Raw genomic sequence first — 57,671 nt, 5'->3', positions numbered from 1 at the left:
GCAAAAGCAGCAGGATCACGAGTCATCGTGGTGCTTGGTCACTCTTCATGTGGTGCGATTAAAGGTGCTTGTGATGATGTGAAACTGGGCAGTCTGACGGGTTTAATTGATCAACTAAAACCTGCCGTAGCCGCCGTTAAATCTGAAGGTGATCGCAGTTCAAATAATTATAAATTTGTACAAGAAGTAGCGGATGCAAATGTTGAACTGACCGTGCAAAAAATCCGTGATATGAGCCCTATCCTGAAAGAAATGGAAGAAAAAGGCCAAATCAAAATTGTGGGCGCCATGCTGGATATAGGGACAGGTAAAGTAAGCTGGTAATTCGCTTTACAGCATTTTATTTAAATTAGAAAAAATGTAACGGGGAGGCCATTTTGGTACTTCCCGTTTTATTCAGTATCCCAACACTAAGTCATCTTCGTAAAACACCCCACCGTTCATAGCTTACTTTTACATATCCTTATGAAAAACAAGCAATTTTTTGATTGATGCGGCGTAAATCTGCGACAATGCGCGATTAGTATTGCTCATCAAAGCCATGAATCCCGCTCCTACTGCCATTTCTACCCTGCCTGCAGGTGTCTTCCCCCGTAAACCCGCCCCCTTCCTGCCTATGAGCCGTGCCGAAATGGACCTGCTCGGTTGGGATGAGTGCGACATTATTCTGGTAACGGGTGACGCTTATATCGATCACCCCAGCTTTGGGATGGCCTTGATTGGCCGCCTGCTAGAAGCGCAGGGGCTGCGGATCGGGATTATTTGTCAGCCAGATTGGTTATCCGCTGACGAATTCAAAACACTGGGTAAACCTAGGCTATTTTTTGGTGTAACCGCGGGCAATATGGATTCGATGATTAACCGCTACACCGCCGATAAAAAGCCACGTTCCGACGATGCTTATACCGCGGGCGGCATGGGCGGTAAGCGACCGGATCGAGCCGTTACCGTTTATTCGCAACGCTGCCGTGAGGCTTATCCCGGCGTGCAGATTATGATAGGCGGGATTGAAGCGAGCTTGCGCCGGATTGCTCAGTATGATTACTGGAGCGATAAAGTTCGCCAATCGGCGCTGATTTACTCCAAGGCCGATATTCTCTTATTTGGGAATGCCGAACGCGCCTTGGTCGAAGTCGCCCAGCGCTCAGCTGCAGGCGAAAAGCTCAAAGATATGCGGGATATTCGCGGCACCGCCTTTATGACGCCGCAGGGCTGGTTGCCCGAAGGCTGGGCGGAGCTCGATTCCACCACGGTAGATACCCCGGGGCGCGTCGATAAACATATCGACCCTTATGAAATGCTGCCGGAAAAATCTGAAAAAGATATCACTCCAGCGAGCGACACCAAGGCGATTCGCTTGATTAGCAAGGCCGAGCGCATCGCCGCTAAGCAAGCCGATCGGCAACACACGGTGATCCGCATTCCAGCCTATGAAGCTGTGGCTTTTGATCCCGTGCTGTACGCCCACGCCAGCCGCACCCTGCATCTGGAATCTAACCCCGGCAATGCGCGGGCCATGGTGCAGCAGCATGGCTCACGCGATGTATGGATTAACCCGCCGCCGATCCCGCTGACCACGCCAGAGATGGATTATATCTTTGGCCAGTATTACGCCCGCAACCCGCATCCAAGCTATGGCAAAGCGCATATTCCAGCTTGGGAAATGATCCGCTTTTCGATCAACATCATGCGAGGTTGTTTTGGCGGCTGTACTTTCTGCTCGATTACCGAGCATGAAGGGCGGATTATCCAAAGCCGCTCGGAAGAATCGATCCTGCAAGAAATCGTCGATATCCGCGATAAAACGACGGGATTTAAAGGCCATATTTCTGATCTGGGCGGCCCGACTGCGAATATGTATCGCCTATCGTGCAAAGACCCAAAAATTGAATCGTCCTGTAGACGCTTAAGCTGCGTTTACCCAGGTATTTGCGAAAATCTAAACACCGATCATGCGCCGTTGATTCAGTTGTATAAGAAAGCTCGCAAGATTGATGGCGTAAAGCGCATCACCATTGGCTCGGGCGTTCGTTACGATATTGCGGTTGAATCGCCTGAGTATGTAAAAGAGCTGGCGACACACCATGTATCGGGCTATTTAAAAATCGCCCCAGAGCACACCGAAGAAGGGCCTTTATCTAAGATGATGAAGCCCGGCATCGGCACGTTTGAGCGCTTTCGCGAGATGTTTGATTATTACTCCGAGCAAGCGGGCAAAAAACAGAGCCTGATTCCTTACTTTATTGCGGCCCACCCCGGCACCAGCGATGAAGATATGCTTAACCTTGCGCTGTGGCTAAAGAAAAACGACTTCCAGCCTGATCAAGTGCAAGCCTTTACGCCTACGCCAATGGCCATGGCGACGACTATGTGGCACACCCGGCGCAATCCTTTAAGAAAGCTGGCAAGAAGCTCGGAAAAGGTAGATGTCATCAGAGATGGGCATCGCCGCAAGGTTCACAAAGCCTTCTTGCGCTATCACGATTCAGATAACTGGCCTATCCTGCGCGAAGCACTGATTGCCATGGGGCGCGCGGATCTGATCGGCAATACGCCTAAGCATCTGATCCCTGCACAGCAACCTGGCGAGAAGTTTGTACACGAAAAAACCAACGTTATGGTCCGCCGCACAGATAAGCCAAAAGGCAAAAAAACCTTCGGCAGAAGCCGTGATGCGGCGGCTCAAGGCTCTAAAAAATAAAATGGTCATCAAAAACCTGTAGACACAGAGCACACGAAGCTTAAAAGCAGCACACAGAGAAAACCCAATTGTTCACATCAGAGCGATTGATTTGTTTTCTTTGTGGGCTCTGTGTTCTTCTTGTTCTCTGTGTTTACAGAATTTTTATGCCTGAGAGAAAACAATGAATTTAGAAAACCGTATTACCGAGCTGGAAATCAAGCTGGCGCTGCAAGATGAGCTATTAGAAGAGTTAAACCGCATCGTTGCCACCCAGCAGCGGCAATTAGATCAGGTAGTGAATGAATTACGCTGGTTGCAGCAACAAGAGCCTAGTGGCTCTGCACAGAAATCATTATTTGATGAAGTACCGCCTCATTATTAATTTCTGCCAGTAGCAAATAGAAAAAGGGCATAGGAAGCACTGATCGTGCTCTCTATGCCCTTTTTTCATGATTTAAATTTTCATGATGGCTTTAAGTAATGCACCAGCAGCTCACCAAACAACACACTAAAGCCATCCCAGAAAATCTGAATCCCAATACACATCAAAATAAATGCAGATAGCCGCAAGAAAATAATCGAGCCGGTACTGCCCAATAATTTGAGCAAACGCTCGGCGTGGCGATAGCATAAATAGAGCGAATAAGAGGTAATCGCGATGGCGGTTAAGCTAGCTAAAGGCATAGAAAACTTCTGCAAACCAGGCCCATTAAAGCCAGCCCCCAAGGCAATCGCTACCGTAATCGAGCCTGGCCCTACCGTAATGGGGAAAGTCAGCGGATAAAATGCCCGCTCGCGTAATTCCTCATTACTTGGGCGAGTGGCCCCTACATGCTCCATCCCCGCAGCCTTATGCCCATCATCGCCCGAGCTCATCAACTGCCAACCAGCAGTGGCCACTAGCAAACCGCCACCGACTTGCACTATCGGTAGTGACACGCCAAAAAACTCCAATACATAACTACCAATAAACATACTGACCAGCAGCAAAATAAAACTATAGATACCCACTCGACGCGCCAAAATCACTCGCTCTTGCGAGTTGTAATTGGCGGTCAGTGTCAAAAACATCGGGGCATGGCCAGGTGGATTTAAAATGGGCATTAAAGCGCCAAAAACCAAAAGCATATTGCCGAAAAATACAGTTAAGGTTTGCAGCATATTGTTTACAACCTTACAAAAAGTGGCAATGGGTCGGCATTTTAAACGAAGAAATGCACTGGGCTGCTAAAGCATTGTTATTACTTTACTAATACAAAATGAATCACATAAAAATAATCCTGCTGCGGGTAGATTTCCCGAATTAACTGCTTCAATTCAGGCAGTCCCATATTTTCCTGTGCGGCATGCAATGGTGTTAAATCTTCCAGATTTACTGGCGTAAGTGATAAAACCTGCAAGCGGCAAAACCAGCGCCCTTCTTCCAGTGTGCTTACTTCAAGAATATCACCGGCACTTACATTTGCTTCACTCGCATCGCGAATCGTAATGGTTTTGCGCTCAGCCAAAATATCATCAACAAAACGTTTAAAAAAAGTGATCTTCTGCATTTTGTGTCCCCAATACGTACGCACTACAGGCAGCGTAGGCTGATTGCTGCCTCTATAAAAGCCCGCAGCTTACCGTCTGCAATATAAAAACCATCAAACTATTGATTGATCAATGGCTTATAGCTGGCCGCCACCGTGATGCCATGTAGATAATCACATAAAAATGTAGTTGTACTACTAAATTAACCACTATAAAATTAGTAGTAATACTACATTAAATGGAGAGCATTACAATGATTAGCTTACTAGGCAGCCTTTACCACCTGTTTTTTTCCGCCTCACAAAACATTGCTATTAATACTCGCGTAAACCGCATTGCAACCATAGATGGCTCAGAAAAAATCGACGGTCTTGTGATGAATGTAGAAGGCAACCGCGCCCGTGTTTGCTGGAACAGGGGCGAAAAAACCCAAGAAGACTTAAGAAACTTAGTCACCATTGTCGACTGATAAAAGTAGCAGAACAATGCGCAAATCAAAAAAGGCTGATCAAGATCAGCCTTTTACTTTTTAAGACACGGCTTTTACCCGCTTGGCCATCCAGATCGCCAGCAGGCCAAATATGCAGCTTAAATACCCTACCCAATCAAAATTCAAAATCCGGCCGCTGCTGCTCTGCGTCATAATCAAGCCCGCCAAAAGCGCCGCAATACCCGATGCAAAATTCTGTGTTGCTGAATTAAATGCCATCAGCCGCCCGCGCATTTGCGGTGCAGTAGCGCCAGTCACCATCGCCGTTGCCGGAATAAAGCGCCCGCTAACAAACACAAAAAATAGCGTAGAAAATAATAACTGCCATGCAATCGATAAAGAAAACGTTTGCGTAACTAAAATAAGCGGTACAAAACTCACCACCACTAAATAGCCCAAAATACGGCCAGGGCTGAAACGATCAATTAAACCGCCAATGAATGGTCTTGAAAATAAAGTAGCTACCCCACCCAGCAAATACACATAAACCAAATCATGCGTTGTTAACCCGGAATTGCTTACCATCGTCGAAGCAACATAGGGAATCACGCAAAAGCCGGATAAAGTCAACATGGCTGTTACACCGCAGGCCCACCAGTGATTAGCATCAGCAAATAGCGCCTTGTAACCCGCCAATAAGCCCTGCACAGGCTGATTCTTCATCAAATGGCCTTTTACCGCAGGCAGCAAATACCATACTCCGATCCAGACCAAGGCACACATCAAGGACAACGCCACAAAAGGCATGCGCCAATTGGAGTGCGCAGCAATAAATAAGCCCAAGGGCACACCGGCTACCGCAGATAATGAAAAGCCCAGCATCACCCAGCTCATTGCCCAACCTCGCCGCTCTGGCGGAACTAAATCTCCCACAATGGCAAAAATAATCGAGCCAATTACCCCGCCAAACACACCAGCCAAACCACGAGCAGCCAGCAAGCTATAAAACCCTGTAGCCGCCGAGCAGGCCAATGTGGCCACAACCAGGCCGGCATAACAAAACAACAATGCCTGCCGCCGATCAAAGCGATCAGCCAGCGATGCGGCCAATAAAGAAGCCACGCCTGCAGCCAAAGCATAGGCTGAGACTAAAAAGCCAAACTCAGCGGTATCAATATGCATCTCGTGCATCAAATCCGAAGCCAGCGGCATCAAGATCATAAAATCTGCGATCGAAGTAAACATCACCAGCATCAGGACCAGCAACATGGCCTGAGTGCGGCGTTCGGGCTTAAGCGATTTCAGCATGCAAATTCCTAAAAAACAGAGCATTGCCCTATTAAGATCGGGGCCTTATGAACCGGCCATTTTAGAGTATTTATAGTCAGGCATTCATGGTGAAAGTGCGCTCAAAAATATATATCGCCTAAAGAAATATCAATACGCTGCCGATAAGAAATAAACCTCTTTGAGTTATCGGCTATGAACCCGCTCTCGCTACTTAATCATCGTACAACACCTAGCTTTTATGCGCCCTCTGCAGAAAGCATGGTAGCCAGCGCACGAGCAGACAAAGTAGATAAAGCCTTACCGGAAAGCAGTAATGTTCTGCTAAAGCGTGCTGAAGAGTTAGGCAAAGCCACCACTGATTTAGCACAGAATTTAATGCAAGGATTTGCCCAGCAACTATTCGGCGATGCGGCCAAGGGCATGACATTTAGCTTTGAGCAGGCGGAACTGAGCAGCTCATCAAATTTTGCAGCTGCAGCCCAGCAAAGCGCCAATGGCGCAGCCGCGGGCTTTAGGCTGGAAGACACTAGCCACTTTAATGGCAAGGGTAAACTATTTACTGCCGATGGCCGCCAGTTTGATTTTGAAATTGATGTCCGTTACCAATCTATTATTGAAGGGGCGAGCGCCAGCAGTTTTCAGCCCGCCACTGAATTGCCACCTAGCCTGGCTAGCAATTTAAATACACAATTTGCAGATACGGCAGAAGAGCTGCTGAAACGACTAAGCAGCGAGCCCACCTATCAGCCCTTCCAATTACTTAAGCCAAGTGAAAATGGAAAATCCCTGCTGAAACTACTGGGCGATATGAGCTTGCAGCTGCTTAATTTGCCAGGTGGCCCACGGTATTTAGATTTAGGCCCGGAAGGCAGAAAACAAAGCCATCTTTTGGCACAAGCCTGAGCGCCTTAAAAAGCCCCAACCGCTCAGTGCAAACTCTCTTTCGCACACTCTAAAATCATCCATCGCGACTCTAAACAGCGAATTTATTACGTACTCTATTTCCCCAGTTACAAATTTCTGCAACGTTCCTGCGCATTAAATCAGCTATAAATAGCAAATACATTGCCTTGCCATCGTGATAAGTTGCTTATCATTGATATCTAATGATGTTAGAAATGAATGGCCATGCCAGCAAGTAAAAAGCTAATGTTTATTATAAACAACATAGATCAATCATGATATTACGTGCCTTATTTTTTCTACTTTGCCTATACCCAAATGCTGGCTTGGCCGAAAAAAGTGTGCGTGTATGCGGCGGGCAATCTGAATGGCCGCCCTCATCCTATTATGTAGATGCCCAAAATAAAAAAATTGAAGGCTACTCAGTTGATGTACTGCGCGGCATTTTTAAAAGCGCCGGCTACCAAATAGAAATACAGCTTCTGCCTTGGCCACGCTGTTTAGCCGAAGTGCAAAAAGGTACTGATTTTCAAATTGCCATGGCAACATCACGCACTGCCGAGCGAGAAACAAAATTTTTATTTTCCCAACCTTATCTTTATTTAACACCTGGCTATATTCGGCATACTAAAAACGCCACGGCGCTTGGCAATAATATAAAAAAATGCGGGATTAATGGCTTTAACTATCAGGCCTTTAATTTGGCTTCCGCCACAGAAATCGATAGCACTGCAAACAATTATGAATCTGTTGTTAATAAACTAAAAGTAGGCCGCTGCGATATCTTGCTAGAGTACGTAGAAGTTGCCCAAGCCTTATTAAGAATGGAGCGGCACGGGCTACAGAATAAGTATTTTAAAGTAGAAAAATTAAACGCGGCCCCGCCTATAGCAGCACACTTTATAGTTGGAATAAATTCAAACCAATCAAAAGAAACAATAATACTACTCAACAATGGGTTAGATTTATTGGAGAAAAATAATAAATTAAAAAACATGCTAGTCAAACATACTATCGGCAAGCCTTAAATCATCCTGATGATGCCGCTTGCTCAACAACATTATAAATATCGTAGGGCGGGTGAAGCCCGCGTATTTATTCGGCATCGCTCGCGGGTTTCACCCGCCCTACAAATTCAAAAACTAAATCCCGCACTCAAGAAATTTATCTACGCAGAGTCCATTGAGCAAGAGGCATAATCAGGTAAATTATTTCAATACTTTATCCCAAGATGGTTCACGCCCAAAACGATCGGCTAAAAAATCTAATAAGCTGCGCAGAATAATCGGCATATGACGGCGCGAAGTGTAAAGACCATAAATCCCTAGTTCATCCGATTGATAATCAGATAAAAGCCGGACTAATTGCCCTGACTCTAAATAAGGTGCTGCACTAAATGTGGGCTGATGAGCCACTCCTGCCCCTGCCAGCGCTGCTTGCAAAATCACATTTGCATCATTCGCGCTAATCGCGCCAGCCACATTGGCAACAAAAGGTTGCCCTTCCTTAGTAAACCGCCAGCCATTTTTACCAAAAAAAGCATGTGTTAAGCATTGATGCTGCAGCAAATCCTCAGGATGCAAAGGCGTGCCATGCTGCGCCAGATAAGCCGGTGTGGCGCAAACAACCGAGCGGCAAACGCTTAGTTTTCGGGCAATCAGGCCAGGGTCTACATCATTAGTAATGCGGATCGCCAGATCAATTCGCTCATCCACCAGATTAATACTTCTATCTCCCACAATCAGCTCAACCTGCGTATCTGGGTACTGGGCAACAAAGGCCGCTGCCGCTGCGGCTAAGTGTGATTGGGCGAAGGAATTACTGCTCGCAACGCGGATCAGGCCATGTGGCGCCGCATTCAGATTATGCGTTATTCCCTGCACATCATCAGCCAGCTCCAGCATTTGCCGGCAACGCGGCAAAGCATCCTGCCCTGCGCTACTCAAGCCCAAACTTCGGGTAGAGCGATGCAGCAGCCGCACTCCAAGCCAAGCTTCCAGCTCTGCCAGATAGCGGGAAACCATTGCCCGCGACATATCCAGCTTATCCGCCGCTGCAGTTAAGCTGCCCTGATCAACTACTTCTATAAACACCCGCATCGCGGTCAGCCTATCCATCATCTTTGTAACGGCATTCACCGCTCCTTCTGCAGATCAATCATTCGCTCGAATTATGCAACAAACTAACGCGCGATTTGGGGTTTTTCTGCGCACGGTATACAACTAATCTAGCGTCCATTGCCAGATCACACTCATTCAAGGAAACAAACCATGTTTAAACCTGCTGCTGTTTTATCCACACTTGCTCTATCTATTGGCATCATCGCTGGTGCTCAGGCTGCCGAAGCCCCTTTAAAACTTGAAGTGTATGCAAACCCAGATCCAAGCACATTTGGTGTGGCTTCTACTTTAATTACCGGTAAAACCGAAGCTATCCTAATTGATGCGCAATTTACCCTAGCCGATGCCCACCGTGTAGTTGCCAATGTTTTAGCCAGCGGCAAAAAGCTGACTACGGTTTACATCAGCCATGGCGACCCTGATTACTACTTCGGCCTTGAAGTCATCACCCAAGCTTTTCCGGGTGTAAAAGTAGTAGCAAGCGCACCGACTATTGCTCATATCAAGCAAACACTGCCAAAGAAAATGGCTTACTGGGGCCCGATCTTAGGAACAAACGCACCTAAGAATCCAGTTGTTCCAGCTCAATTATCCGGAAACACACTGATCGTTGATGGTGAGAAACTAGAAATCATCGGCTTGGATGGCGACAATGCAGAGCACAGTTTTGTATGGATTCCATCGATCAGAACCATCGCTGGTGGCGTATCGGTATTTGGTAACTTCCACCTGTGGACAGCAGACGATGCATCCGTAGCTAAACGTGCAAAATGGCTGAAAGTGCTCGATAAGATGGAAGACTTAAAACCTGAAGTCGTGATTCCAGGCCACTTTAAAGCCGGTACCACCTTCACTGTTGAGCATCTGCAATACAACCGTGAATACCTGAAGGCTTATGATCTTGAGCTGGCTAAAGCGAAAGACTCTGCAGCGCTGATCGCCGCGATGAAAAAACGCTACCCAAATGCGGGCCTTGGCATGGCACTCGAAATTGGTGCTAAGGTCAACAAAGGCGAAATGAAGTGGTAAGACGCGGGTTTACAGTAAACCTTGTCTAACACAAAAGGCCCGGAGCAAATTCCGGGCCTTTTGACGTGTAAAACTCAATAAACAATCCCAAGCTAATGATGCACCAGCGGGCTGACCTCTCTCGGGCGCGCCGCTAATACGGCCGAATGCACAGCATCGTCTTGTAATCCATGCCAGAAAACATGAGCACCCACCGCATGGCTATGATCATTAATCTGCTGCCAAGCGCGTACAGCGTCGCTTGCCAACTCAAACATCACAATCGAGTGATGCACTTCCAGCGCCTGCGCTACCGTCATCATTCCCGCATCATTTAAGTAATCAATCAAAGCCCCGCGCGATCTGGTTGTACGCTCATCAGTGGTATCGTAAGTCAGAAACAACACTGCATCACCCAGCTGTGCAGACGCCATACGAATGAAATCAACCCGGGACAGAATATTCACCCGGCCCCGCGGACTCTCAGTCTTCATGATAAAACTCCTCAGCAATAGACACCCTTACTGTGTTCTAGCAGATTTAAATTTGCCTGCTAGCTAGGAAAACGTAGCCATTTCCAGCCATAAAAGACTTCTGGCATTACAATAAGGCAGAGGCCTAGTTAGGTGTAAGTAAACTTTTGAAAGGAGAAAGGTATGGCACGTACAGCTTTAATTATCAGTGGCGGCGCACCCAATGCCACACTGCTTGCAGGCGCTTTAGAAGCCTTTCACGAGCTAGGGGTAAAAGTAGATGTCATCTCCTCTGCCGGAGCGGGAGCCTTGCTTGGATTAATGTATATTGCCCCGAAGAACGGCGATATTGTAAGCACACTGCGTAGCCTTAAAGAAATGGGCGTCGCTGATTTTATCTACCGGGCTTTTCCTGTGAATTTCAAAGTTTTTCATAAGCCCGGCCCCATGGCGGAGGCTTATCGCCAAGCACTCTCGGCCAATCCTTTGTTACAAATGATGCAGCAATGGCCCGCAGATAATGCTTGGGCTAAAACATTAAAAGATGGTGCTGCACTGGCTTTTGCCAGCGCCACCCCAAGCAATTTAAACAGTGATTCGCTCGGCCTTTGTGCCCATGTCCCTTTTGCCGAAGAAATCATCGACTTTAATGCCTTAAAAAACAGCGGGCCGGATTTCTGGCTCAATGCTTATAACCTCAGCCAGCACCAAATGGAAAACTGGTCACGCAGCCAGATTGATTTACAGCACTTACAAGCCGCGCTGTCTTTTCCCTACCTATACCCGCCTACTGAAATTAATGGTGATTTTTATATCGAAGGGGCAGCCATTGATTGTCTTAACTTTAAAGACCTGCGCAAAAACTACCCGGATTTAGAAGAAATCGTCGTTTTTGATTTGCTCGGTGCAGAAAAACTACTCCGAAAACCCAAAGATCTACACGACGCTTGGGTAATGTCTATTATTACCCCCTTAGTTGAAATTGCCCGTGATGATATTAAATTATTTGAAGCTCTGCATAGCGATGGCATTACCTTGCATAAAGTGCCATTAATTGACGCGATTGCTGAAAAAAACCTGCCTGATGTATTTGACTGGTCCAGAAGCAATATGGACAGGCTTTATCAAACCGGCTATCACGCTGCTAAAAAATATGCCCAGGAAAAGCTTAATCATTTAATACAATAAATTATTCTTTAAATGATGAATTCAACTGAATGACCGTTCTTTTATTTAAATTTAATGATTTAACTTTAGGTAAAAGAAGTTGATCAAATAAACGGCGCTGCAAACCACTTGCCAATGCGGCTTGCAGCGCCCGCTCTATCTGATCTCGCAGCTGGGGATAATGAGGTGAAACATAAAAAACGAAATCACGCTCATAGCTTAATAATAAATTCGGCTCAATTTCTAAGCCCGGATACTGGGAAAAATCATCCAGAATCTCAATAGCACCACGTGGCAAATAATCTATACCACGATTTTTTGCGCCTGCAAGCTTAAATAAAACGCGCCAATCACCAATCTGCTCATACACGGGCAATTGATTCGCCTTCCAAACCATCACATCAAACCAGCCCTGAGCCATTCCTGCACGTTTATTACTCGCTTGTAAATCAGCCAAGGTTTTTACTTTAGCATAGGATTCGGCTTGCCCTTTTTTGACTAATAATAAACGTTGGCCAATTAAGCCAAAACTTAATGGCACATTCACTCGTAAGAAGCGCTTATCCCGTTCAGCGGTTTGCAAAAACCAATGTGCGGATAATTCACCGCTATCTAATAATTTATAGATACGCAGCAAAGGCATTTCTGGCGCTAATATAATCTTTACGCTCTTCCCCTCTGCCTGTAATGACTCTTGCAATAAACGATGATAATACAGCGGCGCTTGATCACGTCGCCCCATTAAATGCAAATCAAGTACCTCTGCGTGAGCAAAAGCCGAAAATAATAAAACAATTACTAGTTTATACATCGCCCTTCCCCTCATTTTATCCATGAAAGATAAAGCACAAACAAAACAACCCCTCCATTTAGCCGCTCATAGACAGATTAAATTTAAGATTAAACGAATCCTGCCTAGGATGAAAGTTCAGAATAATATGAGCCTCGATGATGAACTACTTAATTCGTTTTATGCGCTCGCTCAGCTATCCGGCTCGGTTTGCAGTAATGGGTATTGTTATCGCAATTGGAATTTGTTTTCTTGGCTACTCGCTCTACAAGGTTACAGAAACAAATCGCTTGTTTTCTGCCCGGGAACAACAAGGCATGGCCTATATTCAGCCTTGGTTAAGTTTACAAGCAGACTTACAACCTTTACGCGCCGCCAAAGTGGCTGGATTAGCAGCCAATAATAGTGCATGGATTGGTGAGCTTGAAAAAGTATTAGCCAGCCCGGAGCAAACCCAACTCGTTAAAGATTTAGGCTTTGATAGCCAGCGGGATGCCTTGCGCCAATCTTGGGACGAGTTTCGTAAACAAGCCACGGAAGACCCGAAAAATATAGAAGAAAGCTACGCCAAACTTTCCAGCAAAATGACCCAACATATTTCTGATGCTTGTGATCAATCCAACCTTACGCTAGATCCCGATATCGACACCTATTATTTAATGGATACGGTTTGCTTCAGGCTACCTGCTTATCAGGACTTGCTGGGTGAACATATGGCGCGTGGCTCAATTGCCCTAAAAACAGAGCAAGCCGGGCAAGCCACCCGCTTGATTGAGCTACGCCCACTTGCCCAGCAAAACCTTGACCTTAGCATCGGTAATTTAATCCGCGTGGGTAATTACAATGCAGAAATGAGTAAACATTTTGATAGCGCTTTAAATGCAATGAGCAGCCAATATAGCAAGCTGCAAAGCGAGCTAAGCCCAGTATCGCTAGAAAGCAAAACGGCCGAAATGCTGCCCACACTGCTGCAACTGCACCAGCAAGGCAGCAAAGCCCAGGAAGAATTAAACCAAAGCCTGCAAGCCTCTTTAAACAAATTACTACAAGTGAGGGTAGATGGCCTTACAGAGCAGCGTAATCGCTATATGGGCACGTCCATCATCGCGCTTATTTTAATTAGCTTACTGGGCTGGGCTTTTTACCGCGCGCTGAGCATGCAGCTTGGCAGTGACCCTAATACCGTAGTGGCGCTGGTTAAACTGATTGCCGAGGGTAATTTAGCCGTGCCGATCCCGCCTTCTGCCGATGGCAGCCTCTTGCAAGCCATTGATAGCATGCAGAAAGACTTGCGCAGCATGGTGGCAGAAACCCAAATTGCCACCACTTTACTGGGCGATATCGCCATCGAATACGCTAAAACGGTTGCCAGCATTGCCGATATGGCGGTCAGGCAAAGCGAAACAACGCAAATGGTTTCCAGCGCCGTAGAGCAACTTTCTACCAGCATTGCAGAAAGCGCATCTTATGCAAAAAATGCGCTGGAATTAGGCACGCAATCTGAGGTGCAAGCCATCCAAAGCGTGGCTGAAGTCGACTCTGCCTTCGGGCAAATGCAGCAAATTGCTGACAGCATCAATACCGTCTCCACCAGCATTAATCATCTCAGCACCGAATCAACGCGTATCTCATCCTTAGTAGGCGTAATCCGGGAAATTGCCGATCAAACTAATCTGCTGGCGCTTAACGCCGCCATTGAAGCTGCACGTGCCGGAGAGCAAGGTCGTGGCTTTGCGGTAGTTGCAGATGAAGTGCGCAAACTGGCAGAAAGAACATCCAGCTCTTCTGCCGAAATCGTCGGCGTCTTAAGCAAAGTTCAGCATGCCACGCAAGATGCTGTGCACAGCATGAACCGCAGCGTGGCCGAGGTAGAGCGCAATAGTGATATGTCGCAAAAGGTCAGCTCATCGGTCAACACCATGCGTGAACAAATGAGTGGTGTAGTCCTGCAACTACGTGCCATTAGTGACACCTTGGTTGAGCAACGCACCGCCAGCGAACACGTTGCCATGCACGTTGAAGCCATTGCCAGAGAAGCCGACGGCAGCCGCGCCTACACCGAAAAAGGCCTGCATGCTTCTGAAGAGCTGCAGCAAGTTGCATCCCGCTTGCAAGAAAGTGTCAGCAAATTGAAGATTTAAGTACATAAATACAAGGAGCGCTATCGTATTTACGACGAAAGCCGCTCCTGCAAAGCTTGCAACCCAGTCATTCTGACTCATAAAACTTAAGCGCTTTTGCGCTGAAAAACCCATACCCCCGCTTTTAACTCAGGCGGCAGCACCAGCTTGCTGAGTGCTACATCTTCCTGCCAATCAAATGTCGTTTGCGCCTCATAATCGGCCCAGTTGCCGGTAATAAAGCGCGAATGGCTGCCGATGACGATATAAGTTTCCACACTACGGGAGCGAAAAATCTGCTTTTCAAAGCGGTTGCCCGAAGGCGACCAAGAGCAAATCACCACCTGTGGATTAAATCGTGCCATCGCTGCAGCGGCATCTAAGCGCTGCACGGCTTCAGGATATTGCACTACTTTTCCCCAACTAAAATCGTCGCTAGCGGTGATATCCACACCTTCATCACTTAAAAATCGGCTGAGCGTACCATCCCCCGCCGCAATTTCTAAGCAGCTACGCTGGCCAATGATCCGGGCTAAACCTGCAATCAGCTCGCGGCTATAAAAACAATAAATTCCGCGCTTTTCTACCAAGGGCATCAAAAGCCGCTTTTGCCATAACAGCGGCCAGATGCACTTAAATGCCCGCATCGATACGGGTTTTCTCACTAGATCACGCTTAAATAATAGTTTTTGCGCCAAAAAGCCATTAAAGAAATTAAACCTGACCTTGCCCTGATACACGCCTGTGGCCGCAGAAAAAGCATACTGGCGAAGCGCCAGCTCGGTCATTCGCTGGCGAATCTGAACGCGGACAAAATCAGCAAAAGCACGACCATTTCGCTCGCCCGATAAAAAGCGTGCATCGGCCTTGATTCGCTTTGAAGATCGCTCGACCAACTGCTTAAGCTCAGCCGGATCCCGCCGCGCAAACACCGCCGCCAGCTCATCACGCACCATGAGCCAATCATCAGGGCAAGACTCGCTTAAAGCACCTAAACCCGGCCCACTCTGCAACCACTGCCACTGCTGCTCAGGGGTTTTATCATTCAAAGCAATACTCCCGATTACATCACCCTGCCATTTTGAATCAGGAAAGACTGAAACGCACTGATTCTGGGTAAAAAAACCTGTAGACACAGAAATAAACAGAGAACACGGAGCACACAGAGAAAACCGTAAAATCTAGTGATCTTTATGTGCTGATATAAGTAGCTCAGCACAAGTTTTCGAATATTTGAAATACATGAAAAGCATGCAGATTTTGTAGGTTGGGTTACGCGATAAAGCTGCTAACCCAACCTACAATACGCATAAAAAAATGCAAACCAGCGAGCCAGTTTGCATTATGAGAGAGTCTTGCAAGCCAGCCTGCAAGCAGGCTGGAATAATTTTATTTACCGCCTAGTGTTTCCAATACTTCCCACTTACCGCCTTTCACCTTGTACACAGTCAGGCTACCGTCTTGCAAATCGCCTTTGTCGTCAAAGCTGATATTGCTAGAGGTGACGCCGCTATGCTTGATCTTAGCCAGTACGGGCAGATATTTGGCCGGGCTGGCCGAGCCCGCAGCTTGTATCGCAGCCAGCATCAGGCGGGTAGAGTCGTAGCCGTATGGGGTGTAAATTTCCAGCTCGCCGTATTTAGCTTTGTAACGGGCTGCAAAGTCTTTACCACCTGGCATCAGATCCAATGGCTGGCCAGCCAGTGCAGCAATCGTGCCTTCTGCATCTGGGCCGGCTAATTTCAAGAAAGTATCTGAGCGAGTCATTTCGCCAGAAACAATCGGTACATTGATGGCTAAGCGTTTCTTTTGACGCGCCATAGGGCCGGATTGTGCGTCAGTGCCGCCGTAGAAAATCACATCTGGCTTAGCGCCTTTGATGGAGGTCAGAATCGAGGTGAAATCCGTTTCTTTATCGCTGGTGAATTCGCGTTTTACGATTTCAGCACCGGCTGCCTTAGCGGCTTTTTCAAACTCATCAGCCAAGCCTTGGCCGTAAGCTGAGCGATCGTCGATGATGGCGATTTTCTTAGCGCCTAGCTTTTCTACGGTGTACTTACCAATAACCGAGCCAAGCTGTGAATCAGAAGTCAAGGAACGGAAAGTGGTTTTAAACCCTTGGGCGGTATAGGCAGGTGCGGTGGCCATCGCAATTTGTGGCAGGCCCGCATCGGAATAAATCTTGGAAGCCGGAATAGCGCAGCCTGAATTAAAGTGACCAATAACCCCTGCTACTTTGCTATCAACAAATTTCTCGGCAACCTGTGTGGCTGTTTTTGGGTCCGCCATATCGTCTTCGGCCACCAGCTCAAACTTAACGGGCTTGCCATCCAGTGTTGGTTTTGTTTCGTTTACATCGTCAATCGCCAGCTGCACGCCATTTTGATAGCCCTTGCCATAATGCGCTTGCGGCCCGGTAAGCGGTGCTGCAAAACCAATTTTTACGACCGATGAATCACCGGCAGGTGCTGCAGCAGCGGCTGGGGCAGATGCCTCGGTATTGCTTTCTGGCTTTTGGCCACAAGCAGTCAAGGCTAAAGCAAGAGCGGCGGATAGCACGGCTGATTTCTGAACGAATTGCATAAACAAAACTCCCCTCGAATGTGTCCACGCAATGTGAGCGCGTTCATTTTTTACAGCAATCGGGGGTTTCCTGAACAGGGTTTGATTTGAAGCATTCAAACGTCTACAGCAAAAGCGGGCTTAAGCAATAATACCGCTTAAAACACCGCTTATAGCTGCTATTTACGGGGAGTTAGCGCTTTGTACATCAGACACTTTTTAACTTTGTAATTGCTTTAACTGCTCAATGCTTGGCGCAAAAAAAGCAGCGCCTGTCACTGCGCGGGTAAAGTTAAGCAGGTGATCAACTCTGCCGTCTGATGTAGGCGCTACCATTCTGGTAAGCATTTTCTCAAACACTGACGGCGTTTTACAGTAGGAAATAAAGTAGAGACCCTTTTCCCCACCCGGCGCGCCGTAGGGCATGGAATGCCTGAGCATAGCCAGCTCTTCACCGTTTTCTTCAATAATCACTCGGCTGATATGCGCGGTATGTGGCCGATCTTCATCAGGGAGCTCTTCATTTGTTTCCTTGGTACGCCCCATCACCGCTTCTTGCTGACGCACGGGAAGTTTTTTCCATTGCTCCATGCGGTGCACATAGCGCTGCAGGTGGATATAACTGCCACCCGCCCAATCACCGTCAGAGACCAATGCAACTTCGGCCCGCTCATCGCCTTCGGGGTTTTCTGTGCCATCCACAAAGCCCGTTAAATCACGCATATCACGGTAGCGAAAGCCATGTACGGTTTCAATCACATCTAGCCACTCGGCCATTTCAGCACTCAGCTGATCAGCAAATTCATGCAACAAATCATAACGCTCGCCACGTAAATGCAGCAAAACATCCACGTCACTTGCAGGAGCAGGGTGAATTGCCCCTGAAATAGAGGGAAAATCCCGCAGCAGCTCTGGCTTGCTTTGATAAAGCTCCGGCCAAACATGCGGGCCAAAAGCCAACACCACACTGGCCCGGCTGTCTTCTGCCTGTAAAAGCTGAATACGATCAGAAACACTGGCAAGTAAAGCTTTAAGACGTGCATCTGCGCGCCTGCCTAAGCGCCGCCGAAACAGGGTAAATAATGCGTGCCCATTGGCAGGAGGCAGAATTCCACTTTGTGGGGTCATGCTTTAATCCTTAAACAAAAATCTCAGACTGCGGGTAGAAATTGCGGGACTGTCCCGCCATGCAAATATAATATTTAACACTCAGTGCTAACCACAAACAGGCGATCAGCTTTGGGGTTTATTTTCCCTGAGCAAACCCCCATATCTCGGGCAGCCACTGAACAAAATCAACAAAGCCATGATCGCCGCCTTCAATAATAGTCTGACGGCACGCCGAGTAATAGTTCACACCAAGCTGATAATCCAGCACCTCATCGCCCGTTTGTGTAAGCAGCCAGTATCGCTCAGGCTGGCTTGGCAGCCGCTCAAACGCTTTTAGCTGCTCAGAAAAACAAGCGTCAATCATATGAATCTCGCCGGTCTGATAATTACGCTGCGGCCCTAAATACTCATTAATTCTGGTATAGGGCTGCACCGCAGGATTAATCAGTACCGCCCGGCAAGCAAAAGTTTCTGCCGCCCATGTGGCAAAAAACCCGCCTAATGAGCTGCCCACAATGCAAATATCTTCATGCACCAGCTTAAAAAACAAACCTTGCAACAATACACCTGCCGCATCCGGATCCATAGGCAGCTGCGGGCAATGAAAATAATCCTGTAAGCCCTGCTGCTTCATCCAAGCCGCCATTTCCTGCGCTTTTTGCGACAGGGGGCTGGATAAAAAGCCATGCAGATAAATAATATGTGGGCGATCTTTCATCTTATCAGGGCCGTAGTAAAGTGGAGCCTTGCGTCTTACGCAGCGCCAGATCTTGGTGCGCCTGTGCAACATCTGCTAAAGCGTAGCTCTGGCCGATTTCTGGCTTAACAAACCCGCGACGCACGGCGTAAAAATAGTCTGCTGCTGTATTCACCAGCTCGGCTCTCGTTGAGGTGTAATGTCCCAGTGTAGGACGTGTAAAGAAAAGCGAACCTTTTTGCGCCAAAATTGCAGGCTCAAAAGCAGGCACAGGGCCAGATGCATTACCAAAACTTACCAACATGCCCCGCCTTGCCAAACTTTCCAGCGATCCTGCAAAAGTATCGGCCCCCACTCCGTCATACACCACTGACACTCCCTTGCCACCCGTTATTTCGCGCACATGCTCAGAAAAATGCGCGTAGTCGATCACATGGTCGCAATAAGCACGGGCAACTGCCGCTTTTTCTTCCGAACCTACCGTACCAATCACGATGGCACCAAGCTCGCGCGCCCACTGGCAAGCAAGCTGGCCCACACCACCGGCAGCGGCATGAAATAAAATGGTTTGCCCCACATGCACTGGAAAAGTCTGCTTTAGTAGATACTGTGCTGTCATTCCACGCAGCAAGGTGCCCGCGGCAATTTCATCGCTCACGCCCGCAGGAACCAAGACCAGCTTATCCACAGGCATCACGCGATACGATGCATAAGCGCCTACTGCACCGCCCGCATAAGCCACTCGATCTCCCTGCTTAAACTCAATCACACCCGCACCAATGGCCTCGACCACACCGCACGCTTCTACGCCAAGGCCAGAAGGAAGGCTGAGCGGATACAAACCCGATCGATGATAAGTATCAATGAAATTGACACCAATAGCCGTTTGGCGCAGCAACACTTCGCCAGCCTGAGGTGCGGCAAGAGTGTGATTTTCAAGCTGCATCACGCGGCTATCACCATGGGCATGGATACGAATCACCTGAGTTTGCATCATAATTTCCTTTTGAAATAGTAAGTACATCAAGCGAAGCTGACAAAATAATCCAGCTAACAACAAACAAACAAAAGACAAACCATAGCGCGAGTGCAAGCTTGCTGCACCGGAATTAATTGAAGCCATCATGATCAAACACGGCAGAAATAAGTAAACAAGCCCGCACAAGGCCAAAAAGCCGTAAATATTTTCATCATATAAAAGCGAACAGCAGCAAAGCAAAAACCACGGCTTACCATGGTAAAATTGCCAGCTTTGTATTACGCCTAGATTGGACAGCCCATGACCCGCCCCCAGAGTCTTCATGCAGAATTACAAAACCAGCTCAAACAGCGCATTCTGATTTTGGATGGCGGCATGGGAACGATGATTCAGGCTTACGATTTGCAAGAAGCCGATTATCGCGGGGCGCGTTTTGCCGATTGGTCTTGTGATGTGAAGGGCAATAACGATTTGCTGGCGTTGAGCCAGCCGCACATCATCGCCGAAATCCATCAGGGATATTTGGATGCGGGCGCGGATATTATCGAGACCAATACCTTTAACGGCACCTCGATTGCCATGGCCGATTACGAAATGGAAAGCCTCGTTTGGGAGCTGAATTTTGCTGCGGCCAAGTTAGTAAAAGACTTATGCACAGCGCAAACCGCCAAAACACCCAATAAGCCGCGCTACTGTGCCGGTGTTTTAGGGCCAACCAACCGCACCTGCTCGATCAGCCCCGATGTGAACGACCCGGGCTATCGCAATGTCACCTTTGATGCGCTGGTTGAAAGCTATTTAGAAGCCATCGATGGCCTTGTGAAAGGCGGTGCAGATATCCTGCTGGTTGAAACGATTTTCGACACGCTGAATGCCAAAGCCGCGGTGTTCGCGATTAAACAGTATTTCCGCAGAAATAATATTGCCAAAGATGATCAACTGCCGGTGATGGTATCCGGCACGATTACCGACCAATCTGGCCGCACCTTAACCGGCCAAACCACCGAAGCGTTTTACAACAGCCTGCGCCATGCAGATGCCATCAGCTACGGGCTGAACTGTGCGCTGGGGCCAGATTTGCTGCGCCAGTATGTAGAAGAGCTCAGCCGTATTTCCGAAGGCTTTGTTTCAGTCCACGCCAATGCAGGCTTGCCCAATGCCTTTGGCGGCTACGACTTAGACCCGGAAATGATGGCCGAGTCGATCAAAGAATGGGCCGAGTCGGGCCTGATCAATATCGTCGGCGGCTGCTGCGGCACCACGCCAGAACACATTGCCGCCATGTATCAGGCGGTAAAAGATCTGCCACCACGCGCCTTGCCGACCATCGAAGCCAAATGCCGCCTCTCTGGCCTAGAGCCATTTAATATTGGCGATAGCGATTTATTTGTGAACGTCGGGGAACGTACCAACGTTACCGGCTCCAAAGCGTTTGCCCGCCTAATCTTAAACGGTGATTATCCACAGGCCTTGGTGGTGGCGCGGCAGCAGGTAGAAAACGGCGCGCAAGTGATCGACATCAATATGGACGAGGGCATGCTGGACGCCCATAAAGCCATGGTCACCTTCCTGAACCTGATTGCTGCCGAGCCGGATATCTCACGCGTACCGATTATGATCGACTCGTCCAAATGGGATGTGATCGAAGCTGGTTTGAAGTGCGTGCAGGGCAAGTGCATTGTTAATTCGATCTCGATGAAAGAAGGCGTTGAAGCCTTTAAGCACCACGCTCGCCTCGTCAAAGATTATGGTGCAGCGGTGATTGTGATGGCCTTTGATGAGGTTGGTCAGGCCGATACCTATGCGCGCAAAGTAGAAATCTGCGAAAAGAGCTACCGCATTCTGGTCGATGAAGTGGGCATGGATCCGGCTGATATTATTTTCGACCCAAATATTTTTGCAGTAGCCACAGGGATTGAAGAGCACGCCCGCTACGGCCTCGACTTTATCGAAGCCACCGGCTGGATTCACCAAAATCTGCCACACGCCAAGGTCAGCGGCGGCGTATCGAATGTCTCGTTCTCCTTCCGTGGCAATAATAAAGTGCGCGAAGCCATCCACGCCGTCTTCCTCTATCACGCCATTAAAAAAGGCATGACGATGGGGATTGTCAACGCGGGGGCGCTAGAAGTTTACGAAGAAGTGCCACGTGAGTTGCGCGATATTATTGAAGACGTGGTGCGAATGTTACCCGCCGGAACCAGCGCCGGTGCGCCACTCACTGAGGGCAATCTGGATGTCACCGAGCGCCTCATCGAAATTGCCGAGCGTTTTAAAGGCGACGCAAATCAGGCCAAGGGTGAGGATTTAAGCTGGCGCAATGGCACGCTGCAAGAGCGCATTACCCACGCGCTAGTTCGCGGCAATACCACTTTTATTCTGGAAGACGCCGAAGAAGCAAGGCTGGCCGTGGCTCGCCCGATCCATGTGATTGAGGGCGTACTCATGAACGGCATGAATCATGTAGGCGATCTGTTTGGATCGGGCCAGATGTTTCTGCCGCAAGTTGTGAAATCCGCCCGCGTGATGAAGGCCGCCGTCGCCCATCTTGAGCCCTTTATTGAAGCAGAAAAAATCGCCATGGGCCTGCAAGACGCGCCCGCCAAAGGCAATATCGTGATGGCAACGGTGAAAGGCGATGTACACGATATCGGCAAAAATATTGTAGGCGTAGTTTTACGCTGCAATAACTATAAGGTGACTGACCTTGGCGTGATGGTGCCTGCACAAAAAATCCTCGATACCGCAAGGGAAATCGGCGCAGATATGATCGGCCTATCCGGCCTGATTACCCCAAGCCTAGAAGAAATGAGCCATGTGGCCAAAGAAATGCAGCGCCAGGGCTTTGATATTCCGCTGCTAATTGGCGGAGCCACCACATCCAAAGTGCACACCGCCGTTAAAATCGAGCCGGGCTACGCCAATGGCCCCGTGGTTTACGTGCCCGATGCCAGCCGCGCGGTAGGCGTATGCTCCAATTTATTAAGCGACGAGCTAAAGCCTGCCTTTATGGAAAAGCTACGCGCCGAATACCAGAATATCCGCACCATTCATGAGAACAAAGGCAAGAGCAAGCTACTGCCGATTGCCACGGCCCGCGCCAATAAATTTGAAATTGATTGGGATCACTACACACCGCCCAAACCAAAGCAGTTGGGCGTGATGCGCTTTGAAAAAGTACCACTACGCGATATCGCCCCCTATATCGACTGGAGCCCCTTCTTTAATGCCTGGGAGCTGGCCGGTAAATATCCGCGCATCCTGACCGACGAAGTGGTTGGCGAGGCCGCAACCGCCCTATTTGCCGACGCCCAAGTGCTGCTGGCGCAAATGATAGAAGGCGAGTGGGTGCAAGCCAATGGCGTAATCGGCCTCTTCCCAGCGAACAGCGTGGAGGACGATATTGAAATCTACCATCCAGAGAATGGCGAGACGCTGATGACTTGGCACAATCTTCGCCAGCAAAATGCCAAGGCTGCGGGTAAGCCTAACTGGTGCTTAGCTGACTTTATCGCCCCCAAAGACAGCGGCGTAACTGACTATATTGGTGCATTTGCCGTAACAGGCGGGCTGAATATTGACCAGCATGTAGAGCGCTTTGAACTCGCGAGCGATGATTACAACGCCATTATGGTGAAGGCCCTTGCCGATCGTTTTGCCGAAGGCTTCGCCGAATATATGCACGAGAAAATTCGCAAAGAACTATGGGGCTATGTGCCGGATGAAAACCTGCATGTGGATGATTTAACCGACGAAAAATACCAAGGCATCCGCCCTGCCCCCGGCTACCCCGCCTGCCCGGATCACACGCCCAAAACCGGCTTATTTAATTTGATCGACCCAGCCAGCATAGGCATGAGCCTCACCGAGGGCTACGCCATGCTGCCTACCGCAGCCGTCAGCGGCTTCTACTTCAGCCACCCCCAAGCCCAATACTTTGCTGTGGGTAAAATAGAGAAAGACCAAGTAGAAAGCTATGCGACGCGCCGAGGGGTAACGATTGAGCAAGCCGAGCGAGATTTAGCGCCTAATTTGGGATACAACGCCTGATTGTGTAGTTGGATATGGTTTGCACAAACCCAAATCTTGAACCACGGAGGTACAGAGAACACGGAGTTTCACGGAGAGAAACCATGTTTGAGTTATGTTGTTCGCGCAATAACAAGCATTGAATCACCGTAGGGCGGGTGCAACCCGCCGTTTTTCGTGTTTCAGCAAAGCTCGGCGGGTTGCACTCCATATGCGCTAACCAAAGTCAAAAAGACCTTTTTAGTGCCTGCGGCACATTTATTTTGGAGCGGTTAGCCACCGCGGGGCCTTCCTTTCTTGCTTCGCCAAGAAACGAAGCCAAAGAAGGCGACCCCACGAAACACGAAAGCCCCTGCGCTGCGGACAATCGAGTCGGCGGCGGGCGGGATTCGCTCGTTCCTCGCTCCCTTGCCGAAACCCCGCCCCGCTTGTTCCTCGCTCCGGCGTGTTTCAAGGGGAGATTTAAGCCCTGTGCGGAGAGCGTGGTTCTTATACTTTTTCGCTGTTTGCTAATGAAAAAACAATTTGGTTAGCGCCTATGGGGTTGCACCCGCCCTACGAAAAACATTTCGCTTAAGTTGATAGGATTAGAGTTCATTCCCTTTACAAAGCTCAGCATTTATTCACAAAGAGCAAACAAATATCTACAGCAATGCCTCATCGATTCATAATGAACAATCAAATTAAGTGGAGCAGGCGATGTCTCTTCTTTCAATGAAACAAGCCTATATCGCAAGCACTCGGCTCAGCAATTACAACGCCAGCCTTAAACTGGAAGGCTATGCTCCTGTGCAAGCTTCCCTGAGTACCAACGACTTGCATGCACAGAAAGCAGCCCTCATCGCAAAATACAAAGTAAAAAAACTTGCTAAAACTGACTAAAGCTTTACTGATTTCCCACACCATCACATCCCTTGCCCCGGACTCCCCATGCCCATATCACACCGTTTTTTAGATAGCGAAATCGAAAGCCTGACCCGGCTGATGAGCCAGCGGCGGGATATTCGTCAGTTTAAAACCGGGCCTCTGCCAGAAGGGCTGATGCCACGCTTAATTGAAGCGGCGCAAATGGCTCCTTCGGTAGGCTTTATGCAGCCGTGGCGCTTTCTGCATATTACCGATGCGGCATTGCGTGGACAGGTGCATGCCTTGGTGGATGCCGAGCGAGAGCGCACCTCAGCGGCGCTGCCTAGCCGCCAGCAAGAATTTATGAAGCTCAAAGTAGATGGCTTGGCAGAATGCGCCGAAGTATTGGTGGTGGCTTTAATGGATGGGCGTGAGAAGCATATTTTTGGCCGCCGCACCCTGCCCGAAATGGATTTAGCTTCCGCCTCCTGCGCCATCCAGAATATGTGGCTCTTGGCGCGTGCCGAAGGAATTGGTATGGGTTGGGTGTCGATCTTTGAGCCTAGCGATCTTGCGAAGCTATTAAAGATGCCAGAAGGCGCAAAGCCGATTGCCATTCTTTGCCTGGGGCAAGTCGAAACATTCCCTGAAAAGCCTACGCTGGAGCGCTTGGGCTGGGGCTGCCGCCTGGAACAAGAGCAAATCTTTTTTGAAAATAGCTGGCCGGAAGGCGATCACAGCACGCCGATTAGCTATTAGATAAGATTCAGACGTAAAAAAAGCCGCTTTACGCGGCTTATCTTGCTCTTGGCAGGGGAAGAAGGATTCGAACCTTCGCATGTCGGAATCAAAATCCGATGCCTTAACCAACTTGGCGACTCCCCTGAAGAGAGCGGCATAGTACATGAAGAATTTTGTTTTGGGAAGCCTTAAACAAATATTTGTAAGCAGGGCTGTAAAAAGCAAGCCTTCAGCCACTCTAGCTCTGCAAATATGGGCAATAAACGCCCATAAAGCACGCCGGATTATCTATTAAACCACAATAGATCTTTCTACTTACTTTCTTCTATCCATTGCATTTCTTTCCATATACCATAGCAATAGTCAATAATTACAATACTACTTCTTGGTGCCGCATGGATGAAACAGAAGATCTGGAAGCATTCCTTGAGGATTTCTCCAAGGTCTACGCACGGTTGGATGTGGATGGTGTAACAGAGATGTTCTGCCTGCCGTTTTTTTCACTAATTAACGGTGAAAAAACCGACTGGCCCAAGCTGGAAGAGCTTTACCATACCACCTGTATTTTATTTGACTGGTATCAGCAGCAGGGCTTTCACGACGCGCATTACGCTATTTTAAGCATGCTCAAAATCACCCCCAAGCTAGCCACCGCTAGGCTGCGTTGGCGCGTGCTGCTCACGGATGGCAGCCCTTGGGAATATTGCACCAGCTATCAGCTCAAACATATTGATGGCGAATGGAAAATAGCAGGCGTAATTCAGTTTGAAGATACAAGCCCAAATTCGCTACCTCATCCCTTTATTGCCGCAGAAAACGCGCTGCATCATTTAGCTGAGCTTGCTGAAGCAGAACCTGCCCTGCTTAAAAATATCTATTTTGAAGCGCAATAATTAATCACGAAATACCGCGATCTATCTGGAAACAGGCTGGTAAAATTGCGTTTTGCCTGCCTGATTTTTATGAACGATACGCAAGCCATACCATCGCCCTGCATCAATCAATGCAAGCTGGATGACGCACAAACCTGTACCGGCTGCCGCCGCACGATTGAAGAGATCCGCCTCTGGTCTAAAGCCACCGAGGCAGAAAAAACCATCATCTGGCAACGCTTGCTTGCGCTGCCCTTAGCGGTAAAAAGTAAAACCTGCCAGCGCTGCAATAGCGTATTTAGCTGTGGCAATGGGGGCACGCAAGGGAGCTGCTGGTGCATGGATTTCCCGCCGCTGCTATCGGTCGCTAGCGCAACGGGTGATTGCTTTTGCCCCACTTGCCTTGCTGCCGTGATTGCTGAGCGCAATCCTAATCAGCCCCTTGGTGACCAATCCACCAGCCGTAATTCATCTGCAGAATAAAGCTGGCGGCTTGCCAAAGCCGCCAAAGCGCCCGCGCCTGCATCCAGATCATAAAGATGCCAGAGTGTATTTTGCCCCTCACAATGGCTCATTGCCCGCAAACGCTGGCTTTCGCCCAGTGGCAGCACCACTTGTGACATCGGTAAATGTAAACCCCGCCCCACAGCTTTTAGCACTGCCTCTTTGCGCACCCACAGCCTTAAAGCTTGCGCCGCATTTAAAGGCTGGTGCATTCGCCGCAGCTCTGCGGGGCTCCAGCAATCTGTAAACCAATCCGGGCTGGTTTCTTTGCTATGCAGCTCGATATCAATCCCCAAGGGCAAATCGGCTTGTAAAGCAATCAAGGCCAGCGGGCCGCTATGGCTAAGCGAAAAAGCAGGGCCACACTCTAGAAACGGCTTACCCCAGTCATTATTCGAATATTGAATATCACTTGGTGAGCAAGCCAGCTCGCTCGCCAGAATAGAGCGCAAAGCGGTATGCGCAGCGGCATATCGACGGGCATCTAGCGCCTTGCGCAAACTCTGCCAGCGCAGATGCTCCTGCTGATCCAAAGCCGCCAACCTTGGCGGATCAAGATGCGCCGGATCATCGAGTGTTACCCGCCAGATTTTTAGCACGCCTTCATCCGATTAAATCCCCAGCGTCGCCCCGCCATCCACACACAGATTATGCATGGTGATATGGCGAGCGCCGGGCGAGAGTAAAAAGAGCACCGATGCAGCAATATCATCAGCATCCGCAATCCGCCCCAGCGGAATACCTGTGCGATAGCCCGGCAAGGAGCCTGCAATCACTTTTTTCACATCGCTTTCATCCTGCCAAAGCTGGCGCTGCATGGCCGTATCGGTAGAGCCAGGGGAGACAATATTGCAGCGTATGCCGTATTCAGCCAGCTCCAGACCTAGGCACTTGGTAAAGTGCCCCACCGCTGCCTTAGACGCGGCATAGGCCGCCATTTGCAGCCGGGGTACTTCGGCAGCATTGGAGCCCACCGTTACAATCGTGCCGCTGCGGCGTGGAATCATGCGCCGTGCCACGGCTCTGGATAAATAAAAGGGGCCATGGGTATTCACGGCAAAAGTGTTTTCCCAATCTTCATCGCTCATCTCGCAGATGGTTGTCATGCGTAAAATACCTGCGGCATTTACCAAAATAGCAATGGGGCCAAGCTCGGCTTCAATCCGTTCAACCACCTCGTTAATCTGGCTACTGCTGCGCATATCCACTGGATAAGCATGCACCGCCAAGCCTTCTGCCTGATATTGCAAAGCCACAGATTGCAAACGCTCAGCCTGAATATCCAGCGCCGCAACAATCGCACCTTGGCGGCTTAAAGCCTGCACAACCGCTGCGGCAATGCCCTGAGCGGCTCCGGTCACAATGGCTACTTTTCCACGATAGGGCTGATCTTGCATAAGCGCTTTTCCTTGTTTTTTGATGGGGCGAGCAGCCTGTCCGGCAGGCTGACTGAGCTTTTTTTAAGCTGCGTTACATAATATTTTAATACGAATAGTTATTGTTCGTATTAAAATATTAATAAGGCTGTAAGTGTTACCGATGGGCTGCATAACCATACATCCATAGCGCCAGCACACCTCACCCCCAAACCCACATAAGCGAGTCTTCCTTGAATACTAAACATGGCCTTCTGGCCTTTATTCTGATGAGTGCCGCCCTGCTTTCCGGCTGCGATTCCAGCCAGCAAACAAGCAAGACCGAAACACAAGCAAGTGGCTGGCCACGTACTTTCGACACGCCCCAAGGCAAACTCACGATCAAGGCCCCTCCGCAGCGGATTGTATCGACCAGCGTAACGCTCACCGGCACGCTGCTCACCATTAATGCGCCTGTAATTGGTAGCGGTACGGGTGCGGTAAATACGGTAACTTCGGATGAGCAGGGGTTTTTTCGGCAATGGGCGCATATTGCTAAAGAGCGCAAAGTAGAGCCGCTCTATCATGGCGAACCCAATGCCGAAACAATTGCAGCCGCCAATCCTGATCTGATTATTGTGTCGGCCACTGGCGGCGATTCCGCCCGTAAAATTTATGATCAGCTCAGCCAGATTGCCCCGACCGTGGTCATTAATTATGACGATAAAGATTGGCAAGCCATCGCAACCCAACTTGGTGCCATCACCGGGCATGAGCAAGATGCTACGGCAGCAATCAAAGACTTTGATAACAAGCTCAAAGCCACCAAGCAAAAAATAAACCTGCCTCCCCAGCCCACTACTGCCATGGTTTATTACGAAGATAACTCTGGTGCAAATGTCTGGACGGCAAATTCTGCCCAAGGGCGGCTATTGCTGGATCTTGGCTTTACGCTAGCCACCATCCCAGATGCCGCCAAAGGGGATATCAGCATGGGAATACGCAAAGACATTACCCAGCTCACAGGCGAGAAATTCTCTGCAGGGCTACAAGGCAAAACCATGCTGCTCTTTACTGCCGATGATGCAACCGTAACAAAAGTCAAAAACAATAAGTTTCTGCAACAAAACCCGGCCATATCCAGCAATCGCGTTTACGCCGTAGGCTTTGATACTTTCCGTATCGACTACTACAGCGCCAGCAATATGCTGAAACGAATTGAGCAGCACTTCCATTAAAAGCCAGCCTGGCTGTGCGGTAGCGCCAGCCAGGCTAAAAGCTTTAATGAGCCGCCTCAGATACCGCACTTTGCAACGCTGGCTCAGCGCTTGGCGGGGCATTCTGCAAGCGCCGCAAGCCGCTAAACCCCATGCCCAGCAAAGCCCCGAGTAGTGCAATACCGCCTGCAAAAGAGCACACCGCCAGCAGTGGCGCAAATGCGCGGGCTAAAGCCCCTAGCCCCAAAGCCCCCACAGAATCCCCTACTACATCTTGTGCGCTCCATAAGCTATTAACCCGCCCCAACAAGCGATCCGGCGTGTGCTGCTGTACTAAGGTGAACTGCAATAAAGAACTAATCGAGCCCAGATAGCCAAAAATAACGAGCGCCACCAAGCCCGATGGCAAATGAGAAATCAGGCCAAACACAACAATCGCCAGCGCCGCAGAAATCACCGCAGCAATCAGTAGCAAGCCCGGCCGCTGCACCCGCGCCACCCAGCCACTGGTAAACGCCCCCGTCATCGCCCCTAGCGGCACTGCCGAATACATCAGCCCTACCTCAAATGCGCCTCCGCCATACACACTCACCGCCAGCACCGGAAACATCACTCGAATAGCGCTCAACATTGTTTGCAAAGTGCCCATCACCACCACGGCCCCAACCACGGGGCTTTGCATCAGGAACTGCACACCATCAGCCAAGGCCCGTAGCGGATGCTCTGGCTTCCCCACGGCAGGCTGCATTGAAGGCAAGCGCAGCAAGGGGATCAGTGTGCACAAAGTGCCAAGACCTGCCAGCAGATAATTCCAGCTCACCCCTGCCGAAGCAATCACCACACCGGCAATAGCCGGAGACAAAATAGCGCCTAAACGAACGGTCAGCATGCTTAATGCCCCGGCCGCCGATAAGTTTTCACGCCCAACCAAAGCCGGAATACTCGCCATCAGGGCGGTAATCCCCAGCGCGCCAAAAAAACCATCCCAAACCGCCACCAAATACAGGGCAAGCAAGGAGGGCGCAGCAATAAAGCTGTTCAACGCCAGCACTAAAAAGCCGATACCACACAGGCAACGGGCCATCAAAATCAGCTTGCGTCTGTCGTAGCGATCAGCCAGTACACCGCCGCACATCAGGCCCACAAACATCCCCACGCCATCCAGCGCCACTGCCAGCCCAACATGCAAGGTCGAGCCAGTGAGCGCATGAATCTGCACAGGAACCGCAACGGTGAGCATCCCCAGTGAGAGCACCGAAATCAAACGCGCTATAAAAACAGACCGAAAGTTTGAATTATTTTTAAGCAGACTAAAATCAACAAAAATAGACGATCTGGGTTTACTCATTAGAAATCCAAAAAAAAGTTAGTAAGTACTGAGGCGCACACAAACACCCAAATCTTGAGCGGCAAAGCGAGCCTTTAGTCTCTTCGCGGGCCAAAGCCGGGCCTTGAATGCTTGAGCTATTACAGAAAATAAAATGAATAGAGCCGCCACCCGCAGCTTGAGCTGTATCTGTCACCAGATTGACGACTATGGTATCATTAAGCATTGAAATGAATATGATTTACATTCTCATTTAATGATTAAATCTGGCACGCCTACCACCATTTCCTGGCAGCAAACCCGCTCCCGATATGCCTTAGTGTTTATCCTGCTCTGCCTTATTGCGGCTCTTAGCCTGACGATGGGTGCCAAGCCTATTCCGCTGGCCGTAGTTTATGACAGCTTCTTTGGCACGGCCCTTCACCCAGACAGCATTATTGTGCTGGAGAGCAGACTGCCCAGAACGCTGCTCGGCCTATTTGCCGGGGCAGCACTGGGCCTCGCTGGCGCGCTGATTCAAGCCCTCACGCGTAATCCTCTGGCCGATCCGGGCTTGCTTGGGGTGAATGCTGGGGCAAGCTTTGCCGTAGTGCTTGCCGTGGCGCTGTTTAATATTCAGCAACCCGCCGCCTTTATTGGCTTTGCCTGTACAGGCGCCCTGCTCACTACCCTGCTGGTTTATTTTGTCGGTGTTTGGGGAGCGGGCAGGCTAGACCCTAGCCGATTTATTCTGGCCGGAGTGGCAATTGGCGCGGTAATGCACGGTATTTCTTCGGGGCTGGTGCTATTTAACCCCATGGCATTTGATCGTATCCGCTACTGGAATGCAGGCACGCTAGATGTACGCAATCTGGATCTGGTGCTGATGGTGTTGCCCGCTATTATCACCGGCAGCGCATTGGCGCTGCTTCTGGCAAGGCCGCTGAATGCGCTTAGCATGGGTGCAGAATTATCCGTAACGCTAGGCACGCGGCCATGGATCACACAGGCATTCAGCATTTTGGCCATTACCCTGCTCACGGGTGCCACCACGGCCATTGCCGGGCCAATTGGGTTTGTTGGTTTGATGATTCCGCAAGTGGCCCGCTGGCTGGTTGGCCCGGATCAGCGACGAATTTTGCCACTGACTATTTTGCTGGCCCCCATTTTATTACTCGGTGCCGATATTATTGGCCGCCTACTGGTCGCTAGCGAGCTACGCGTATCGATTGTCACCGCCTTTGTGGGCGCTCCGATGCTCATTTGGCTCGCCCGCAAACAGGTGCGCACATGAACACCGTTATTTCTAAGCATGACCAGAGTCTTAAACCAGCAATCGCCACAGAATCAATATGGGCGCGTCGCTCTATGCTCATTGGCAAACCGAATGGAGCGATCAACTTCCGGCTCAATCTGGCTGGGCTACGGCTCGCTTTTATCCTTGCGCTGGCTTGCCTGCTGCTGGGAATGATGGCCTTAAAGCTGGGTGCATTATCGTTTTCAAACGCCGAAGTATTTGCCGCACTAAAAGGTGAAGGCAGCAGCCGCGCCATGATCGTCATCAACCAATGGCGGCTGCCACGCGTATTTATGGCGATTGTGATTGGCGCGGCATTGGGCATGAGCGGGGCTATTTTTCAATCACTGGTGCGAAACCCGCTAGGCAGCCCCGATGTAATTGGCTTTGGCACCGGCGCGCATACCGGCGCACTGATTACCATCATCCTTTTAAACGGCGGCTATTTGGAGATTGCCACCGGTGCCATTATTGGCGGCCTGCTGACGGCACTCTTGGTTTATTTACTAGCATGGCGGCAAGGTATACACGGCTTCAGGCTAATTATTGTAGGGATTGCAGTAAGCGCCATGCTGGCTGCATTTAATACTTGGCTCAGCATTACCGGCAGCCTAGAAGCCGCCATGAGTGTGGCGCTGTGGGCGGCCGGATCGCTCAATGGCATGTCATGGGCCAAAGGCCTGCCTGCTGCGGCGTTTTGCCTTAGCTGCATGCTGCTGGCGCTGCTACTTGGCCGCCGGATGCAGCTCTTAGAAATGGGTGACGATAGTGCCAGCGCGCTGGGAGTTCCAGCCGAGCGCACTCGCCTGCAACTGATGGCGCTTGGCGTGGCCCTCATTGCCGCAGCCACGGCAGCCACCGGGCCAATTGCCTTTATTGCCCTTGTTGCACCGCAAATCGTTAAGCGCATAGGCAGCAATAATGCGGCGTCCCTCTATCTTTCAGCCTTAATGGGCGCGCTATTGCTACTGCTGGCCGACGTAGCCGCACAACATTTATTCTTCCCCCAACAATTTCCGGTCGGCATCATTACGGTGAGTATTGGCGGGGTTTACCTGATCTGGCTCTTACTCTGTGAAGCAAAACGCATATGACCGCAAGGCTTAACCCCTCCCCTCCCGTCACCAGCCGCTTACAAGGTAAAAACCTGCAGCTGGGCTACGGGCAGCGCGTGATTTGCGAGCAGCTTAATCTGCAAATTAGCGATGGCGCTTTTACCGTGATTATCGGCCCCAATGGCTGTGGCAAATCAACGCTGCTGCGCAGTCTGGCGAGGCTAATCAAACCATCCACAGGGCAAATCAGCCTTGATGGCAAAGATATCCACCGCTACCCCGCTAAATTTGTCGCCACACAGCTTGGCCTGCTCCCACAATCTTCCACCGCACCCGAAGGCATTTGCGTGGCCGATCTCGTTGCCCGTGGCCGCTACCCGCATCAAAGCCTGCTGAAACAATGGAGCCAAAAAGACGAAGACGCCGTTGCCAGCGCCATGCATGCCACAGGCATAACCGAGCTTGCCGAGCAAAATGTTGACGCGCTATCCGGCGGGCAAAGGCAACGCGTTTGGGTGGCGATGGCACTGGCCCAGCAAACATCCATTTTGCTGCTTGATGAGCCAACCACCTATCTGGATATTGCCCATCAGATCGAGCTGCTTGAGCTGTTTCGCACCCTGAATGAGCAGGGCCGCACCCTGGTAGCCGTATTGCACGATCTAAACCATGCGTGCCGCTACGCCAGCCATCTAATCGTGATGAAAGAAGGGCAAATTGTAGCCACAGGCACGCCCCGCCAAATCATGACGCCCGAGCTGGTAGAAAACGTCTTTGGCCTGCCCTGCCTGATTATCGACGACCCGATCAGCCACACCCCAATGATTATCCCGCGGGGCAAGCCGCATTTGCGCTGATTGGATAGATGCAAAAAAATACCCCGCCCTCACATGATCAGCGATCAGCGATCAGCGGGGTATTTTTTATCAGCTCAGCGTTTTAGTCAGGATCTGATCGAGCAAAGGCCCGAGCACCGTTAAGGATTCGGGCGAGACGATATCCTCGTGGGCGCAATCCAGATAGTGGACTTCCAGCTCTGCCACATAGGCAGCCCAGCTGGCCTGAATATCCCAATCTGCTGGCAAGGTGCGGCTGGCTACAAACAGCTGTGCTTTACCCTCGTAACGGGGGGAGCGTGCCTTGGATAACAGGCGCACGGCATCAGCGTAGTTGGCCACAATCTGCTCAAACATTTCGGTTTTTTCACGCAGCATAAATTCATCTGCGCCCTCTTCTGCCGCCAGCATAAATTGCTCGCGCTCCCTGTCCAGCTCGGTATTGGCAACCTCTTCTGAAGGCGCGGTCCAATCCTGCTCTTCAGGAGGATACATATCGAATAGCCCTAGGAAAGCAACTTGTTCGCCCATCGCCTGCAACCTTGCAGCCAGCCCATGCGCCACCGCGCCGCCAAAAGAGTAGCCCAGTAAGTGATACGGGCCTTGCGGCTGAATACGCAGTAAATTAGCCAGATGCCGCTCGCACACCTCATCCATATCGGCGCATGTGGCAATCACGCCGTCCGGCCTTGGCGACTGCAAGCCAATTAAAGGCCATTGGCTGGATAGCTGGCTGGCAAAGCCGCTGTATTGCCATGCAAAGCCAGAAGCAGGGTGGATAAAAAAAAGAGGCTTGCCAAGGCCTGCCCGCAAATAAAGCACTTCGCCAAAGCCTGCGTTATTTGGGTCATTCGCCTGCTGCTCATCGCTCAGCAGCGCTGCCAGCTTTTGCACGCTGGATGCCACCATAATTTGCCCAACCGACACTGGCCGCTTCAATTCACTTCGCAAAGCGGCCGCTAAACGCATCGCCATCAAGGAATGCCCGCCCAGCATAAAGAAATCATCGTCGGCAGAAATGGCAGATTGCCCGAGTATTTGTGCAAAGACATTCGCAATCTGGCTTTCCAGACCGGCACGGGGCGCGCGGCGGGCAGAATTCGCCAGTAAAGCAGGCTCGGGCAAGGCTTTGCGATCCAGCTTGCCATTAGCGCTTAAAGGAAACTCGCTCAGATAAATCAGCGCCACCGGCACCATATAGGCGGGAAGCACTTGTGCCAGCGCCGCAAGCACGGCCAGAGAATCAGGCGGTGACTGGCTATCTTCGGCAATCGCATAGGCCAGCAACTGGCGTGCATCCGCGCCTGTTGCTGCCGTCTGCACGCCTAGTAAACGAGCATGTACCACGGCACGGGCAATGCCCGGCTGCTGCAAGAGTGCCGCCTCGATTTCGCCCAGCTCGATACGCTGGCCACGAATCTTTAGCTGATCATCGCTGCGGCCAAGGTATTCAACATCGCCCGTTGGCAAGTATCTCACCACATCACCCGTGCGATACATCCGTTCCCCAACCGCAAAAGGATCTGCCACAAAGCGCCCTGCCGTGAGGCTTGGCCGCCCAAGATAGCCATCTGCCAGCTGCACACCTGTCAGATATAAATCGCCTGCTACACCCAGCGGCACCTCGCGCAAATAGGCATCCAGCACGCGCAACTGGGTATTCCACACGGGGCGGCCAATGGGCACGCTGCTTGCGCGCTCTGTGCCCGCGTCTTTATCCTGCGCAGGCTTGTATGTCACATCCACTGCTGCCTCGGTCGGCCCGTAAAGATTATGCAAGGGCGCGGCAATCAGCGCGGCGTAGCGATCAGCCAGCTCGCGGGGCAGCGCTTCACCACTGCAAAATACGCGTCTCAGGCTGGCACAATCTGGCGATAAGGCATTGGGCTGAGCAATAAAAGCAGCCAGCATCGACGGCACAAAATGCAGTGTTGTAATCTGCTGCTCAGCAATCAGCAGCAGTAATTCTTCCGGGTCTTTATGTGCTTCAGACGGCGCCATAAAGAGTTTGGCACCGTACATTAAGGGCCAGAAGAATTCCCACACTGAAACATCAAAGCTGCAAGGGGTTTTTTGCAGCACCACATCGTCGGCCTGCAAAGCGTATTCATGCTGCATCCATACCAGCCGATTCACAATGGCACGGTGCGAAACCAGCACACCTTTGGGGCGACCAGTCGATCCCGATGTATATAAAAGATAGGCAGCATGGTCTGGCGTCAGTGCTACCGCATCATGCTGCGGCGCTTGCTCAGGCAGACGATCTGCCAGCAGCAAAGGCCCCATTGCAGCAAAGCGGGCTGCCAGTGTGCTATCGCTGATGATTAAACGCGGCTTGGCGTCTGCCACCATATAGCTCAGGCGCTCATCAGGGTAGCCCACATCAAGGGGCAGATAGGCGGCTCCCACTTGCAGTGCTGCCATTAAAGCAAGGCTAAGATGGGCAGAGCGAGGCAGGGCCACCGCCACAATATCGCCCGCCCGCACGCCTGCGGCTTGCAAGTGCCCGGCAAGCTGCGCCACCTCCAGCCGCATTTGCCGATAGCTGAGCGATCTTTCCACATCCTGTAAAGCCACGGCATCCGGCGTTCGCTCTGCCTGCGCCTGTAGTAAATCGCACAGGGTATTCGCGGGCAGCGGGGTATCCGTTGCATTCAGGGATTGAATCAATGCCTGCTCGGCCTGAATCTGCGGTTTAAAAGCAGACCATGGCAGATCAGCCTCATCCGCCAGATGGTTCAGCAGCATTAAAATTCGCTCCGGCAACTGAGCCGCGTCCTGCACCACATCCCGATATTCAATCACTAGGCGTAATTGCTGGCCCGGCAGCACCAGAACGGTTAAAGGATAATGGGTATAGCCTCGGTTACGCAGCGCCCCCACCCGCAGCCCGCGGTAATCCCGTGCAAGCAATTCATCTTGCTCGGGGTAGTTTTCAACCACCAGCAGGGTATCAAATAAGGTGGGCGCTCCTGCCAGCCGCTGAATTTCACCCAAGCCCAAACCATCATGCTCCAGCAACTGAATCTGCTGAGCCTGCACGGCGGCTAATTGGGCGAGCAAAGGCTGATGCGGATTAAGCCGGACGCGCACGGGCAGCGTATTACTAAATAAGCCAATATGCTCATCAATGCCTTTTACCGGGCTAAAGCGCCCCGATACGGGCGAGCCAAAAACCACATCATTACGCCCGCTCATGATTGAGAGCAGCGCGGCCCACATTCCTTGCATCATGGTATTGAGCGTTAAACCCTGCTGACGCGCCTGCGCAGTTAAGGCCTGCTCCAGCGCCTTTGGCACCACCAGCTCCAGGGTATTCACCTTGCTAGGCTCAGGGTTGTTGCCAAATAAAAGCGTCGGTTTTACCCCGGCCAGCACATCTGACCAGATCTCCCTTGTTGCCGCCAGCGGACGAGCTGCCAGCTGCTTAACCACCGTCGGGTAATCGACGCGGGTGGCAGCTAAAGTGCCTTCGCCGTAAGCGCGGAGCAGATCACCCAGCATAATCGGCGTAGACCAGCCGTCTACAACCAGATGATGTGCCGTTAAGCAAAGCGTGTGCTGATGATGGCCTTGCCGAACCAGCAAGGCATTGAGCAGAAGATCTGCCTCGCCAATCACAAAATCACGATTAATTTCCTGATGCTCTAGTCGTGCCAGCTCAGCCTGCTGCTCTGCCGCGTTTAGATGGCTAAGATCTTGCTGCGCCCAAGGCCAGCGGCGCTTGCTGCCGCTAACTAGAGGCAAGAGCTGCATGGCTTGATTGCCCGATTCATTATCAAACATCGCCGCCAGCTGCGGATGGCGAACAAGCACCGCTTCCAGTGCATCACGCAATCTTTCAATATCCAGCGCGCCTAGCAGCTCAATGCGGGTAATCGAGTTGTATTTGCTGCTTGCATCGCCCAGCTGGGCATGAAACAGCAGGCCTTCTTGCAAAGGCAGAGCGGGTAAAACAGCGGCTAGGGGCCCGTAGCGCTGGCTTAAAACACGCAACGCCGAATCGCTCACCGGCGTTTCCACACCCACCAGCGTATCAACCGCCAGTAAAGGCTGGGCCAGAGCAAAGTGCTTCAAGCCTGCCACATAGGCGGTAAATCGCTGGTGCAGGGCCGCTATTTCAGCCTCGCTAAACAACGCCGTAGCCCATGTCCAGTTCAGGGCCAGTTGCGGGCCGCTGCTGCTTTCTTCTACAAATAAATTAACTTCTAAGCCATATAGCAAAGGCATGGTTGGATCGGTATTCACCGCAAAAGCATCGGCAAAATACCCTGCGGTGCTTTGCGGAGCCCAAAACTCTGCCCCACCCGTAAAGCGCCCCAGATAATTAAATAAGAACTGTGGCCGATGCGCCGCTTCCAGCTTTGCCAAGGCAGGGCCGTTTTCATCATCCAGATAACGCAAAATACCGTAGCCCAAGCCTTTATCAGCAATAGCACGGGTGCTGCGCTTAATGGCCTTCACCGCTTCCACAGCGGCGTGGGTTCCGGCGCACACACCCGCCAGATCCAAGCCTTTTAGCTCGATTGCCAGCGGATATTCGCTCGTTAGCCAGCCTATGGTGCGGCTTAAATCTGCATGCTCGTCATCAAGCTGGCGGCCATGAGATTCAAGCGAAACGCTGACGCGCGGGCTGGCAAATACCTCGCTATACGCTAACGACACCCCAAGCAGCATCACCTCTTCAATCTGCGCCTGATAAGCAGCGGGCAAATCAAATAAGAGCGCTACGCTTAAACCGGCATCCAGCAAAGTACGGCACTGGCTTGCCGAGCCATAGGTATCCCGCACAGGCTCTAATACCCGGCCAGGCTCGGCCAGCGCCGCTTGCCACAGTGCAAGCTCGGAGCGGCGGGCAGGAATTTGCCCGGCCAGCCGCTGTGCCCAATCCTGCACCGTGCACGATTCACGCAGCAGCAGAGCCGCCGTATTATTCAGCGCGGCCTCACTGGCCTCTTGCAAATCGGCCAGCAGAATTCGCCACGACACGCCATCAATCAGCAAATGATGCAGTACCAACATCAGGTAACTATCGTCTTCCCCAACAAAATGCACTGCCTGCATCATCTTTCCGGCTGAGGGCTTTAAGCGGGTGCAGGCCGCTTCAAACCGGGCATCCATCACGGCAGAGAAATCATCTTGCGGCAGTAATTGCTGCTGCTCTGGCTGCGTTGTATCCAAAGTGGCCGCAAGGGCCGTGAGCAGCAAGCCTTGCTCATCCGTTTTGGCGCGTAAAACGGGGTGGCTGCGTTGTACGGCGTGCAATGCAGTCTGCAAATGGGCAAGCTGAATCTCCTTAGGAATACGCAAGAGCACGCCCTGTGCAAAGCGGCGCTCTAAGCCGTAATGCTCGGCAAACCAGCTGACGATAGGCAAGCGCCCCAAGCGCCCTGTTGCCTCACTGCCTGCTGTGGGCGCGTTATCCAGCCTCTCTAATATGGTGGCCATTCTGGCGGGAGTGCGTTGAGAAAACACATCTCGCGGCCTAAGTAAAAAGCCTGCGCGTCTTAGCTCTGAGCCCAGCACCATCGCCGAAATACTATCCCCACCCAAATGAAAGAAATCATCATCCGGGCCAAGGATCTCCAGCCCCAGTACCTTGGCTACCCCATTGCAGAGCAAGCGCTCGGCCTCGTTCGCAGCCGGGCGGCTCTGGCTTTCCTGAGCGGGCTTAGGCAGCGCCTGCTTGTCGATCTTGCCGTTCACATTCAGCGGCCAGTCTGGCAGGATCATCAACGCTGCCGGGATCATATAATCAGGCAGCTGCTCGGCCAGTCTGGCGAGTAAATCAAGACTTAAGCCCGGCGCATCGTGCTCTACCGTGCAATAGGCAATCAGGCGGTGGCTAGTGGCCAGCGGCTCTGCAATCACTACAGCGCCCTTCACACCTGCCAGCTTAAGCAGGGCGTGTTCTACTTCGCCCAGCTCAATCCGAAAGCCCCGCACCTTGATCTGAAAATCGGCACGCCCGATAAACTCCAGCAGCCCATCGGTGCGCCAGCGGACTAAATCGCCCGTTCGGTACATCACTCCTTCTGCAAAAGGATTCGCCACAAAACGGCTGGCCGTTTGGCCGGGGCGGCGCAAATAGCCAAGCGCCATTCCTTCACCGGCCAGATATAAATCACCCACCACGCCTTGTGCCACTTTTTGCAAGGCATGGTTCAGCACATAAGCCTGAGTATTGGCCACAGGCAGGCCGATGACCGGCTGCTCTGCCTGCGACACGCAAGCGCCTAAGGCGTCGATGGTATATTCAGTGGGGCCATAAAAATTATAAACATGCAGGTGGGGATGCTGGCGCAGCTCATTCCACAGCGCCGGAGACACGGCCTCGCCACCAATCAGAATCAGATCAGGCACATGGTTGGCCGCGGCCAGACCGCAAGCGAGTAGCTGTTGTAATACCGGTGGCGGCACATCCAGCATATCGATTTGCTGCGCTTGAATAAGCTCGAGCAAAGCCTGAGCATCACGCCGCAATTCTTCATCGCAAAGATGTAGCTCATGACCCAAAAGTAAAAAGAACAGCGGCTCCCAAGAAGCATCAAAAGAGAACGAGGTGCTATGCGCCGCACGCACTCTGCGCCCACCAAGGCGCTGCATCATGTCCGCAATAAAGCCATGCTGATGGGAGATCAGTAAATTAACCAAACTGCCGTGGCTAACCATCACCCCCTTAGGCTTACCAGTCGATCCGGAGGTATAAATAATGTAGGCAAGATCCCTTTTATTTAAAGGAGCAGCCCTTTCGCTATCACTAACCGGCAGTGCGGATAAAGCAGACAATTGCGCCATGCAATCCGGCGAATCAAGATATAAAGCCTGTGCCTGAAAAGGCAGATCGCAATCGCTTAAAGCCAGCAGTAGGGCGGGCTGTGCATCGTCGCACAGCATGGCCAAACGGTCTTTCGGGTAATCCAGATCCAGCGGCAAATAAGCCGCACCTGCCGACAATACCGCCAGCACAGACACCACCGAATCCACACTGCGGGGCAAGGCAATGGCGACAATATCGCCCCGGCCTATCCCTTGCTGCATCAGCAGGCGGGCAAGGCGGGCTACTCTTGCGCTTAGCGCGCTAAAATCCAGCGTTTCCGCCCCAAAAACCAGCGCCTTATACTCGGCAGAGCGCACTGCCTGCTGCTGAAACAAATCAACAACGGTGTTTATTTCAGGCAGCGCAATCACAGGCCCGGCTGACCAGTTATCCAGCCTTGCTATTTCAGCAGGGGCCATTAAGGCCAGCGTATGAATGGGTGCGTGTGGGCTAGCCATCAGGGCATTTAAAAAAGCGCTTAAACGCTCAATATGCAAAGCAAGCTCTGCAGGCTGATAGCGATCCGGATTAGCCGTCAGGCTCAGCACCAGCCGGTGTTCTTCCAGCGCAATACCAAACTCCAGATCATCAATCGGACCTGCGGCCAAGATATGTGTAGTGGCTTGCACGCCGCCTAATTGCAGGCTTTGCTCGTAAATCTTCAAATTAATACTTGGCCCGTACAAGGGGCGGCGGCCGGTTCCCATATCCCGCTGCACCTGCTCAGCGTCATAACGCTGGTGCCTGCGTACCCGCTGCAGCTCTAAAGCCAAGCGTTTGGCTAGCTCACACAGGCTTAGCTGAGTATCCACTCTAAGCTGCAAGGGCAATACATTCACCACAGGGCCAATGGCATTTAGCGCGGCGGAACCCATGCGGCGCATAAAGGGCATCCCTAAAACCGGCCTTGCTGAGCCGGTCATTCGGGATAAATAAGCAAAAATACCCGCCATCAGTAATTCTGGCTCGCTCACATCGCCCGGCAAGCCCGCCCTTCTTTGCAGCTGAAAGCTTTGCTTTAAGGCATTCACATTGGCAAAAGACTGGCCAGCATGATGGGCAGTCAAAGAAACCGGCAGCGCTAAATCGGCGCTATATTCCTGCCAAAACTGGCGATCACGCTGGTAAAGCGCGGACTGCTGATAGGCCTGATATTCATCCACCACACGGACAAAAGATACAAAGGGCGTTGCACTAAGGGCGTGGCCTTGTTGCAGATCGGTATAAAGCGCAGCAATCCGCCGTGTTAGCGCACTAAAGCTATAGCCATCAACGCACACATGGTGATAGCGCTGATACCAGAACCAGCGCTCATTGCCCGCAGCCCCTAATTTAAAAATAATATGCCGGTAAAGCGCCTGCCCCGAATCAGCAGGCTGGGCCTGATCAAGATCGGCACGCATCAGCGCCAGCGCAGCAGCAGGCGCATCGTTTTGATCACTTAAATCTAAGTATTCGGCATCAGGCAAGCAATCTGCATCTACAACCAGCGGCAAATATTGCACAGGGCCGGAATCACCGTCCTGAAAACGCGCATGCAGCGTATCTGCTTCGCTCAGGCCAAGCCGGATAGCACGTTGCAGGCAAGCCACGTCTAGCCGGCCTTGCAGCTCTGAATAATGCGCAACGGTATAGCCATTTTTTAGCGGAGATATCTGATCAGCCAGCCAAATGCCCAATTGTGATCCAACGATGGGCAATTCCAGCTCGCTCTCTGCCGAGGAGTTCTGCGTAACAGTACTAAACAAGATGCCTATTCCCTTTAAAAGTAGATCCGCTGCTTGCAGACTAAAAATCAATACGCTTACTGGGTAACGCGAATATCAAGCCAATTCAATTCAATATATTCAAGGCAACCGGCATGGCTCTCTGGCCCCAATACCGTATTCCAGCCTGCTGGCACCGCAGCAAAATCAGGCCACAGGCTGTATTGCCCCAAGGCGTTTTTCAATACCAGAAAATCCTGGCTTTCATCATCAAAAGGATTGACTTGCTCATTGCTCATGCTTTGAATCTCCGCTTAAAACCGGTTTAAAAATGGGCTGACTTCAGTACGGTATTTAATTGCACGGTGCCAATAGCTCGCTCAGCCCGTCGAGCAAGCCGCCCCGCCAGCACAGCCAATCGTGCCCGCCTTCAAACAGGCGGTAATTCACCTGATGGCCTGCCTGCAATAAGGCATCGCGCATGGTTTCATTGACATCAATCATCACGTCTTCACGGCTGCCTACTTCCTGAAAAACCTTTAATGCACGCGCAGCCGGTGCCAAGCCCGGCAACTGCTCGGCAAGCTGGCCTGTGCTCCCAGGCTTGCGGCTAGCTGGCTGATTAGGCGGCATTTTTAGAATATCGTTGTAAGGCCACCAGAAAGAGCCTGACTGGCTTAGCACGCATCCAAAGCGCTCAGGCCAGTACAAGGCCGCATACATGGCCGACAGCCCGCCATAGCTTTGCCCGGCAAGCACCGTGCGCTCTGGGTCATTGCTACACGGCGCAATATCCTGAATCAGGGGTAAGAGCTCGCTCTGCACCGCCAGCCAAAACGAGGCATTGCAGGGCAGCTCGCGGCCGCGTTGCTCGCCATCAATGACATCAATCAGCACATACACGGCAGCGGGCAGCTGCCCCTGCTCGGTGGCCCGATCAATCGCAGCATAAACAGGCATACGCTTAGCCCAGTGCTGACCATCGAGCAGCAGCACCAAAGCGCGCTCGCTCTGTGCCTCGCCTGTCTGGTAAACCCAAACCTTGCGCCGATTGGCCAAGATGGCGCTATGCCAATCCAGCTCGCAAAGCCCTGCCTTATCGTCCTCGCCACGCTGGTCAGCATGCCGCCAAGCCGCCTGTGGCGGTGCTTCGGGTAAATGCAGCGCCGACATTGCAGAGCGCCATGCGCCAGCACGGGGAGATTGCAAATTCAAAGGATCTGCCTGCGCGGCTTCAGCCATTGAGCGCCACCAGCTGCGCTGGCGGCTGGCTTGCTCGGCGGGGGCCAGCTCTGAAAACACAGGTAGCTGAGATGCCGCCACGGGCATCAGGCTATAGCTGCCCCGCCAGTCTGCGGGCAGCTGCACCTGCCAACACCAAATATCGCTGCCTGCCATTCTGACTAGTGATTGCGGATCTGCACGGTGGTGATCGGTGACCGAATTAACGTCGATATAAACTCTGGCCAGCGTTGAGCTCGATTCATCGCCTGCCGGATCACGCCATAAAAAGGTAATCCACACCTGATGATTAAGGCATTCCTCAATAAGTGGCGTGCCCTGCTCTGCAATCTGCTGCCACCAGCTTTCGCTGCCCGCATTACTTGCTTTCAGCAGATTCATGGCCTGGCTTGCTTCTGAATTTAAGTTGCACAACATCACCCTTTTCATCCTTTTTGCGGCCTTTTTCATAAGGGCATTATTGCACATTGTAATGAGAAGTATTATCATTTCATCGCTGCAATTTATTACATATCATCAAAAAATTACAATTTTCTAGAAAAGAATCGCCAAATGATCTAAGGGGCGCTTGTAAGGAAGAGAAATAATTAAGTCAGATTGCTTCATCTTGGTGTGCAATAAAATGCCTCGCCCGCAAGCCATACCCAGCCCACGGCTATGAATGATTACGCCTGTAAGCGCTCACATCACCTCTAACGGAAACACAAATGAAATACCCAACCCGGCATTACTCATTACTGTTAGCAACTAGGCTGGCACTTGCGTGCTTAGGCGGAGCCACGCTGAGCAGCATGGCCTATGCGGCACCCTCGGCAGAGCAGGCTTATCAGCTGCCTGCGGGCTCTTTATCTGCTCAGCTTAAGCAGTTTTCGCAGCAATCGGGTATCAAGCTCAATATCGATGAAAGCTTAGTCAAGGGCTGGACAAGGCCTGCGCTGAATGGCCGCTATTCTGGGCAGCAGGGGCTAAATGCCATTCTGGCCGATACCGGCTTGCAAGCCGTAGCCAACGGTGAGGGCTATCAGCTCATTGCCAACACCGCCTACTTAGCGCCTGTCACTGTGACAGGTGAGAAAATCAACCGCTCCATGCAAGAAACCACCACCGCCATCACCGTATTAAATGGCGCTGATCTGGATAAGGGCCATGTCACTTCGATTTATGAAGTAGGCAATCGCGCGCCCAACGTCAATATCAATGGCGCAGGCGGTATTAATATCCGTGGTGTTGAAGGCACAGGCCCGGCAACAGGCATATTCAGCTTTATCTCTGGCGCACGCCCGCGTGTCAGCACCAGTGTGGATGGCGCTCCTGAAACGTGGTCCGGCCAGCAATATGTAGACTTCGGCATGTGGGATGTAGAGCAGGTAGAGATTTTGCGCGGGCCCCAATCAACCACCCAAGGCCGCAACACCATTGGCGGTGCCGTGGTGGTGAATACTAAAAATCCTACCTCAAGCTGGGAAGGCGCAGTGCGCGCTGGCTATGAGAACGAAGCAGGCAGAACGCTAGGTGCAGCCATGATTTCCGGCCCTATCGTGCAAGATGAATTGGCATTCCGCCTTGCTGCCGAAGGCATTAAAGGTAAAGGTTTTGTAGAATACCCTGGTGATTGGCCTTGGGACCCATCAGATTTCAAACGCCAGAATATCCGCGCCAAATTGCTTTGGACACCAAGCAATATGCCTGATTTCTCGGCCAAGCTCACCGTTTCCCAACGGGATCAGGAAGGCGAATTCTTAAACCGGATTAATAGCGCCAACCATTCAGACCGCACTTATTCCAAGCTGAATTCCAGAGTAAACACCCGCACGCAAGATTCATCCAAAACCACGGCCAATATAGACCTTGAGTACAAAATTTCTGAGGCATTAAACAGCCATCTGCTCTATAGCCGTGGTAAATACCGCGCCTCATTTAAAGAAACCGGCGCTGATCGCTTCCAGCTGCAAATGGATGAAAACAGCAATACGCTGGAATCTCGCCTAGTTTACGACCCACAAGGCGGCAGCGTAACGGCACTGGCAGGGCTGTACTACTACGACCGCCATCAGGATTTGAGCGCCAGCCCTTATAGCGCCGGCTTTTTTGGCACCGATAAAGTCGATACCCTCGCTTTTTTTGGTGAATCCACCATCGCTCTGAACAGCAGTTTTGATCTAAACATAGGCGGGCGTATCGAGCGTGAAAGCCAGAAACGTAATGTTTTAGGATGGCCTAGCACCCCCAATGAAGCACTGATCAAAACCGACATCACCGAAACCATGTTTCTGCCTAAAATCGGTGTGATTTACAAAGCCACCCCCGAAACATCATTCGGCCTAACTTACCGTGAAGGCTATACACCGGGCGCGGGCAGCATTAACTATGATGACAACAAGTTTTATGAATACGGCAAAGAAGAAGTCAGCACAATCGAGCTGAGCAGCCGTTCCAGCTTCCTTGATAAACGCTTGGCCTTAAACGCCAATCTGTTTTACAACCGCTATAAAGACTACCAAGCTTTACTCAATAACTACTTTACCAATATCCCTAAGGCAGAAAGCTATGGTGTAGAAGTCAGCGCTGACGCCAGCGTTAATTCCTCGCTCAAGCTCTTTGCATCTTTAGGCTTATTGAGCACCAAAATCACCGAAAGCAATACCCGCAGCACTTCGGTTGAAGGAAACCGCTTTGGCTACGCAGCCCCTGTGTCTGCCAGCTTCGGCTTTAAGCAACAATTTGACGCAGGCTTCTTCGTCAATGGCGATATCAGCCATACAGGTGAATATTATTCTGACCTAAACAACTCAGAAACCCTGAAAGCAGGCGATTACACGCTAGCTAATTTGCAGGTTGGCTACGACAAAGGCAATTACGCAGTACGCGCCTATATTAAAAACCTCTTCAATAGCGATGTTATCTATCGCAAAGGAAGCCGCAATAACGAAGCAGACGCCGGTGCACCACGCACGGTAGGCGTCACGGTTGATTACCGCTTCTGATAAAAAAAACGTCCACCTGCAAACAGGTGGACGTTTTTTTATAAGGCAATACATAAACACTATCTGGAAGCAACACCCGATAGGTATCAAGTTAAGTATTTGTCATCGGATGAATCGGTTTTTATAGGGTGTACAACGACGCAGTCGTTGCGCACCAAGGGGCGGTGCGCAAGAAAAACGACTTGCACACCCTATGAAAATCAGCTTTTTTGCTAGGTTTTTGTCTTAACTTGATGCGTATAAGGCAAGCTCAACAATGCCCACCATGCTGCCAGCGCAAATAACCGGGGTCAGAGCAAAGTTAAATCCATTTGCTTCGTCTCAATAAAAATGGGTCAGTGAAATCTTCAATTATTACTCTAGCAAAAAACGGGGGCAGCTCTCACATACTTTTTAAGTTTGCTCTGACCCCAGTTATTTACACTCAATCCCATTTTGTCTCCATTGTAGAAAATAATAGATTAACTGCTGTTATAAAAGCAAGATCTGTATTGTTTTTTGGATTGTAATCTACAGAGTAACGAATATAAGGTGGATTTCCTGACGAAGAATAAAATGAAAATTCTTTATTATTTACAGAATCAGAGATTTTCTTGTCAACTGTATAAAAAATTCCTTTCTCGTTTTTTTTGAACTCGACATTAAGACCTTCGGCGGGTACTACATCATCAACCAGGTCTGATGGTGTTAGGCTATTGTCATTTATTTTCTTTAAAATCAATTCAGGAATAGAGCTTTTAAGGTCAACAAATGCTTCAGATTTTTTCCTGTTATCAGTCCTATTTATTGGAATAACCCTATCGCATGCAGTAAGTTTTGTTTTTAGTTTGGCGGGGCTTAGATCTGCTTCCCTACCCCATGCGGGCATATTAACTCTTTGAAGGTTGCTTGAATTTCTTCTTATTGTATTTGAATCAATAGGACTAACAACTGACAACCAAACAATGTCGCAATAATTTATTTTTATTATTTCACTAGAAAATGCCTCTTTTGCACTAAAAGCAAACAGAAATAAAAAAATATAATAAAAATTTTTCATAATTTTACATCTAACATAAGATAGACATTTTTGGGATGGATTATACTAACTATTCAACATTTTTAAGTCGTTTTTTTAGTAAAATAAAGTTTTTTGATTTTTTACTGTATCCATACTCAAACTCTTGCCATTTAACACTTGATTCGATTTCAACTGTTCTTATTAAACGGACATCATTGTAAGATCTTTTTAGGATTGAAATTCCGCTCAAAGTGACATCTGGATAAAAAACCAGACGATATGTGCACTTATCTTTAAAATAGACGGCTGAGAAGTATTGTTTATATTTATTGATTGGCTCCACAAGTAAGGCTTCAATACTACCTTTAGATGAGTTATTGAAATTTTCTTGTGAAACCTGCAATTTGCTTTTGAACTCTTCTAAATCACAGTTTTTATTTTCAACACACACATAATATACAACATCATTATCTAAAAAAAGTTCAGCAAAAATTGACTGCCGCATTTGATCTTCTGATGGGCAAGCATTAGCAAAAAGTGGGAAAAAAATTAAAAACATCGATATTCTTATCATAATGGCCTACGAGCTAATATGTTCATGTTAATAGAATGAGTTCCAGTTTCAAAAATACGTTTGACTTGCCCACGAACAATTCGTTGGCCTGTCTTTATACTGCTTTTTCGCCATGTAAACGTCATCACTTCAAAGTCCTGTAAAGGTATATCCTCCAATAAAATGTATTTAAGGTAATAGGCAGCTTGCAGCCTTCCATCCAACCCATTTAGATTCTCAATTGAAACATTACCATTCGTTCCGCGAGCAGTTTGCAATGCTACATCTATTGAAAATCCTTTATCCTGCTTGCCTCGGAGTAGGGATAGGCTTTGTATTGTATGCAAAATACAAGACCTAACTCACCTCTTTTCTCCACATCGTTCTTCTTGCTAGGCCATGCGTTATTCATGCACTTATTTCCCACCATAAAGACGGTATGCGACGAATAAATTGAAATTCAAATTATTGAATTTAGGGTTATCTTTAAGAACTTCCACTTCTGCACGAAAAAAGCCAGGGGTTTTGCGATCAATTGATGCTAGATAATAATCATTATAAGCAAAGAAATTACCATAGGCCGTCACTTCACTAGAGCCATTTGCTAGTTTAATTTTATCTAATGAAGGAGCATTAGGGTCCATGCTAAAGTATTTAAAATGCACACCTTCGTCAACTGAGGCACCATCCAATCGTTTTACTTTGATTTTTAAGATGGGGGCGGTTTCCCTAAGAATATCAGGATCAAAATTTGTATCTTTCTCAACAAACTCGACTCCAAGCATTAGTATATTTTTTTCGTGGCTATCATCTGGGGTTGACCAGAAATCAATAACGACTTTTTGACCTGATTTATCAAGTTTAATAGGCTTGGTTAATGGTGGATTTGGCTTGGGGTTAGGTGCTTTACAAGCGCTAAGAACACAGAGAAAGGCACTAAAAATTAAATAATAAATTGAAAATAAAACTTTACGATTCCAATCATTAACTCCGATCATTGGGGCTCACTTTATTTATGAAATGCTCAATCTTAACAAAAATTTATTTCCCACCATAAAGACGATAATCTACAAACAACTCGAAGCTCAAATTATTTAATGCTGAGTTGCCTTGAAGAACTTCTACTTCTGCACGAAATAAACCAGAATCGTTACGACCAATAGATGCCAAGAAGAATGTATGGCTAGAAAAATACTCACCATAAACTGCAACACCATTAGTGTTTGTTTTAGTTTTCATCTCATCAAAATTAAAAGAATCAAAATACTTTACATCAACGACATTCGGCCCCGCTTTATTTAGCTGCTTTACATTTATTTTAAAAATAAAATTTGCATTTTTTAATTGCCTCATATCAATTTTTTTTTCATCTCCTTTAACGGCCAGCCCAACCATTAGTGTATTTTTTTCATAACTATCATCTGGATTAACCCAAAAATCAAAAACTATTTTCTGTCCTGCTTTATCAACTTTAATAGGAAAAGATAGCGGAGGCTTTGGCTCAGGGCTAGATGCTTTACAGCCCGACAATACACAGAATAAAATACTAACAATAAAAAAATATGCTATTTTTACAGTTATCACGAAGTCCTTTTCCTAACAGTTTATTTGTTTATCATTTTCACTAAATAATTTCTGCAACGGATCCCTATCTTTAGGTATCGGGTTTGATTTTTCCTTATTAAGATTGCTTTTTTCAAATGGTGGTTTTATTGATTTTATAGAATCTACATTATCAATTGGCTTCAAATCTCCCTCATGATCTAAGCCTACAAAAGTAACTGGGGTCAGAGCAAACTTAAATCCTGCTATGTTTTATCTACTCAGAACCGAAGGAAGCTGGTTTAACTTTACTCTGACCCCAGTTATTTATTAAATTTAGTAGTAACAAGAGGAGTGTCATTTTTTTTATTTACAACTACAAAGACATTCTTCATTGGGCTAAAGCTATTCATAAGCTCATTAGAAAAAGCTAAAAGCGAAGCCGTCAACAATGAAAAACAAACTAAAAATTTATTCATTTTCTTTGTCATATTAAAAAATACACACACTAAAATTTAGTACAAATAAACAATTGCTATGAATTAATGATTTGTGCGTGAGTTTATTAATTCAAATCTTTGTAAATAGGTTCCATATTTTTTTAACGTCACTCGCAGAAAAAACATTCTTTTTACTAATATCTTGTTTCATCACCAAAAAACCATATAAGAAATTGCCATTATCTAGCTTTGATAGTCCCACATGACATGTTGAAGTCCCTCTGTAAATCAAACCATTATCTAAATCGCAATCAATTTTGGCGGCATAAGCCCCTTGAAAGTTAATATCAAATTGTTCCATTGGGTAATATGAAGCCCCTGTAGTGACAACTAAACCTGAAGCAGGGTTCTCACCTCTGCTTGCAATATCAGGAATGCTCCCATATGGCACAATGCCCACCGAAGATAAGTCATTGTTTCTAGAAAAAAAACAGAATTCGCCTATGAATTTCTTACCAACTTTAGATTTAACATCAAAACAACTACCTTTATCTTCATCTAGTTTTCTCACGTGGCCAATTATAAATTTAACATTCGTTGGGATATTAAGCTGCACCCCCTCACTAGCAAACTCAATTTTTGAGTTTGAAAAAGAGAATGCGCTTGGAACCAAAAAAATGGCCAATCTTAATAAATTATTATACGAGTATTTTTTCATTTATGCTTCATGTCAAATGTAAGACCTGATCCTGTTTTTTATCTTTTTTTTCTTTAATTATCTAAAATTCATTTTGCATGTTTTTGGTTCAAAATTAGAATAGTAAGTACTCCATAATTGTTTCTTTTTCAAGATTATTTTCAAATTAATAAATTCATCACCGCACTTAGGAGTTAACTGTTCAAATTTTTTATTTTTATAATCAAAAATATACACGTTATATATTTTGTAGGTTCCCATACCTAAGTCAGTGTAAGAAATAGAAAAATCTTTATATCCATCAAAATTATAATCCTTTACTTGTAAATCAAGTGCTGCTTCATTTTCAATAGGAAAGCTTTGCAGTACCTCTGTATCATTAAAGGTAGTAGTAACAAGAAGAGTGTCATTTTTTTTATTTACAACCACAAAGGCATTCTTCGAAGGACTAAAGCTAATGGGGTTCGTAAGTTCAGCAGAAAAAACTAAAGACGAGATCAATAAAAACAAACAAGTAATTAAATATTTATTCATTTATTCAACCTTCGAAAAATTAACTTTTATTTTGGCTTTTGGAGATGGAGGGGCAATCTCTTCAATACCATTACCAAATAGATCAGAAGTATCTGTAAGATATCTAATCAAATAAGCAGTATATGCTTGCCTTTCATAGTAACCATTGCCGCCACCATTCACTAATTTATTTATAAATCCAACATTAGCGCAGCTATATGCTCTATCTGCAACTCTATTTATGTTTATCCCCTCAGAGAAACCTTTCGATATCCAATAAAAACCACCAGAATCACAAGAAAGAAACATGTTTTCACCGATGATGTCTGGATCATACTTTGGGTGCCAAAGTTCCAACACGCCTCCATCGGATGGATTAAATGAATAATGACGAGATGCTGCTGAAATACGAGGAGCTGTTGGTGTTAGCCTTTCTATATATGCCCTTGTGTTATGTGGGATCATCCTGTACGCCCCATATTGCTTATAGTTACCTGCCCACGTTAATTGCATAATACCTCTGCCATAAAAAGCTGTGTAATACTGTGTAGCAGGATTGGCTGAGTTATATTGACCGAATCCCCATTCATGCATTAGTCGACGTGACCCTCCTAGATCTCGCCATTGTGCTGTTTCCAAAATAACCTGTGCTAAAAAGATTGAAATACGCTGCTTATTTCCTCCAAGGTACTTCCTTATGCATTGATTTAAATATAATCGGTGCCTTGAAATTCGTGTAACTGCAGTTGATTTAGATAAAGAAAATACACTGTTTGGAGAGGTAATTGCTGTTCTTGTTTGTCCTTGTTCTGTATAAAATAAATACTTAGGCAAGGTATAAACCATTTCATTCTCACTTAACCACCCGCACTTTCTAAAGTGCTCGATAAACTTCTTGGGATGAAAGTGCCAATGATCAGCTGTAATTCCTAAATCCGCCTCTGCCCAAAAGCATAAAGCAGTTGTTAGCTTTATAAAATTTTCATACTGGGCTGGATCTAAAGGGGTTTCCAATAAATCACTTTCTGTTTTAATCCATTCATATCTTGTATTTAGTGTTGCAACTTCCCATTCTGTAGGGAATTTGCAGATTGAGCTTGAAAGTCTCTCTGTTATTTTATCCTGCCCCAAAACTTGCACTAACTCTCTGCTGGTATATTTCTTATCACCATCACTATCTAGCCATGCTAATAGAGTTGGCGAATTGCATTGGCTATCTGGTGTTGCATCATCAGCAATTAAATTCCACCCCATCCAGTGAGGAAAATCTGCGTCACTATATTTTTTAATTAACGCAGCATTTAAATTCACCCAGCCTTGCCCGTCTGGATAATTAACTCTTCTCCAATGCGGAGCTGCTCCAGCAGGAATCGCTATTTCATTATCAATATTAATGACTCGACCAAAACGAAGTAATTCATACATAGCACTCGGCGCAATTTCATTACGATTGGCTAGTGTTGTCGCAGCTTTATATAAATTGTATTCGTAATCGGTCTCAATTATTTCATTGCCAATGCAGATATATTCACCCAAAATTTCTGTATTTTCTTGCCGCGTTGACATTTTACAATTGCCTTTTTCAAAGCGCATTGAGATAAATAGTGGTGTCGTGGAGGTATGGGCCGGAGTGCCAGTACCTGTTTGTGAATTTGCACTAGGTTGTGCCGCGTAAAATACAGCTCCCGCAGGAATATAAAAATGCATATCCCCATAAACAACATCCATACGGCCATCTTTACTTAAATCTAGGTCTTCTTCTTCACGACCAACTAATTTTTTTAAATTAGCATCGTCACAAATAATTTCCATATGCATGGCATTTTCGCCATTACACTGGCCGACTGAGCCTAATTCAGTTTTACGATATACGGGTTGATTCTTTTGAACAAATACTTGTTTCAGATGCATATAGATGGAGTAATACTCCACTTGCCCATCAGGGCCTTCTCCAATTTCAGTGCTGTGTTTAATAATCACGCAACCATCATCACTACCCTCATTTATCGCAAGATCAGGCTTTGCATTTTCTCCCGTTAAAGGCGAAGGCTTGCGGGCAAACATCACTTTACCATCTGCAATTGCACGTACAGGTTCACCTCTTGACCCCGCATCGTTGTGTTTAATATGTTGGCCACCATGCCAAGCCAGCAAGCTGCTTATTGGATAATTACCTATAGCTTCAAAGGGCATCAGATCTTTCAACCAATCCTCGTCGGATTGATTGCCCTGAGCTGTTTTAAGTAAAGGAGGACTAATGATCATAGATGTTTGCCAGTATTATTATTCAGAAAATGGGAATGAATTAGGTGGAGTGAATTTGCTTTTAGGCATATTTGGCAGCGCTAGTTTTAAGCTCGCAGGCCCGCTCAATTCATGACTGGCCCCTTTAATGCTCACTTCCCCTGGGCAATGAATCTCGATATTGCCGCCTTTTAAGCGGATATAGCCGCCGCCAGAGGCAAACAGCAGCTCATCCCCTGCGGCGATTGCTACTTTTTCTTTGCAGGCGGTGATTTTTACGTTTTTGTCGGCGGTGATTTCTACGTCGTCGCTTTGCGCTTGTAGCTGGATTTTGCCTTTGGCTGCGATTAGTTTTAACGCGACTTTATCTTTTACCCCTGCCACAAATAGGCTGATATGTTGGCCTACGTTATGTATCCAGCGGCGGCCAGAGGTTTGGTTTGTGTCTCTTTGCGCGACTAAATCTAGGTTGGTGCCTGCGGCGATCGTTTGGCTTTGCGGGCTGGTGATCGCTACGCCATCTTCCCCATGCAGCAGGATGATTTTTTGCTGACCTGCTTGGTCTTTGGATTTTGTTTTGCCGTCTTTGTCGGCGTTGCTGCCTGCTGCAAAGCTTTTGCTGGCGTGCACATGGTGGTGTAGATGGCCGATGCTGGCTTTGCTGCCTGCGCTGTTGTCGGGCTTGACGGTTTTATCGCCTTCGCCGGTTTCGATGGTGTCGGCGAGTTGATTGGTAGCCGTTTCGCCTAGGCTTTGGGCGAGCACAAAGGCCGATTCAAGCTGGCTTTGGGCGGGGCTGTGATCGAGTTGCTTGCCGGATGCGCCGCTTTTGGCTTCGGTGCTGATGAGTAGGCCATTGGCGCGAATCGCGCCTTGTTTATCGCTGCGCAGCTCAAAGCCTTCGCCGCGTGGCTCACCTTTTCCGTCTGTTCTTGGGTGGATTAAATAGCCAAGGTTGAGCTGGGTTTTGCCGTGCTCGCTGGATAATTTGGTGCGAACTTCGCCCTTGCTGTCGTCAAACAATAGCTCGCCGTATTGGCCGCCTTCATGCTCTTTGGTTTTGATGCCGGATAGCGTTTTATTGGCGGGCAATGCGCCTGTGCCGCTGAATGCAGGTGTTTGATGGCTGCCGTTGAAAACCACGCCAGTGATGATGGGGCGGTCGATATCGCCTTCAATAAAGTCGACCAGCACTTCCTGGCCGATGCGCGGGATGAACTGATGCCCAAAGCCTGCGCCCGCAGATGGATAGGCGACGCGTATCCAGCAGGAGGATTTGTCATCAAGATCTGCGCCAAATTCTGGGTGCTCGGCGGCACGCTGCCAGTGGTACTGCACCTTAATGCGGCCTAACTCATCCGTATGGACTTCAGCACCGGCAGGGCCAACCACGGTGGCGGTTTGCATGCCTCGGCTTTTGGGCTTGCTATGCTCTGAATGAGCAAAGTTAGGCGTAATCGGCTGGCCGCGTCTTTGGGCGGTGAAGTTGACTTGATAAGGTTTGGCGGCATCAGCTGCTAACAGGCTAGGCGCGATCAAGCCCAGTTGCTGGGTTAAATCCACGGGTAAATTATTATTGGCAGTGAATTTTAGCTCGGTGACGGCGAATTCTCGTTGTTCGGCGGCATCGTATTCGTGGGCGGGGTGGTCTTCTAGGCGAAACCATTGCCCGGCTTGCAAGCTGCGCAAGGTGCCAGAGCCGCTGAATGATTTCTTTTTTGCATCTGATGCTTGCTGACGTAATTGTGCGTAATGGCTGAGGCCTTCCACATCGCTGGCGTAATACAGCGATTGCGGGTCGTAATCTTCAAAGCTGGCTTGCAGCTGTTGCCCGCCATCGCCTTGATCGATCCGGCTCTCATCAAAGCTTTGTTGAGTGCTGGTGGCTTTGTAATCAAAGCTGGCCAAAGAAACCGAGCTGCTGCCCACTTGCCGCTGACTCTGCCACTGGGTGAGTGCATCACTCTCTTCCGTCGCATCAGCGCGGTGGAATCGCACCTGCATTTCCTGCGCTTCAGGAATAGCAAAGGCGTCGTCAAAGATCAGCAATTGGACCTGTGGATTATCTCCTGCCAGATGAATCCAAGTCCACCCAAGCCCTTCTTCCGCCAATAGTCTTATGATGAAGTCATAATCCGACTCCCTATACTGAGTACAGTAGGAACGTGGCGCGTGCGTGCCGGATAGCTTGAAATCCAGCGTTTGCACGGCGGCAAAGACGGGATTTTTAGCCTGATGCTCGGCCAAGATTTGCTTGACGATATCTGGCACAGATAAATTTTGAAATACGCGTGAAGTGCGGCGGTATCTGAGTAAGGCAAACGGCGGTTCTACCGTCAGCGCGTATTTAGCAAAGCCACCGTCTGAGCCAAGCAATTTCACTTGGGAAATGACACCACAGCGCTCAATTTCGCCACCGTTCGCATCAGCCACCGATAAAACCACCGGCAAACCAAGTAAGGATTTAAGTTCAAGCGCACCGTCGGGGGACAAGCAATCGACTTGATAGCGGTAAGCTTGGTTAAGCCCCTCATTGCCTTCCACTCGCTGCGGCAACAACTGCTCACCCCATGCTGCGCCATCGCCTAACTGTAAAGAGATCAAGCGTTTATCTTGATTAAATGCCGCGGCGAAAGAGGCAAACAGCTGGTTGGGGTGCATGGTTTATTCCACAAAGGGTGAATATGCAGCCTACCTGACACTTGTAATTATTGTCAAAATAATTACCATTACATTCTTTTTTTGTAATTTTTTACGCTTAAATAGTAAGTAAATAACCTTATCTAAGCGCTTACTATATCCAGATCTGCTTTTAAGTAAGGCTTTGAGCGATGCAGGCTGCTGAAATAGTATTTGTCATGGAATGAATCGATTTTTATAGGGTGTACAACGACGCAGTCGTTGCGCACCAAGTGGCGGTGCGCAAGAAAAACGACTTGCACACCCTATGAAAATCAGCTTTTTTGCTAGGTTTTTGTCTTAACTTGATGCGGATAAGGCAAGCTCAGCAATGCCCACCATGCTGCCAGCGTGGCTTGCTCGGCAAGCTGGGTGAAGCTTAGCTCTATACCCGCCCTTCTCCAGCTCTCTTGTAAGCTCATTACCCGAATCGAATCCAGGCCCCAGTCGATCAGATTGTCATCATCGTGTAAATCAGATGCAGGCATTTGCAAGCTGCTGGCGATGATTTTGCGCAGCTCGTCAATCGAGGCAGGCAGACTGCCGCCTTGTAATTGCTGGATTAAAGCCGCGGTGGAGGTGGTGTAGCCGCAGCGCTGCGCCACGTAATCCAGCGCCATTTGGTGCTCTTTGGCAGAGAAATCAGCCAGCGCATCGCCCACAAAGAAGGCTTGGATATCGTTCATAAAGGCATCGCAAGCGGTCATCATGCAGCCGATATGCGCGTAAACGCCGCAAATAATCAGCTGATCACGCCCTTGGCTGCGCATGGTTTCCAGCAGATTGGAGCGCTGAAACGCGCTATAGCGCCATTTAGGCAGCACGGTATCCTGAGGCTGTGGGGCAAGCTCAGCCAGAATACCTTTACGTGCTGGCTGAGCCACGAGGCCCGCTCCCCACATATCTTGCAATAGCCCACGCTCTTCTAAGGTCTGATCCGGCGTTTGCGCGGTATACACCACGGGAATACCTAGCTTGGCCGCCAGATCCAGAATGCGCCTTGTATTGCCAATTAATTCAGGAATAGGCGCGGCAGATTTATCGTAAAAATCAACAAAGTAATCCTGCATATCGTGGATCAACAGCACAGTGCGTTTTGCATCTGGCTGCCAGCTCACACGGTTAGCAGGAAACTCGGTGGGCATTGGGTAAGTACTAATTTTTGGGATAGCCATGTAGATTCTTTTCAGTGTTTAAAGGTCAGTAATGATGCGTAGGGCGGGTGAAACCCGCCTTTGTAGTATGAAATACGACTAAATCGGGGACTTTTACTTCATATACACCAACCAAAATCTAAAAGACCTTTTTAGTGCCTTCGGCACATCGATTTT

Annotated in this window: 46 protein-coding genes and 1 tRNA gene (1 of these 47 cut by a window edge); 19 read left to right on the top strand and 28 right to left on the bottom strand. The window is 49.1% G+C overall.

Going from position 1 to position 57,671, the window contains the following annotated elements:
* From ACFQNF_RS04085 to ACFQNF_RS04075, 3 genes are all read left to right on the top strand, one after another.
* A protein-coding gene (locus ACFQNF_RS04085) for a carbonic anhydrase family protein (protein ID WP_380186291.1) crosses the window boundary here: on the top strand, positions 1–324 show its 3' portion. Its footprint begins 402 nt before the window's first position; the window shows 324 of its 726 coding nt (coding positions 403–726); its start codon lies beyond the left edge, outside the window; it ends in the stop codon at positions 322–324.
* Positions 325–541: 217 nt separating this feature from the next.
* Complete coding sequence (locus ACFQNF_RS04080; protein WP_380186290.1) at positions 542–2,701, top strand: YgiQ family radical SAM protein; 2,160 nt, start codon at positions 542–544, stop codon at positions 2,699–2,701.
* A 163-nt stretch (positions 2,702–2,864) separates the two neighbouring features.
* A complete protein-coding gene (locus tag ACFQNF_RS04075; protein ID WP_380186289.1) occupies positions 2,865–3,065 on the top strand; it encodes a SlyX family protein in 201 nt (66 codons plus the stop codon).
* Between the two features lie 80 nt (positions 3,066–3,145).
* Here ACFQNF_RS04075 and ACFQNF_RS04070 read toward each other — a convergent pair whose 3' ends face one another.
* Positions 3,146–3,811: a MarC family protein gene (locus tag ACFQNF_RS04070; RefSeq protein WP_380186459.1), complete on the bottom strand. Its 666-nt coding sequence runs from the start codon at positions 3,809–3,811 to the stop codon at positions 3,146–3,148.
* Positions 3,812–3,924: 113 nt separating this feature from the next.
* On the bottom strand, positions 3,925–4,233 hold the full coding sequence (gene yqfB / locus ACFQNF_RS04065) for a N(4)-acetylcytidine aminohydrolase (protein WP_380186288.1): 309 nt from the start codon (positions 4,231–4,233) through the stop codon (positions 3,925–3,927).
* 233 nt (positions 4,234–4,466) lie between these two features.
* On the opposite strand from yqfB, the gene ACFQNF_RS04060 reads away from it, so the two are divergent.
* Entirely contained in the window at positions 4,467–4,682 is a 216-nt protein-coding gene (locus ACFQNF_RS04060; protein WP_380186287.1) for a hypothetical protein, read from the top strand.
* Between the two features lie 60 nt (positions 4,683–4,742).
* Here ACFQNF_RS04060 and ACFQNF_RS04055 read toward each other — a convergent pair whose 3' ends face one another.
* Positions 4,743–5,951 carry an MFS transporter gene (locus tag ACFQNF_RS04055; protein WP_380186285.1) on the bottom strand — a complete coding sequence of 403 codons (1,209 nt, stop codon included), beginning with the start codon at positions 5,949–5,951 and terminating at the stop codon, positions 4,743–4,745.
* A 174-nt stretch (positions 5,952–6,125) separates the two neighbouring features.
* On the opposite strand from ACFQNF_RS04055, the gene ACFQNF_RS04050 reads away from it, so the two are divergent.
* Positions 6,126–6,836 carry a hypothetical protein gene (locus ACFQNF_RS04050; protein WP_380186284.1) on the top strand — a complete coding sequence of 237 codons (711 nt, stop codon included), beginning with the start codon at positions 6,126–6,128 and terminating at the stop codon, positions 6,834–6,836.
* A 326-nt stretch (positions 6,837–7,162) separates the two neighbouring features.
* Positions 7,163–7,864 carry a substrate-binding periplasmic protein gene (locus ACFQNF_RS04045; protein WP_380186282.1) on the top strand — a complete coding sequence of 234 codons (702 nt, stop codon included), beginning with the start codon at positions 7,163–7,165 and terminating at the stop codon, positions 7,862–7,864.
* Positions 7,865–8,044: 180 nt separating this feature from the next.
* Here ACFQNF_RS04045 and ACFQNF_RS04040 read toward each other — a convergent pair whose 3' ends face one another.
* The gene (locus ACFQNF_RS04040) at positions 8,045–8,974 is read right to left on the bottom strand and encodes a LysR family transcriptional regulator (RefSeq protein ID WP_380186281.1); all 930 of its coding nucleotides are present in this window, start codon (positions 8,972–8,974) and stop codon (positions 8,045–8,047) included.
* A 132-nt stretch (positions 8,975–9,106) separates the two neighbouring features.
* Between ACFQNF_RS04040 and ACFQNF_RS04035 the strand changes: the two genes are divergently transcribed.
* Positions 9,107–9,985 (top strand): MBL fold metallo-hydrolase, encoded by an 879-nt coding sequence (locus ACFQNF_RS04035; protein ID WP_380186279.1) that lies wholly within the window; start codon positions 9,107–9,109, stop codon positions 9,983–9,985.
* A gap of 92 nt (positions 9,986–10,077) precedes the next feature.
* Here the strand turns inward: ACFQNF_RS04035 and ACFQNF_RS04030 are convergent, their stop codons facing one another.
* Positions 10,078–10,458, bottom strand: a complete 381-nt coding sequence (locus ACFQNF_RS04030) for a hypothetical protein (RefSeq protein ID WP_380186277.1) — start codon at positions 10,456–10,458, stop codon at positions 10,078–10,080.
* Between the two features lie 162 nt (positions 10,459–10,620).
* On the opposite strand from ACFQNF_RS04030, the gene ACFQNF_RS04025 reads away from it, so the two are divergent.
* Positions 10,621–11,625, top strand: a complete 1,005-nt coding sequence (locus ACFQNF_RS04025; protein WP_380186275.1) for a patatin-like phospholipase family protein — start codon at positions 10,621–10,623, stop codon at positions 11,623–11,625.
* Between the two features lies 1 nt (position 11,626).
* Here ACFQNF_RS04025 and ACFQNF_RS04020 read toward each other — a convergent pair whose 3' ends face one another.
* Positions 11,627–12,415 (bottom strand): hypothetical protein, encoded by a 789-nt coding sequence (locus tag ACFQNF_RS04020; RefSeq protein ID WP_380186273.1) that lies wholly within the window; start codon positions 12,413–12,415, stop codon positions 11,627–11,629.
* Positions 12,416–12,552: 137 nt separating this feature from the next.
* Between ACFQNF_RS04020 and ACFQNF_RS04015 the strand changes: the two genes are divergently transcribed.
* On the top strand, positions 12,553–14,535 hold the full coding sequence (locus ACFQNF_RS04015) for a methyl-accepting chemotaxis protein (protein ID WP_380186271.1): 1,983 nt from the start codon (positions 12,553–12,555) through the stop codon (positions 14,533–14,535).
* An 86-nt stretch (positions 14,536–14,621) separates the two neighbouring features.
* Here ACFQNF_RS04015 and ACFQNF_RS04010 read toward each other — a convergent pair whose 3' ends face one another.
* The 5 genes from ACFQNF_RS04010 to ACFQNF_RS03990 form a co-directional block, all read right to left on the bottom strand.
* A complete protein-coding gene (locus tag ACFQNF_RS04010) occupies positions 14,622–15,563 on the bottom strand; it encodes a methyltransferase domain-containing protein (RefSeq protein WP_380186270.1) in 942 nt (313 codons plus the stop codon).
* Between the two features lie 340 nt (positions 15,564–15,903).
* Positions 15,904–17,097 (bottom strand): branched-chain amino acid ABC transporter substrate-binding protein, encoded by a 1,194-nt coding sequence (locus ACFQNF_RS04005; RefSeq protein WP_380186268.1) that lies wholly within the window; start codon positions 17,095–17,097, stop codon positions 15,904–15,906.
* Positions 17,098–17,295: 198 nt separating this feature from the next.
* Entirely contained in the window at positions 17,296–18,204 is a 909-nt protein-coding gene (locus ACFQNF_RS04000; RefSeq protein ID WP_380186266.1) for a Dyp-type peroxidase, read from the bottom strand.
* 118 nt (positions 18,205–18,322) lie between these two features.
* Complete coding sequence (locus ACFQNF_RS03995) at positions 18,323–18,904, bottom strand: YqiA/YcfP family alpha/beta fold hydrolase (RefSeq protein ID WP_380186264.1); 582 nt, start codon at positions 18,902–18,904, stop codon at positions 18,323–18,325.
* A 4-nt stretch (positions 18,905–18,908) separates the two neighbouring features.
* Positions 18,909–19,880, bottom strand: a complete 972-nt coding sequence (locus tag ACFQNF_RS03990; RefSeq protein ID WP_380186262.1) for a quinone oxidoreductase family protein — start codon at positions 19,878–19,880, stop codon at positions 18,909–18,911.
* Between the two features lie 282 nt (positions 19,881–20,162).
* Here ACFQNF_RS03990 and metH point away from each other — a divergent pair, with 282 nt between their 5' ends.
* The 3 genes from metH (at position 20,163) to bluB (ending at position 25,496) form a co-directional block, all read left to right on the top strand.
* Positions 20,163–23,912: a methionine synthase gene (gene metH, locus ACFQNF_RS03985; RefSeq protein WP_380186260.1), complete on the top strand. Its 3,750-nt coding sequence runs from the start codon at positions 20,163–20,165 to the stop codon at positions 23,910–23,912.
* A 678-nt stretch (positions 23,913–24,590) separates the two neighbouring features.
* A complete protein-coding gene (locus ACFQNF_RS03980) occupies positions 24,591–24,773 on the top strand; it encodes a YhfG family protein (RefSeq protein ID WP_380186258.1) in 183 nt (60 codons plus the stop codon).
* 48 nt (positions 24,774–24,821) lie between these two features.
* Positions 24,822–25,496: a 5,6-dimethylbenzimidazole synthase gene (bluB, locus tag ACFQNF_RS03975; protein ID WP_380186256.1), complete on the top strand. Its 675-nt coding sequence runs from the start codon at positions 24,822–24,824 to the stop codon at positions 25,494–25,496.
* 49 nt (positions 25,497–25,545) lie between these two features.
* Here bluB and ACFQNF_RS03970 read toward each other — a convergent pair.
* A tRNA-Gln gene (locus tag ACFQNF_RS03970) sits at positions 25,546–25,622 on the bottom strand.
* A 251-nt stretch (positions 25,623–25,873) separates the two neighbouring features.
* Between ACFQNF_RS03970 and ACFQNF_RS03965 the strand changes: the two genes are divergently transcribed.
* Positions 25,874–26,371: a hypothetical protein gene (locus ACFQNF_RS03965; protein ID WP_380186255.1), complete on the top strand. Its 498-nt coding sequence runs from the start codon at positions 25,874–25,876 to the stop codon at positions 26,369–26,371.
* 69 nt (positions 26,372–26,440) lie between these two features.
* Positions 26,441–26,833 carry a DUF1289 domain-containing protein gene (locus ACFQNF_RS03960; protein ID WP_380186253.1) on the top strand — a complete coding sequence of 131 codons (393 nt, stop codon included), beginning with the start codon at positions 26,441–26,443 and terminating at the stop codon, positions 26,831–26,833.
* Here the strand turns inward: ACFQNF_RS03960 and ACFQNF_RS03955 are convergent.
* Both ACFQNF_RS03955 and ACFQNF_RS03950 read right to left on the bottom strand, forming a co-directional pair.
* Positions 26,785–27,453, bottom strand: a complete 669-nt coding sequence (locus ACFQNF_RS03955) for a 4'-phosphopantetheinyl transferase family protein (protein WP_380186252.1) — start codon at positions 27,451–27,453, stop codon at positions 26,785–26,787. The two genes, ACFQNF_RS03960 and ACFQNF_RS03955, sit on opposite strands and share 49 nt — an antisense overlap.
* 12 nt (positions 27,454–27,465) lie before the next feature.
* Positions 27,466–28,251, bottom strand: coding sequence for a 2,3-dihydro-2,3-dihydroxybenzoate dehydrogenase (locus ACFQNF_RS03950; protein WP_380186250.1), 786 nt, complete (start codon positions 28,249–28,251; stop codon positions 27,466–27,468).
* 212 nt (positions 28,252–28,463) lie between these two features.
* Between ACFQNF_RS03950 and fepB the strand changes: the two genes are divergently transcribed.
* Positions 28,464–29,447, top strand: a complete 984-nt coding sequence (fepB, locus tag ACFQNF_RS03945; protein WP_380186248.1) for a Fe2+-enterobactin ABC transporter substrate-binding protein — start codon at positions 28,464–28,466, stop codon at positions 29,445–29,447.
* Between the two features lie 43 nt (positions 29,448–29,490).
* Here fepB and entS read toward each other — a convergent pair whose 3' ends face one another.
* Positions 29,491–30,774, bottom strand: a complete 1,284-nt coding sequence (gene entS / locus ACFQNF_RS03940) for an enterobactin transporter EntS (protein ID WP_380186247.1) — start codon at positions 30,772–30,774, stop codon at positions 29,491–29,493.
* Between the two features lie 235 nt (positions 30,775–31,009).
* Between entS and fepD the strand changes: the two genes are divergently transcribed.
* The 3 genes from fepD to ACFQNF_RS03925 are packed head-to-tail and all read left to right on the top strand — an operon-like array spanning position 31,010 to position 33,941.
* Positions 31,010–32,026, top strand: a complete 1,017-nt coding sequence (fepD, locus tag ACFQNF_RS03935; RefSeq protein ID WP_380186246.1) for a Fe(3+)-siderophore ABC transporter permease — start codon at positions 31,010–31,012, stop codon at positions 32,024–32,026.
* On the top strand, positions 32,023–33,123 hold the full coding sequence (gene fepG, locus ACFQNF_RS03930; RefSeq protein ID WP_380186245.1) for an iron-enterobactin ABC transporter permease: 1,101 nt from the start codon (positions 32,023–32,025) through the stop codon (positions 33,121–33,123). Before fepD ends, fepG begins: the two co-directional genes overlap by 4 nt.
* On the top strand, positions 33,120–33,941 hold the full coding sequence (locus tag ACFQNF_RS03925; RefSeq protein ID WP_380186243.1) for an ABC transporter ATP-binding protein: 822 nt from the start codon (positions 33,120–33,122) through the stop codon (positions 33,939–33,941). Before fepG ends, ACFQNF_RS03925 begins: the two co-directional genes overlap by 4 nt.
* Before the next feature lie 69 nt (positions 33,942–34,010).
* Here the strand turns inward: ACFQNF_RS03925 and ACFQNF_RS03920 are convergent, their stop codons facing one another.
* From ACFQNF_RS03920 to fes, 3 genes are read right to left on the bottom strand one after another with little or no spacing between them, the layout of a single operon-like run.
* On the bottom strand, positions 34,011–42,488 hold the full coding sequence (locus tag ACFQNF_RS03920) for an amino acid adenylation domain-containing protein (protein WP_380186242.1): 8,478 nt from the start codon (positions 42,486–42,488) through the stop codon (positions 34,011–34,013).
* Positions 42,489–42,544: 56 nt separating this feature from the next.
* Complete coding sequence (locus ACFQNF_RS03915; RefSeq protein ID WP_380186241.1) at positions 42,545–42,745, bottom strand: MbtH family protein; 201 nt, start codon at positions 42,743–42,745, stop codon at positions 42,545–42,547.
* Between the two features lie 55 nt (positions 42,746–42,800).
* Positions 42,801–44,105, bottom strand: coding sequence for an enterochelin esterase (fes, locus tag ACFQNF_RS03910; RefSeq protein ID WP_380186240.1), 1,305 nt, complete (start codon positions 44,103–44,105; stop codon positions 42,801–42,803).
* Positions 44,106–44,395: 290 nt separating this feature from the next.
* On the opposite strand from fes, the gene ACFQNF_RS03905 reads away from it, so the two are divergent.
* The gene (locus tag ACFQNF_RS03905; protein ID WP_380186239.1) at positions 44,396–46,672 is read left to right on the top strand and encodes a TonB-dependent receptor; all 2,277 of its coding nucleotides are present in this window, start codon (positions 44,396–44,398) and stop codon (positions 46,670–46,672) included.
* A gap of 424 nt (positions 46,673–47,096) precedes the next feature.
* On the opposite strand, the gene ACFQNF_RS03900 is transcribed toward ACFQNF_RS03905, so the two are convergent.
* The 10 genes from ACFQNF_RS03900 to ACFQNF_RS03855 form a co-directional block, all read right to left on the bottom strand.
* On the bottom strand, positions 47,097–47,711 hold the full coding sequence (locus tag ACFQNF_RS03900) for a hypothetical protein (RefSeq protein ID WP_380186237.1): 615 nt from the start codon (positions 47,709–47,711) through the stop codon (positions 47,097–47,099).
* A 49-nt stretch (positions 47,712–47,760) separates the two neighbouring features.
* Complete coding sequence (locus tag ACFQNF_RS03895; RefSeq protein WP_380186235.1) at positions 47,761–48,231, bottom strand: hypothetical protein; 471 nt, start codon at positions 48,229–48,231, stop codon at positions 47,761–47,763.
* A gap of 410 nt (positions 48,232–48,641) precedes the next feature.
* The gene (locus ACFQNF_RS03890; protein ID WP_380186234.1) at positions 48,642–49,223 is read right to left on the bottom strand and encodes a hypothetical protein; all 582 of its coding nucleotides are present in this window, start codon (positions 49,221–49,223) and stop codon (positions 48,642–48,644) included.
* Between the two features lie 43 nt (positions 49,224–49,266).
* Complete coding sequence (locus tag ACFQNF_RS03885) at positions 49,267–49,809, bottom strand: hypothetical protein (protein WP_380186232.1); 543 nt, start codon at positions 49,807–49,809, stop codon at positions 49,267–49,269.
* 281 nt (positions 49,810–50,090) lie between these two features.
* Positions 50,091–50,246, bottom strand: coding sequence for a hypothetical protein (locus ACFQNF_RS03880; protein WP_380186230.1), 156 nt, complete (start codon positions 50,244–50,246; stop codon positions 50,091–50,093).
* A gap of 91 nt (positions 50,247–50,337) precedes the next feature.
* Positions 50,338–50,925, bottom strand: a complete 588-nt coding sequence (locus ACFQNF_RS03875) for a hypothetical protein (protein ID WP_380186229.1) — start codon at positions 50,923–50,925, stop codon at positions 50,338–50,340.
* A 57-nt stretch (positions 50,926–50,982) separates the two neighbouring features.
* Positions 50,983–51,438 (bottom strand): XAC2610-related protein, encoded by a 456-nt coding sequence (locus ACFQNF_RS03870; protein WP_380186227.1) that lies wholly within the window; start codon positions 51,436–51,438, stop codon positions 50,983–50,985.
* Entirely contained in the window at positions 51,439–53,682 is a 2,244-nt protein-coding gene (locus tag ACFQNF_RS03865) for a peptidoglycan DD-metalloendopeptidase family protein (RefSeq protein WP_380186226.1), read from the bottom strand. It abuts the gene before it with no gap.
* Between the two features lie 18 nt (positions 53,683–53,700).
* Positions 53,701–56,322 (bottom strand): type VI secretion system Vgr family protein, encoded by a 2,622-nt coding sequence (locus ACFQNF_RS03860; protein WP_380186224.1) that lies wholly within the window; start codon positions 56,320–56,322, stop codon positions 53,701–53,703.
* 305 nt (positions 56,323–56,627) lie between these two features.
* Positions 56,628–57,515: an isochorismatase family protein gene (locus ACFQNF_RS03855; RefSeq protein WP_380186223.1), complete on the bottom strand. Its 888-nt coding sequence runs from the start codon at positions 57,513–57,515 to the stop codon at positions 56,628–56,630.
* Between the last annotated feature and the right edge of the window lie 156 nt (positions 57,516–57,671).

Source organism: Iodobacter arcticus (assembly GCF_042664895.1).
Classification (GTDB): Bacteria; Pseudomonadota; Gammaproteobacteria; order Burkholderiales; family Chitinibacteraceae; genus Iodobacter; species Iodobacter arcticus.
The sequence above is the reverse complement of the archived record's forward strand: the minus strand, read 5'-3'. Positions and strand labels throughout refer to the sequence as shown.

What these genes read in the sequence shown, in the direction of transcription:
- ACFQNF_RS04080 (WP_380186290.1), top strand. Translation starts at nt 542, where the DNA reads ATGAATCCCGCTCCTACTGCCATTTCTACCCTGCCTGCAGGTGTCTTC.
- ACFQNF_RS04075 (WP_380186289.1), top strand. Translation starts at nt 2,865, where the DNA reads ATGAATTTAGAAAACCGTATTACCGAGCTGGAAATCAAGCTGGCGCTG.
- ACFQNF_RS04070 (WP_380186459.1), bottom strand. Translation starts at nt 3,811, where the DNA reads ATGCTTTTGGTTTTTGGCGCTTTAATGCCCATTTTAAATCCACCTGGC.
- yqfB (WP_380186288.1), bottom strand. Translation starts at nt 4,233, where the DNA reads ATGCAGAAGATCACTTTTTTTAAACGTTTTGTTGATGATATTTTGGCT.
- ACFQNF_RS04060 (WP_380186287.1), top strand. Translation starts at nt 4,467, where the DNA reads ATGATTAGCTTACTAGGCAGCCTTTACCACCTGTTTTTTTCCGCCTCA.
- ACFQNF_RS04055 (WP_380186285.1), bottom strand. Translation starts at nt 5,951, where the DNA reads ATGCTGAAATCGCTTAAGCCCGAACGCCGCACTCAGGCCATGTTGCTG.
- ACFQNF_RS04050 (WP_380186284.1), top strand. Translation starts at nt 6,126, where the DNA reads ATGAACCCGCTCTCGCTACTTAATCATCGTACAACACCTAGCTTTTAT.
- ACFQNF_RS04035 (WP_380186279.1), top strand. Translation starts at nt 9,107, where the DNA reads ATGTTTAAACCTGCTGCTGTTTTATCCACACTTGCTCTATCTATTGGC.
- ACFQNF_RS04030 (WP_380186277.1), bottom strand. Translation starts at nt 10,458, where the DNA reads ATGAAGACTGAGAGTCCGCGGGGCCGGGTGAATATTCTGTCCCGGGTT.
- ACFQNF_RS04025 (WP_380186275.1), top strand. Translation starts at nt 10,621, where the DNA reads ATGGCACGTACAGCTTTAATTATCAGTGGCGGCGCACCCAATGCCACA.
- ACFQNF_RS04020 (WP_380186273.1), bottom strand. Translation starts at nt 12,415, where the DNA reads ATGTATAAACTAGTAATTGTTTTATTATTTTCGGCTTTTGCTCACGCA.
- ACFQNF_RS04015 (WP_380186271.1), top strand. Translation starts at nt 12,553, where the DNA reads ATGATGAACTACTTAATTCGTTTTATGCGCTCGCTCAGCTATCCGGCT.
- ACFQNF_RS04005 (WP_380186268.1), bottom strand. Translation starts at nt 17,097, where the DNA reads ATGCAATTCGTTCAGAAATCAGCCGTGCTATCCGCCGCTCTTGCTTTA.
- ACFQNF_RS04000 (WP_380186266.1), bottom strand. Translation starts at nt 18,204, where the DNA reads ATGACCCCACAAAGTGGAATTCTGCCTCCTGCCAATGGGCACGCATTA.
- ACFQNF_RS03995 (WP_380186264.1), bottom strand. Translation starts at nt 18,904, where the DNA reads ATGAAAGATCGCCCACATATTATTTATCTGCATGGCTTTTTATCCAGC.
- ACFQNF_RS03990 (WP_380186262.1), bottom strand. Translation starts at nt 19,880, where the DNA reads ATGATGCAAACTCAGGTGATTCGTATCCATGCCCATGGTGATAGCCGC.
- metH (WP_380186260.1), top strand. Translation starts at nt 20,163, where the DNA reads ATGACCCGCCCCCAGAGTCTTCATGCAGAATTACAAAACCAGCTCAAA.
- ACFQNF_RS03980 (WP_380186258.1), top strand. Translation starts at nt 24,591, where the DNA reads ATGTCTCTTCTTTCAATGAAACAAGCCTATATCGCAAGCACTCGGCTC.
- bluB (WP_380186256.1), top strand. Translation starts at nt 24,822, where the DNA reads ATGCCCATATCACACCGTTTTTTAGATAGCGAAATCGAAAGCCTGACC.
- ACFQNF_RS03965 (WP_380186255.1), top strand. Translation starts at nt 25,874, where the DNA reads ATGGATGAAACAGAAGATCTGGAAGCATTCCTTGAGGATTTCTCCAAG.
- ACFQNF_RS03960 (WP_380186253.1), top strand. Translation starts at nt 26,441, where the DNA reads ATGAACGATACGCAAGCCATACCATCGCCCTGCATCAATCAATGCAAG.
- ACFQNF_RS03950 (WP_380186250.1), bottom strand. Translation starts at nt 28,251, where the DNA reads ATGCAAGATCAGCCCTATCGTGGAAAAGTAGCCATTGTGACCGGAGCC.
- entS (WP_380186247.1), bottom strand. Translation starts at nt 30,774, where the DNA reads ATGAGTAAACCCAGATCGTCTATTTTTGTTGATTTTAGTCTGCTTAAA.
- fepD (WP_380186246.1), top strand. Translation starts at nt 31,010, where the DNA reads ATGATTAAATCTGGCACGCCTACCACCATTTCCTGGCAGCAAACCCGC.
- fepG (WP_380186245.1), top strand. Translation starts at nt 32,023, where the DNA reads ATGAACACCGTTATTTCTAAGCATGACCAGAGTCTTAAACCAGCAATC.
- ACFQNF_RS03925 (WP_380186243.1), top strand. Translation starts at nt 33,120, where the DNA reads ATGACCGCAAGGCTTAACCCCTCCCCTCCCGTCACCAGCCGCTTACAA.
- ACFQNF_RS03915 (WP_380186241.1), bottom strand. Translation starts at nt 42,745, where the DNA reads ATGAGCAATGAGCAAGTCAATCCTTTTGATGATGAAAGCCAGGATTTT.
- fes (WP_380186240.1), bottom strand. Translation starts at nt 44,105, where the DNA reads ATGTTGTGCAACTTAAATTCAGAAGCAAGCCAGGCCATGAATCTGCTG.
- ACFQNF_RS03905 (WP_380186239.1), top strand. Translation starts at nt 44,396, where the DNA reads ATGAAATACCCAACCCGGCATTACTCATTACTGTTAGCAACTAGGCTG.
- ACFQNF_RS03900 (WP_380186237.1), bottom strand. Translation starts at nt 47,711, where the DNA reads ATGAAAAATTTTTATTATATTTTTTTATTTCTGTTTGCTTTTAGTGCA.
- ACFQNF_RS03895 (WP_380186235.1), bottom strand. Translation starts at nt 48,231, where the DNA reads ATGTTTTTAATTTTTTTCCCACTTTTTGCTAATGCTTGCCCATCAGAA.
- ACFQNF_RS03890 (WP_380186234.1), bottom strand. Translation starts at nt 49,223, where the DNA reads ATGATCGGAGTTAATGATTGGAATCGTAAAGTTTTATTTTCAATTTAT.
- ACFQNF_RS03880 (WP_380186230.1), bottom strand. Translation starts at nt 50,246, where the DNA reads ATGAATAAATTTTTAGTTTGTTTTTCATTGTTGACGGCTTCGCTTTTA.
- ACFQNF_RS03875 (WP_380186229.1), bottom strand. Translation starts at nt 50,925, where the DNA reads ATGAAAAAATACTCGTATAATAATTTATTAAGATTGGCCATTTTTTTG.
- ACFQNF_RS03870 (WP_380186227.1), bottom strand. Translation starts at nt 51,438, where the DNA reads ATGAATAAATATTTAATTACTTGTTTGTTTTTATTGATCTCGTCTTTA.
- ACFQNF_RS03865 (WP_380186226.1), bottom strand. Translation starts at nt 53,682, where the DNA reads ATGATCATTAGTCCTCCTTTACTTAAAACAGCTCAGGGCAATCAATCC.
- ACFQNF_RS03860 (WP_380186224.1), bottom strand. Translation starts at nt 56,322, where the DNA reads ATGCACCCCAACCAGCTGTTTGCCTCTTTCGCCGCGGCATTTAATCAA.
- ACFQNF_RS03855 (WP_380186223.1), bottom strand. Translation starts at nt 57,515, where the DNA reads ATGGCTATCCCAAAAATTAGTACTTACCCAATGCCCACCGAGTTTCCT.